This window comes from Rhodococcus sp. 11-3 (assembly GCF_023704055.1).
Lineage (GTDB): Bacteria > Actinomycetota > Actinomycetes > Mycobacteriales > Mycobacteriaceae > Rhodococcus > Rhodococcus aetherivorans.
Map to the genome: position 1 here is coordinate 3,007,274 of NZ_CP080406.1, position 56,886 is coordinate 3,064,159.

54 protein-coding genes (2 of these 54 only partly in view) are annotated in these 56,886 nt (G+C 72.2%); 35 read left to right on the top strand and 19 right to left on the bottom strand.

From position 1 onward, the window contains the following. The 13 genes from KZJ41_RS14320 to KZJ41_RS14380 all read left to right on the top strand — a co-directional run. Positions 1–762: the 3' portion of a bifunctional 3,4-dihydroxy-2-butanone-4-phosphate synthase/GTP cyclohydrolase II gene (locus KZJ41_RS14320; protein ID WP_006937680.1), read on the top strand. It extends 489 nt beyond the left edge of the window; 762 of the gene's 1,251 nt are visible here — the last part of the coding sequence; its start codon lies beyond the left edge, outside the window; the stop codon is at positions 760–762. Beyond that, a complete protein-coding gene (gene ribH, locus KZJ41_RS14325) occupies positions 763–1,245 on the top strand; it encodes a 6,7-dimethyl-8-ribityllumazine synthase (RefSeq protein ID WP_006937682.1) in 483 nt (160 codons plus the stop codon). It begins immediately after the preceding gene. Beyond that, a complete protein-coding gene (locus KZJ41_RS14330; protein ID WP_083662509.1) occupies positions 1,242–1,715 on the top strand; it encodes a PH domain-containing protein in 474 nt (157 codons plus the stop codon). The genes ribH and KZJ41_RS14330 overlap by 4 nt, the downstream gene beginning before the upstream one ends. 9 nt (positions 1,716–1,724) lie before the next feature. After that, on the top strand, positions 1,725–3,878 hold the full coding sequence (gene uvrC / locus KZJ41_RS14335) for an excinuclease ABC subunit UvrC (RefSeq protein WP_251550933.1): 2,154 nt from the start codon (positions 1,725–1,727) through the stop codon (positions 3,876–3,878). A gap of 71 nt (positions 3,879–3,949) precedes the next feature. After that, positions 3,950–4,804, top strand: coding sequence for an RNase adapter RapZ (gene rapZ / locus KZJ41_RS14340; RefSeq protein ID WP_170914089.1), 855 nt, complete (start codon positions 3,950–3,952; stop codon positions 4,802–4,804). Next, positions 4,801–5,868 (top strand): uridine diphosphate-N-acetylglucosamine-binding protein YvcK, encoded by a 1,068-nt coding sequence (gene yvcK / locus KZJ41_RS14345; protein WP_029543623.1) that lies wholly within the window; start codon positions 4,801–4,803, stop codon positions 5,866–5,868. Before rapZ ends, yvcK begins: the two co-directional genes overlap by 4 nt. Then, positions 5,865–6,842: a DNA-binding protein WhiA gene (gene whiA / locus KZJ41_RS14350; RefSeq protein WP_170914087.1), complete on the top strand. Its 978-nt coding sequence runs from the start codon at positions 5,865–5,867 to the stop codon at positions 6,840–6,842. Before yvcK ends, whiA begins: the two co-directional genes overlap by 4 nt. Before the next feature lie 177 nt (positions 6,843–7,019). After that, positions 7,020–8,039, top strand: coding sequence for a type I glyceraldehyde-3-phosphate dehydrogenase (gene gap, locus KZJ41_RS14355; protein WP_006937692.1), 1,020 nt, complete (start codon positions 7,020–7,022; stop codon positions 8,037–8,039). A gap of 20 nt (positions 8,040–8,059) precedes the next feature. Next, positions 8,060–9,271 carry a phosphoglycerate kinase gene (gene pgk, locus KZJ41_RS14360; RefSeq protein ID WP_006937693.1) on the top strand — a complete coding sequence of 404 codons (1,212 nt, stop codon included), beginning with the start codon at positions 8,060–8,062 and terminating at the stop codon, positions 9,269–9,271. Between the two features lies 1 nt (position 9,272). Beyond that, complete coding sequence (gene tpiA / locus KZJ41_RS14365) at positions 9,273–10,055, top strand: triose-phosphate isomerase (protein ID WP_050035214.1); 783 nt, start codon at positions 9,273–9,275, stop codon at positions 10,053–10,055. Between the two features lie 73 nt (positions 10,056–10,128). Further along, positions 10,129–10,362 (top strand): preprotein translocase subunit SecG, encoded by a 234-nt coding sequence (secG, locus tag KZJ41_RS14370; protein ID WP_003939471.1) that lies wholly within the window; start codon positions 10,129–10,131, stop codon positions 10,360–10,362. A gap of 70 nt (positions 10,363–10,432) precedes the next feature. Then, complete coding sequence (ppc, locus tag KZJ41_RS14375) at positions 10,433–13,204, top strand: phosphoenolpyruvate carboxylase (RefSeq protein ID WP_050035215.1); 2,772 nt, start codon at positions 10,433–10,435, stop codon at positions 13,202–13,204. A gap of 94 nt (positions 13,205–13,298) precedes the next feature. After that, positions 13,299–13,709, top strand: coding sequence for a nuclear transport factor 2 family protein (locus tag KZJ41_RS14380; RefSeq protein WP_006936582.1), 411 nt, complete (start codon positions 13,299–13,301; stop codon positions 13,707–13,709). 37 nt (positions 13,710–13,746) lie between these two features. On the opposite strand, the gene KZJ41_RS14385 is transcribed toward KZJ41_RS14380, so the two are convergent. From KZJ41_RS14385 to KZJ41_RS14395, 3 genes are all read right to left on the bottom strand, one after another. After that, positions 13,747–15,633, bottom strand: coding sequence for an alkyl/aryl-sulfatase (locus KZJ41_RS14385; protein WP_251550935.1), 1,887 nt, complete (start codon positions 15,631–15,633; stop codon positions 13,747–13,749). A gap of 160 nt (positions 15,634–15,793) precedes the next feature. Continuing rightward, on the bottom strand, positions 15,794–15,988 hold the full coding sequence (locus tag KZJ41_RS14390; RefSeq protein WP_006936588.1) for a hypothetical protein: 195 nt from the start codon (positions 15,986–15,988) through the stop codon (positions 15,794–15,796). Between the two features lie 11 nt (positions 15,989–15,999). After that, positions 16,000–16,488, bottom strand: a complete 489-nt coding sequence (locus KZJ41_RS14395) for an SRPBCC domain-containing protein (protein ID WP_050035217.1) — start codon at positions 16,486–16,488, stop codon at positions 16,000–16,002. Between the two features lie 150 nt (positions 16,489–16,638). Between KZJ41_RS14395 and KZJ41_RS14400 the strand changes: the two genes are divergently transcribed. After that, the gene (locus KZJ41_RS14400; RefSeq protein ID WP_157127583.1) at positions 16,639–16,800 is read left to right on the top strand and encodes a hypothetical protein; all 162 of its coding nucleotides are present in this window, start codon (positions 16,639–16,641) and stop codon (positions 16,798–16,800) included. Positions 16,801–16,803: 3 nt separating this feature from the next. On the opposite strand, the gene pgl is transcribed toward KZJ41_RS14400, so the two are convergent. The 5 genes from pgl to tkt are packed head-to-tail and all read right to left on the bottom strand — an operon-like array spanning position 16,804 to position 23,259. Then, positions 16,804–17,571 carry a 6-phosphogluconolactonase gene (gene pgl, locus KZJ41_RS14405; protein ID WP_050035218.1) on the bottom strand — a complete coding sequence of 256 codons (768 nt, stop codon included), beginning with the start codon at positions 17,569–17,571 and terminating at the stop codon, positions 16,804–16,806. After that, on the bottom strand, positions 17,564–18,472 hold the full coding sequence (opcA, locus tag KZJ41_RS14410) for a glucose-6-phosphate dehydrogenase assembly protein OpcA (protein ID WP_373566476.1): 909 nt from the start codon (positions 18,470–18,472) through the stop codon (positions 17,564–17,566). The genes pgl and opcA overlap by 8 nt, the downstream gene beginning before the upstream one ends. Then, positions 18,469–20,010, bottom strand: coding sequence for a glucose-6-phosphate dehydrogenase (gene zwf / locus KZJ41_RS14415; RefSeq protein ID WP_006936597.1), 1,542 nt, complete (start codon positions 20,008–20,010; stop codon positions 18,469–18,471). Before zwf ends, opcA begins: the two co-directional genes overlap by 4 nt. A gap of 4 nt (positions 20,011–20,014) precedes the next feature. Continuing rightward, a complete protein-coding gene (gene tal / locus KZJ41_RS14420; protein WP_029543636.1) occupies positions 20,015–21,151 on the bottom strand; it encodes a transaldolase in 1,137 nt (378 codons plus the stop codon). A gap of 5 nt (positions 21,152–21,156) precedes the next feature. Beyond that, positions 21,157–23,259 (bottom strand): transketolase, encoded by a 2,103-nt coding sequence (gene tkt / locus KZJ41_RS14425; RefSeq protein ID WP_050035219.1) that lies wholly within the window; start codon positions 23,257–23,259, stop codon positions 21,157–21,159. A 184-nt stretch (positions 23,260–23,443) separates the two neighbouring features. On the opposite strand from tkt, the gene KZJ41_RS14430 reads away from it, so the two are divergent. Beyond that, positions 23,444–24,421, top strand: a complete 978-nt coding sequence (locus KZJ41_RS14430) for a heme o synthase (protein WP_050035221.1) — start codon at positions 23,444–23,446, stop codon at positions 24,419–24,421. Between the two features lie 87 nt (positions 24,422–24,508). Here the strand turns inward: KZJ41_RS14430 and KZJ41_RS14435 are convergent, their stop codons facing one another. Beyond that, positions 24,509–25,474 (bottom strand): quinone oxidoreductase, encoded by a 966-nt coding sequence (locus KZJ41_RS14435; protein WP_006936604.1) that lies wholly within the window; start codon positions 25,472–25,474, stop codon positions 24,509–24,511. A gap of 22 nt (positions 25,475–25,496) precedes the next feature. On the opposite strand from KZJ41_RS14435, the gene KZJ41_RS14440 reads away from it, so the two are divergent. Continuing rightward, positions 25,497–25,838 carry a hypothetical protein gene (locus tag KZJ41_RS14440; protein WP_006936605.1) on the top strand — a complete coding sequence of 114 codons (342 nt, stop codon included), beginning with the start codon at positions 25,497–25,499 and terminating at the stop codon, positions 25,836–25,838. 79 nt (positions 25,839–25,917) lie between these two features. On the opposite strand, the gene KZJ41_RS14445 is transcribed toward KZJ41_RS14440, so the two are convergent. The 4 genes from KZJ41_RS14445 to mptB are packed head-to-tail and all read right to left on the bottom strand — an operon-like array spanning position 25,918 to position 30,418. Beyond that, complete coding sequence (locus KZJ41_RS14445) at positions 25,918–26,883, bottom strand: heme A synthase (RefSeq protein ID WP_006939252.1); 966 nt, start codon at positions 26,881–26,883, stop codon at positions 25,918–25,920. A 54-nt stretch (positions 26,884–26,937) separates the two neighbouring features. Then, positions 26,938–27,735: an ABC transporter permease gene (locus KZJ41_RS14450; protein WP_203329239.1), complete on the bottom strand. Its 798-nt coding sequence runs from the start codon at positions 27,733–27,735 to the stop codon at positions 26,938–26,940. Beyond that, entirely contained in the window at positions 27,732–28,676 is a 945-nt protein-coding gene (locus KZJ41_RS14455) for an ABC transporter ATP-binding protein (protein WP_006939255.1), read from the bottom strand. The genes KZJ41_RS14450 and KZJ41_RS14455 overlap by 4 nt, the downstream gene beginning before the upstream one ends. Next, positions 28,673–30,418 (bottom strand): polyprenol phosphomannose-dependent alpha 1,6 mannosyltransferase MptB, encoded by a 1,746-nt coding sequence (gene mptB, locus KZJ41_RS14460; RefSeq protein WP_029543646.1) that lies wholly within the window; start codon positions 30,416–30,418, stop codon positions 28,673–28,675. The genes KZJ41_RS14455 and mptB overlap by 4 nt, the downstream gene beginning before the upstream one ends. Positions 30,419–30,477: 59 nt before the next feature. Here mptB and KZJ41_RS14465 point away from each other — a divergent pair, with 59 nt between their 5' ends. The 8 genes from KZJ41_RS14465 to KZJ41_RS14500 all read left to right on the top strand — a co-directional run bounded on the left by KZJ41_RS14465 (position 30,478) and on the right by KZJ41_RS14500 (position 37,503). Continuing rightward, positions 30,478–31,257 (top strand): metalloregulator ArsR/SmtB family transcription factor, encoded by a 780-nt coding sequence (locus tag KZJ41_RS14465; RefSeq protein ID WP_006939260.1) that lies wholly within the window; start codon positions 30,478–30,480, stop codon positions 31,255–31,257. Positions 31,258–31,346: 89 nt separating this feature from the next. Continuing rightward, complete coding sequence (sufB, locus tag KZJ41_RS14470) at positions 31,347–32,792, top strand: Fe-S cluster assembly protein SufB (protein ID WP_006939262.1); 1,446 nt, start codon at positions 31,347–31,349, stop codon at positions 32,790–32,792. Then, the gene (gene sufD / locus KZJ41_RS14475; protein WP_029543650.1) at positions 32,793–34,028 is read left to right on the top strand and encodes a Fe-S cluster assembly protein SufD; all 1,236 of its coding nucleotides are present in this window, start codon (positions 32,793–32,795) and stop codon (positions 34,026–34,028) included. A gap of 44 nt (positions 34,029–34,072) precedes the next feature. After that, entirely contained in the window at positions 34,073–34,873 is an 801-nt protein-coding gene (sufC, locus tag KZJ41_RS14480; RefSeq protein WP_006939265.1) for a Fe-S cluster assembly ATPase SufC, read from the top strand. A gap of 14 nt (positions 34,874–34,887) precedes the next feature. After that, entirely contained in the window at positions 34,888–36,141 is a 1,254-nt protein-coding gene (locus KZJ41_RS14485; protein ID WP_029543652.1) for a cysteine desulfurase, read from the top strand. Next, positions 36,141–36,638: a Fe-S cluster assembly sulfur transfer protein SufU gene (sufU, locus tag KZJ41_RS14490; RefSeq protein ID WP_006939267.1), complete on the top strand. Its 498-nt coding sequence runs from the start codon at positions 36,141–36,143 to the stop codon at positions 36,636–36,638. The genes KZJ41_RS14485 and sufU overlap by 1 nt, the downstream gene beginning before the upstream one ends. Further along, the gene (locus KZJ41_RS14495; RefSeq protein WP_006939268.1) at positions 36,638–37,018 is read left to right on the top strand and encodes a metal-sulfur cluster assembly factor; all 381 of its coding nucleotides are present in this window, start codon (positions 36,638–36,640) and stop codon (positions 37,016–37,018) included. The genes sufU and KZJ41_RS14495 overlap by 1 nt, the downstream gene beginning before the upstream one ends. 8 nt (positions 37,019–37,026) lie before the next feature. After that, positions 37,027–37,503: a MarR family winged helix-turn-helix transcriptional regulator gene (locus tag KZJ41_RS14500; RefSeq protein WP_029543656.1), complete on the top strand. Its 477-nt coding sequence runs from the start codon at positions 37,027–37,029 to the stop codon at positions 37,501–37,503. Positions 37,504–37,566: 63 nt separating this feature from the next. On the opposite strand, the gene KZJ41_RS14505 is transcribed toward KZJ41_RS14500, so the two are convergent. The 3 genes from KZJ41_RS14505 to KZJ41_RS14515 are packed head-to-tail and all read right to left on the bottom strand — an operon-like array spanning position 37,567 to position 40,498. Continuing rightward, positions 37,567–38,544 carry a Ku protein gene (locus KZJ41_RS14505; RefSeq protein WP_043798807.1) on the bottom strand — a complete coding sequence of 326 codons (978 nt, stop codon included), beginning with the start codon at positions 38,542–38,544 and terminating at the stop codon, positions 37,567–37,569. Positions 38,545–38,596: 52 nt separating this feature from the next. Further along, the gene (locus tag KZJ41_RS14510; RefSeq protein ID WP_006939274.1) at positions 38,597–39,706 is read right to left on the bottom strand and encodes a lycopene cyclase family protein; all 1,110 of its coding nucleotides are present in this window, start codon (positions 39,704–39,706) and stop codon (positions 38,597–38,599) included. A 3-nt stretch (positions 39,707–39,709) separates the two neighbouring features. Then, positions 39,710–40,498 (bottom strand): SDR family oxidoreductase, encoded by a 789-nt coding sequence (locus tag KZJ41_RS14515; RefSeq protein ID WP_043798805.1) that lies wholly within the window; start codon positions 40,496–40,498, stop codon positions 39,710–39,712. A 125-nt stretch (positions 40,499–40,623) separates the two neighbouring features. Between KZJ41_RS14515 and KZJ41_RS14520 the strand changes: the two genes are divergently transcribed. After that, positions 40,624–42,252: an ABC-F family ATP-binding cassette domain-containing protein gene (locus KZJ41_RS14520; protein ID WP_006939277.1), complete on the top strand. Its 1,629-nt coding sequence runs from the start codon at positions 40,624–40,626 to the stop codon at positions 42,250–42,252. A 154-nt stretch (positions 42,253–42,406) separates the two neighbouring features. Further along, positions 42,407–42,652, top strand: a complete 246-nt coding sequence (locus tag KZJ41_RS14525) for a helix-turn-helix domain-containing protein (RefSeq protein WP_006939279.1) — start codon at positions 42,407–42,409, stop codon at positions 42,650–42,652. A 5-nt stretch (positions 42,653–42,657) separates the two neighbouring features. Here the strand turns inward: KZJ41_RS14525 and KZJ41_RS14530 are convergent, their stop codons facing one another. Further along, a complete protein-coding gene (locus KZJ41_RS14530; RefSeq protein ID WP_006939281.1) occupies positions 42,658–43,230 on the bottom strand; it encodes a TetR/AcrR family transcriptional regulator in 573 nt (190 codons plus the stop codon). 97 nt (positions 43,231–43,327) lie between these two features. Beyond that, a complete protein-coding gene (gene acnA / locus KZJ41_RS14535; protein WP_065922572.1) occupies positions 43,328–46,132 on the bottom strand; it encodes an aconitate hydratase AcnA in 2,805 nt (934 codons plus the stop codon). A 257-nt stretch (positions 46,133–46,389) separates the two neighbouring features. Here acnA and KZJ41_RS14540 point away from each other — a divergent pair, with 257 nt between their 5' ends. The 8 genes from KZJ41_RS14540 (at position 46,390) to KZJ41_RS14575 (ending at position 55,124) form a co-directional block, all read left to right on the top strand. Beyond that, positions 46,390–46,935: a DUF6676 family protein gene (locus tag KZJ41_RS14540; protein ID WP_006939285.1), complete on the top strand. Its 546-nt coding sequence runs from the start codon at positions 46,390–46,392 to the stop codon at positions 46,933–46,935. Positions 46,936–47,279: 344 nt separating this feature from the next. After that, complete coding sequence (locus tag KZJ41_RS14545) at positions 47,280–49,115, top strand: NlpC/P60 family protein (protein ID WP_065922571.1); 1,836 nt, start codon at positions 47,280–47,282, stop codon at positions 49,113–49,115. Between the two features lie 153 nt (positions 49,116–49,268). Further along, entirely contained in the window at positions 49,269–50,429 is a 1,161-nt protein-coding gene (locus tag KZJ41_RS14550; protein WP_006939288.1) for a MoxR family ATPase, read from the top strand. Beyond that, on the top strand, positions 50,426–51,379 hold the full coding sequence (locus KZJ41_RS14555) for a DUF58 domain-containing protein (protein WP_029543665.1): 954 nt from the start codon (positions 50,426–50,428) through the stop codon (positions 51,377–51,379). The genes KZJ41_RS14550 and KZJ41_RS14555 overlap by 4 nt, the downstream gene beginning before the upstream one ends. Then, positions 51,376–52,356: a VWA domain-containing protein gene (locus KZJ41_RS14560; protein WP_006939291.1), complete on the top strand. Its 981-nt coding sequence runs from the start codon at positions 51,376–51,378 to the stop codon at positions 52,354–52,356. The genes KZJ41_RS14555 and KZJ41_RS14560 overlap by 4 nt, the downstream gene beginning before the upstream one ends. 79 nt (positions 52,357–52,435) lie before the next feature. Then, complete coding sequence (gene fabG1 / locus KZJ41_RS14565; RefSeq protein ID WP_029543667.1) at positions 52,436–53,185, top strand: 3-oxoacyl-ACP reductase FabG1; 750 nt, start codon at positions 52,436–52,438, stop codon at positions 53,183–53,185. A gap of 52 nt (positions 53,186–53,237) precedes the next feature. Continuing rightward, positions 53,238–54,050: an NADH-dependent enoyl-ACP reductase InhA gene (gene inhA / locus KZJ41_RS14570; RefSeq protein WP_006939295.1), complete on the top strand. Its 813-nt coding sequence runs from the start codon at positions 53,238–53,240 to the stop codon at positions 54,048–54,050. Positions 54,051–54,059: 9 nt separating this feature from the next. Then, positions 54,060–55,124 (top strand): ferrochelatase, encoded by a 1,065-nt coding sequence (locus KZJ41_RS14575; protein ID WP_006939297.1) that lies wholly within the window; start codon positions 54,060–54,062, stop codon positions 55,122–55,124. Positions 55,125–55,209: 85 nt separating this feature from the next. Here the strand turns inward: KZJ41_RS14575 and KZJ41_RS14580 are convergent, their stop codons facing one another. Beyond that, positions 55,210–56,019 (bottom strand): hypothetical protein, encoded by an 810-nt coding sequence (locus tag KZJ41_RS14580; protein ID WP_251550938.1) that lies wholly within the window; start codon positions 56,017–56,019, stop codon positions 55,210–55,212. Between the two features lie 107 nt (positions 56,020–56,126). Here KZJ41_RS14580 and KZJ41_RS14585 point away from each other — a divergent pair, with 107 nt between their 5' ends. Next, positions 56,127–56,886, top strand: partial view of a DUF3097 domain-containing protein gene (locus KZJ41_RS14585; RefSeq protein ID WP_065922569.1) — the 5' portion only. 62 nt of this gene lie beyond the right edge of the window; 760 of the gene's 822 nt are visible here — the first part of the coding sequence; the start codon lies at positions 56,127–56,129; its stop codon lies off the right edge, out of view.

Sequence of the window (56,886 nt, forward strand, 5' to 3'; positions counted from 1 at the left end):
TGCGAGATCGTCTCGCAGAAGGACGAGGGCCACATGGCTCAGACCGAGGAACTGCGGGTCTTCGCCGACGAGCACAAGCTCGCCCTGATCTCCATCGCCGACCTGATCGCCTGGCGCCGCAAGCACGAAAAGCACGTCGTGCGCATCGCCGAGGCCCGCATCCCCACCCGGCACGGCGACTTCACCGCCGTCGGCTACCAGAGCGTCTACGACGAGGTCGAGCACGTCGCGCTGGTGCTCGGCGACATCCCCGGCCCGGACGGTGAGGGTGCCGACGTGCTCGTGCGGGTGCACTCGGAGTGCCTGACCGGCGACGTGTTCGGCTCGCTGCGGTGCGACTGCGGCCCGCAGCTCGACGCCGCACTCGAGATGGTGGCCATGGAGGGCCGCGGTGTGGTGCTGTACATGCGCGGGCACGAGGGCCGCGGCATCGGCCTGATGCACAAGCTGCAGGCCTACCAGCTGCAGGACTCCGGCTCGGACACCGTGGACGCGAACCTGCAGCTCGGCCTGCCCGCCGACGCCCGCGACTACGGCATCGGCGCGCAGATTCTCGTGGACCTGGGCATCTCGTCGATGCGGTTGCTGACCAACAACCCCGCCAAGCGGGTCGGCCTCGACGGCTACGGGCTGCAGATCACCGAGCGGGTGGCGATGCCGCTGCGCGCGAACTCCGAGAACATCACCTACCTGCGCACCAAGCGGGACCGCATGGGTCACGACCTGATCGGCCTGGACGACTACGAGGCGGGGGACGCGTAGATGAGCGGCGAAGGACTGCCCGAGCTGCAGCTGTCCGAGGCGGCCGGGCTGCGGCTGGCCATCGTCGCCGGCCGCTGGCACGCCGAGATCTCCGAGGCGCTCGTCGCCGGGGCGCAGCGCGTCGCCGAGCAGGCCGGCGTCACCGACGTCACCCTCGAACGTGTCGCCGGCGCGATCGAGCTGCCGGTCGTCGCCCAGCAGCTGGCCCGCACCCACGACGCGGTCGTCGCCCTCGGCGTCGTGATCCGCGGCGGGACCCCCCATTTCGAGTACGTGTGCGACGCCGTCACCTACGGGCTCACCCGCATCGCGCTGGACGAGGGCACCCCCGTCGGCAACGGGGTCCTCACCACGAACGACGAGCAGCAGGCGATCGACCGGGCCGGACTGCCCGGCTCCGTCGAGGACAAGGGCGGGCAGGCGTGCGCTGCCGCCCTCGACACCGCCGTGACCCTGCGGCGGCTGCGCGGGGCCGCGCGGTGACCTCCGCCGCCGACACTCGCTGGGACCTCGAGGTCCGCAGCCGCAAGATGTCCCGGTGGGCGATCGTCGCGGCGATCGTGCTCATGCTCGGCCACATCGGGGCCGCGCTCGTGCTGCGCGCCGGCGGCGACACCGGCGTGAACCTGCGCGTCGCCGACCAGATCGCCATCGTCTGTGTCGGCGTCGTCGTCTCCGGCAGTGTGCTGCTGCTGACCCGGCCCCGGTTGCGTGCCGGGGCGTCCGGCGTGGTGGTGCGCAACGTCCTCGGTGAGAAGGCGTTCGGCTGGGACCAGGTGCGGGGCATGACCTTCCCCCAGGGCAAGCCGTGGCCCCGGCTCGAGCTGCCGCAGGACGAGTACGTGCCCGTCGTCGCTGTGCAGGCCCGCGACGGCGAGCACGCCGTCGCGGCGCTGGCCGCGTTCCGCGAGCTCGAACAGCGGTACGGCGGGGGTGTCGGCTCGGCCGACTAGCCTGGACCCGTGCCCGACCCCTCGACCTACCGCCCTGCCCCCGGCACCGTCCCGGTGGAGCCGGGGGTGTACAAGTTCCGCGATCCGCACGGCCGCGTCGTCTACGTCGGCAAGGCCAAGAGCCTGCGGTCGCGGCTGAACTCGTATTTCGCCGACGTCGCGTCGCTGCACCCGCGGACCCGGCAGATGGTGACCACCGCCGGGTCCGTCGAGTGGACGGTCGTGGGCACCGAGGTCGAGGCGCTGCAGCTCGAGTACAACTGGATCAAGGAGTTCGATCCCCGGTTCAACGTCCGCTACCGCGACGACAAGACCTACCCCATGCTCGCGGTGACGTTGAACGAGGAGTACCCACGGCTGTTCGTCTACCGCGGGCCGCGCCGCAGGGGCGTGCGGTACTTCGGTCCCTACTCCCACGCCTGGGCCATCCGCGAGACCCTCGATCTGCTGCTGCGGGTGTTCCCGGCCCGCACCTGCTCGGCCGGAGTGTTCAAGCGGCACGCGCAGATCGGCCGCCCGTGCCTGCTCGGCTACATCGACAAGTGCTCGGCACCGTGCGTGGGCCGTGTCGACGCGGCCGGGCACCGGCGCATCGTCGAGGACTTCTGCGACTTCCTCGCCGGCCGCACCGACAAGCTGGTCCGCGACCTCGAACAGCGCATGCAGGCCGCCGCCGAGGACCTCGACTTCGAGACCGCCGCGCGGCTGCGCGACGACCTCGGTGCGCTGCGCCGCGCCCTGGAGAAGCAGGCGGTGGTGCTCGGCGACGGCACCGACGCCGACCTCGTCGCCTTCGCCGGCGACGACCTCGAGGTGGCCGTGCAGGTGTTCCACGTGCGCGGCGGCCGCGTGCGCGGCCAGCGGGGCTGGGTGGTGGAGAAGTCCGGCGACGTGGTGGACCGGCCCGAGGACGCGGCGGGTGCCTCCGGCACCGCCGAGACGGAACTGTCGCTGCTGGTCGAGCAGTTCCTCACCCAGTTCTACGGCGAGGAGGCCGCCCTGTCGGCGGCCGGCGCCGAACCGGCGGGCAGCGCCGTGCCCCGCGAGGTGCTCGTGCCCGCCCTGCCGCCCGAGCCGGAGGAGATGAGCCGCTGGCTCGGCACCCTGCGCGGCGGCCCGGTGCGGCTGCGGGTGCCGCAGCGCGGCGACAAGAAAGCCCTCGCCGAGACCGTGCAGCGCAACGCGCACGAGGCCCTGACCCAGCACAAGCTGCGCCGCGCCGGCGACTTCACCGCCCGCTCGGCCGCCCTGCAGGGCATCCAGGAGGCCCTTGACCTGGACTCGGCGCCGCTGCGCATCGAGTGTGTCGACATCAGCCACGTGCAGGGCACCGACGTCGTCGCGTCGCTGGTGGTGTTCGAGGACGGCCTGCCCCGCAAGGCGGACTACCGGCACTACGCCATCCGCGAGGCCGCCGGCGACGGCCGCTCCGACGACGTCGCCTCCATCGCCGAGGTGACCCGGCGCCGGTTCCTGCGGCACAACCGGGACCTCGCCGCGGCCGGCGGTGACCCGGCCGCGGCCCGCGACGGTGACCCGGTCGCGGCCCGCGACGGTGACGGCGGCGACCTCGCCCCGGAGGCCGCGCTCGATCCGGCCACCGGGCGGCCCCGCCGCTTCGCGTACCCGCCGAATCTGTACGTCGTCGACGGCGGTGCCCCGCAGGTCGCCGCCGCGGCGGAGGTGCTCGACGAACTCGGCATCACCGACGTCGCGGTGATCGGACTGGCCAAGCGGCTCGAGGAGGTCTGGGTGCCGGGGGAGGAGGACCCGGTCATCCTGCCCCGCACCAGCGAATCGCTGTACCTGCTGCAGCGGGTCCGGGACGAGGCGCACCGCTTCGCCATCACCTACCACCGCAGCAAGCGGTCCCGGCGCATGACCGCTTCCGCGCTCGACGGGGTGCGCGGGCTCGGGCAGGCCCGCCGCAACGCGCTCGTCGCGCACTTCGGGTCGGTGGCCCGGCTGCGGGAGGCGACCGTGGAGGAGATCACCGCGGTCCCCGGCATCGGCGTCGCCACCGCTCGCGCCGTGCTCGACGCCCTGCGCGGCGACGTCCCGGACACCGCGCCGGCCCCGGCGGGTGAGGCTGCGCCGGACACGCCGGTGGGTGATGATGGCACCGTCGGCGTGTCGGGCGGACGAACGGAGTCGGAACTGTGACACACGAGGCGGAGACGGCGCAGCCTCGGCCCCGGCCCCGGGACGACCACCGCCCGCGGGCGGAGGTCGCCCTGGTCACGGGCCTGTCCGGGGCCGGTCTGAGCACCGCCGCGACGGCCCTCGAGGATCTCGGCTGGTTCGTCGCCGAGAACCTGCCCCCGCAGCTGGTCACCTCGATGGTCGATCTCGCGGTGCGGGCCGACCCGCCGCTGCAGCGCCTCGCCGTGGTCATGGACGTACGCAGCCGCCTGTTCACCGGCGACCTCGGCTGGGTCGTCACCGAACTGGCCGCCCGGCCCGTGCGCACCCGCGTGCTGTTCCTCGAGGCCACCGACGAGGTCCTCGTGCGTCGTTTCGAGCAGGTCCGCCGCAGCCACCCGCTGCAGGCCGACGCCGCCGACCGCACCCTCACCGACGGCATCGCCACCGAACGCGCCCAGCTCGCCGCGGTCAAGGCCGCCGCCGATCTGGTGGTCGACACGTCGTCGCTGTCCGGTCCGGAACTGCGCCGCAAGATCGAGTCCGCGTTCGGCGACGGCGACGCCGACTCGATCCGGGTCACCGTGGAATCGTTCGGATTCAAGTACGGTCTGCCGATGGACGCGGACGTGGTGTGCGACGTGCGGTTCCTGCCCAACCCGCACTGGGTGCCCGAGCTGCGTCCGCACACCGGCCAGGACGTCGACGTCCGCGACTACGTGCTGAGCCGGGACGGGGCGCAGGAATACCTGCAGACCTATCATCGGCTGCTCGAACTGACCACGGCCGGTTACCGCCGGGAGGGGAAGCGTTACATGACGATCGCGGTGGGCTGTACCGGTGGCAAGCACCGCAGCGTGGCGATGAGCGAGGCGCTCGCCGCGCGGCTCGACGCCGACCCGACGCTGTCGGTGCACGTCGCGCACCGGGATCTGGGGCGCGAATGACGGGGCCCGGTTCCGCGGCCCCGGCGCCCGGGACCGGCGGCCCGGCCGGCGGGCAGGGCACCGCGCCGAATCCGTCGATCGTGGCCCTGGGCGGCGGCCACGGCCTGTACGCCACGCTCAGCGCCGTCCGCCGGCTCAGCGACCGCGTCACCGCCGTCGTCACCGTCGCCGACGACGGCGGTTCCTCCGGCCGGCTGCGCGCCGAACTCGGCGTCATCCCGCCCGGCGACCTGCGCATGGCGCTGGCCGCGCTGGCCGCGGACACCCCCGGGGTGCACACCTGGACCGAGACGGTGCAGCACCGGTTCGGCGGCACCGGCGCGCTCGCGGGCCACTCGGTGGGCAATCTCATCCTGGCCGGGCTGACCGAGGTCCTCGGCGATCCCGTGGCCGCCCTCGACCGCGTCGCCGAACTGCTCGAGGTGCGCGGCCGGGTACTGCCGATGTCGCCGATCGCCCTCGACATCGAGGCGGACGTGTCCGGCCTCGAATCGGATCCGCGGGCCAGCCGCATCATCCGGGGGCAGGTCGCCGTCGCCACCACCCCCGGCAAGGTCCGGCGCGTGCGGCTGATCCCGGCCGACCCCCCGGCGTGTCCCGACGCGCTCGACGCGGTGGGCGCCGCCGACCTCGTCGTGCTCGGGCCCGGCTCGTGGTTCTCGAGCGTCATCCCGCACGTGCTCGTCCCCGACCTGCTCGAGGCGCTGGTGACGGCGCCGGCCCGCAAGGTGCTGGTGCTCAATCTGGCCGCCGAACCGGGGGAGACCGCCGGGTTCTCCTCCGAGCGGCACCTGCACGTGCTGGCCCAGCACGCCCCGGAGTTCCGGGTCGACCACGTGGTGGTCGACTCCGCATCGGTGCCCGAGGGCCGGGAACGCGAACACCTGTGCCGGGCCGCCGCCGGATTCGGCGCCCAGGTGGTCTACGCCGACGTGGCGGAGACCGGCACCCACCGACACGACCCCGCCAAGCTGGCGGCGGTCCTGGCTCAACACCTGCCCGACGCGGCCCGCCCCCGGGACCTCGCGCAGCGGGACGGAAGGGAGATCCCCACGTGGCAATGACAGCGGAGGTCAAGGACGAGCTGAGCCGGCTGGCGGTCACCCGCACCAGCAGCCGCAAGGCCGAGGTGTCCGCCCTCCTGCGCTTCGCCGGCGGGCTGCACATCGTCGGGGGCCGTGTCGTCGTGGAGGCCGAGGTGGACCTCGGGTCGATCGCCCGCCGGTTGCGCCGCGAGATCTTCGAGCTCTACGGCTACTCCGCGGAGGTGCACGTCCTCGGCGCCGGCGGGTTGCGCAAGAGCTCGCGCTACGTGGTGCGCGTCGCCAAGGAGGGCGAGGCCCTGGCCCGCCAGACCGGTCTGCTCGACGTGCGCGGCCGCCCGGTCCGCGGCCTGCCCGCGCAGGTCGTCGGCGGCAGCATCGCCGACGCCGAGGCGGCGTGGCGCGGCGCATTCCTCGCCCACGGCTCGCTCACCGAGCCGGGCCGCTCGTCCGCCCTCGAGATCAGCTGCCCGGGCCCGGAGGCCGCGCTCGCGCTCGTCGGCGCCGCCCGGCGCCTCGGCATCGCCGCCAAGGCCCGCGAGGTGCGCGGCGCCGACCGGGTCGTCGTCCGCGACGGCGACGCCATCGGCGCGCTGCTCACCCACATGGGTGCCCAGGACACCCGGCTGACCTGGGAGGAGCGCCGGATGCGGCGGGAGGTCCGCGCCACCGCCAACCGGCTCGCCAACTTCGACGACGCCAACCTGCGCCGCTCCGCGCGCGCCGCGGTGGCCGCGGCCGCCCGCGTCGAGCGGGCCCTGGCGATCCTCGGCGACGACGTGCCCGACCACCTCGCCGCGGCCGGTGCCCTGCGCGTGCAGCACCGGCAGGCGTCGCTCGAGGAACTGGGCCAGCTCGCCGACCCGCCGATGACGAAGGACGCCGTCGCCGGACGCATCCGCCGGCTGCTGTCCATGGCGGACCGCCGGGCCAAGGATCTCGGCATCCCGGACACCGAATCCGCGGTGACCCCGGAGCTGCTCGACGAGGCCTAGCCGGCCGGCCCCGGGCGGCGGCCGCGCCGCCCCGGGCCTCCTGCCGCGCCCCGCCGGCCCCGCAGATAGGGTAGGGGTCACATCGACCGATGAGTCCTGCCGACCGGCGCCGATGTCTCCGGCACCGCGGTGGGCACCACTGGCACAACCAGCAGAGATGGGCAAAGGAGCGTAATTGTGACTGTCCGGGTAGGCGTGAACGGCTTCGGTCGTATCGGACGTAACTTCTTCCGGGCTGTCGAGGCGCAGAGGGCGCTCGGCACCACCGACATCGAGATCGTCGCGGTCAACGACCTCACCGACAACGCGACTCTGGCCCACCTGCTCAAGTACGACTCGATCCTCGGCCGCCTGCCGCAGGACGTCAGCCTCGACGGTGAGGACACCATCGTCGTCGGTGACCACCGCATCAAGGCGCTCGAGGTCAAGGAAGGCCCGGCCGCGCTGCCGTGGGGCGACCTGGGCGTGGACGTCGTCGTCGAGTCGACGGGCATCTTCACCGACGCGTCGAAGGCCAAGGGCCACCTCGACGCCGGCGCCAAGAAGGTGATCATCTCGGCGCCCGCCAAGGGTGAGGACCTCACCGTGGTGATGGGCGTCAACGACGACAAGTACGACGGCAGCCAGAACATCATCTCCAACGCCTCGTGCACCACCAACTGCCTCGGCCCGATCGCCAAGGTCCTCGACGACAGCTTCGGCATCGTCAAGGGCCTGATGACCACGGTCCACGCCTACACCCAGGACCAGAACCTGCAGGACGGCCCGCACAAGGACCTGCGCCGCGCCCGCGCCGCCGCCCTGAACGTCGTGCCCACCGGCACCGGCGCCGCCAAGGCCATCGGCCTCGTCCTGCCGCAGCTGGTCGGCAAGCTCGACGGCTACGCCCTGCGCGTGCCGATCCCGACCGGCTCGGTCACCGACCTGACCGCCAACCTCGCCACCCCCGCCTCCATCGAGGAGATCAACGCGGCGATGAAGGCGGCCGCCGAGGGCCCGCTCAAGGGCATCCTCAAGTACACCGAGGACGAGATCGTCTCCTCCGACATCGTCACCGACCCGCACTCGTCGATCTACGACGCCGGCCTGACCAAGGTCATCGACGACCAGGTCAAGATCGTCTCCTGGTACGACAACGAGTGGGGCTACTCCAACCGCCTGGTCGACCTCATCGGCCTGGTCTCGAAGTCCCTCTGACCGAACAGGACAGTCGAACAGTGGCAGTTCAGACCCTGAAGGATCTGCTCGACGCCGGCGTCGAGGGTCGTGGCGTGCTGGTGCGCTCGGACCTCAACGTCCCGTTGGACGGCGCGACGATCACCGACCCCGGCCGCATCGTCGCGTCCGCCCCGACGATCGCCGCGCTCGCCGAGGCGGGCGCGAAGGTCGTCGTCACCGCCCACCTGGGCCGGCCCAAGGGCGAGCCCGATCCGAAGTTCTCCCTCGCCCCGGTCGCGGCGAAGCTCGGTGAGGTGCTCGGCCGCAACGTCCAGCTCGCCGGCGACGTCGTCGGACAGGACGCGCTGGCCCGCTCGGAGGGCCTGACCGACGGCGACATCCTCCTGCTCGAGAACATCCGTTTCGATCCGCGCGAGACCAGCAAGGACGAGGCGGAGCGGCAGGCGCTGGCGCGCGAGCTCGTCGAACTCGTCGGCGAGGACGGCGCGTTCGTCTCCGACGGATTCGGTGTGGTGCACCGCAAGCAGGCGTCGGTGTACGACGTGGCGAACCTGCTGCCGCACTACGCGGGCAACCTCGTCGCCGCCGAGGTCGAGGTGCTGGCCAAGCTCACGGCCGATCCGGAGCGGCCCTACGCGGTGGTGCTCGGCGGCTCGAAGGTCTCCGACAAGCTCGCCGTGATCGAGGCCCTCGCCCCCAAGGTCGACACCCTCGTCATCGGCGGCGGCATGTGCTTCACCTTCCTTGCGGCGCAAGGTATCTCGGTGGGCAACTCGCTGCTCGAGGAGTCGATGACCGAGACCTGCAAGGGCCTGCTCGAGCGGTTCGGCGACGTCATCCACATCCCGCAGGACGTGGTCGTCGCCGACGCGTTCGCCGCCGACGCCGAGGCCGAGACGGTGCCCGTCACCGAGATCCCGGACGGCTGGATGGGCCTGGACATCGGACCCGAGTCGGTGGCCCGGTTCGCCCAGTACCTCACCGGCGCCAAGACCGTGTTCTGGAACGGCCCGATGGGCGTGTTCGAGTTCGAGAAGTTCGCGGCCGGCACCAAGGGGGTCGCCGAGGCGATCGTCGAGGCCACCCGCGCCGGCGCGTTCAGCGTCGTCGGCGGCGGCGACTCGGCCGCGGCGGTGCGCCTGCTCGGCCTGCCCGAGGACGGGTTCTCGCACATCTCCACCGGCGGCGGCGCCTCCCTCGAGTACCTCGAGGGCAAGGAACTGCCCGGCATCGCTGCACTGGAGGCCTGAGATGACCCGTAAGCCGCTCATCGCCGGCAACTGGAAGATGAACCTCAACCACCTCGAGGCCATCGCCCTGGTGCAGAAGATCGCCTTCGCGCTGCCGGAGAAGTACCTCGAGAAGGTGGACGTGACGGTGCTGCCGCCGTTCACGGACATCCGCAGCGTCCAGACGCTGATCGAGGGCGACAAGCTGCTGCTCACCTACGGTGCCCAGGACGTCTCCGCCCACGACTCCGGCGCCTACACCGGCGAGATCAGCGGTGCGATGCTGGCCAAGCTGGGCTGCGCCTACGTCGTCGTCGGCCACTCCGAGCGGCGCACGCTGCACGGCGAGACCGACCAGAGCGTGCTCGCCAAGACCAAGGCGGCCCTGCGGCACGGGCTGACCCCGATCGTCTGCATCGGCGAGGGCCTCGACGTCCGCGAGGCCGGCCGGCACGTGTCCCACAACGTCGCCCAGCTGCGCGGGTCCCTCGCCGGGCTCTCGTCCGACGAGATCGCGAAGATCGTCGTCGCGTACGAGCCGGTGTGGGCCATCGGCACCGGCAAGGTGGCCTCGGCCGCCGACGCCCAGGAGGTGTGCGCCGCGGTGCGCGCCACCCTCGCCGAGCTCGCCTCCCCGGAGGTCGCCGACGCCGTCCGCGTGCTCTACGGCGGCTCGGTCAACGCCAAGAACGTGGGCGAGCTCGTCGCCCAGCCCGACATCGACGGCGGTCTCGTCGGCGGCGCCTCGCTCAAGGCCGACGAGTTCGCACAGCTCTCCGCGATCGCCGCGGGCGGCCCGCTGTAAGCACCCGTGGCGCCCTTCCGGATCCTCCCGAGGCCCGGAAGGACGCCGCGACGGCGCCCTGTAGTCTGGCGCCATGGCACTGTTCCTCGACATCCTGCTGATCACCACCAGCCTGCTGCTGATCCTGCTCGTGCTGCTGCATCGCGGTAAGGGCGGCGGTCTGTCCACCCTGTTCGGTGGCGGTGTCCAGTCCAGCCTGTCCGGCTCCAGTGTCGCCGAGAAGAACCTCGACCGGCTGACCGTCTTCACCGGCATCGTCTGGCTGATCGCCATCCTCGGCATCGGCCTGCAGATCAAGTTCAGCTGATCGCTCCGCACGACGGCGCGACCCGGAATTCCGGGTCGCGCCGTCGTGCGTCGGCCGCGATACTGACCGGATGACGGATACCGCCCGCCCGGCCGACCCCTCCGGGTCCCGCTCCGCCACCGAGCCCCTGCGCCAGGACATCCGGCTGCTCGGCGGGATGCTGGGCCGCATCGTCCGGGAACAGGCCGGCGAGCACCTCTTCGCCCTCGTCGAACGCGCCCGCGTCGAGAGCTTCCGGGTGCGCCGCTCCGAGATCGACCGGGCCGAGGTCGCGGCGATGTTCGCCGACGTCCCCACCGACGACACCCTCCCCGTCATCCGCGCCTTCAGCCACTTCGCGCTGCTGGCGAACCTCGCCGAGGACCTGCACCGCGAACGCCGCCGCGCCGTGCACGTGCGCGCCGGGGAACCGGCACAGGACAGCTCGCTGGCCGCCACCTACCGCAAACTCGACGCCGCCGAACTCGACCCCGCCGAGGTCGCCGCCGCGCTCGACGGCGCCCTCGTCTCCCCGGTGATCACCGCCCACCCCACCGAGACCCGCCGCCGAACCGTCTTCGACGTGCAGAGCCGCATCACCGACCTCATGCGCCGCCGCGAACGCGCCGAGCCCGACGAGCATTCCGACATCGACCTGCAGCTGTGGCGGCAGATCCTCACCCTGTGGCAGACCGCCCTCATCCGGCTCGCCCGCCTCCGCATCCAGGACGAGATCGAGGTCGGCCTGCGGTACTACGACGCCTCCCTGTTCCGCGTCGTCCCGGCCCTCAACGCCGAGGTCCGGCGCGCCCTGCGCGAACGCTGGCCCGGCGTCCCCCTGCTGCCGGACCCGTTGGTGCGCACCGGAACCTGGATCGGCGGCGACCGCGACGGCAACCCCAACGTGACCGCCGAGGTCGTCCACCGCGCCACCGACCGGGCCGCCGCGACCGCCCTCGGCCACCACCTCGCCGAGCTCGAACAGCTCGAGCGGGAACTGTCGATGTCCGCGCGCCTGGTCCGCATCACCGACGACCTCGGCCGGCTCGCCGACGCCTCCGGTGACGACGCCCCGTCGCGCGCCGACGAACCGTACCGCCGCGCGCTGCGCGGCATCCGCGGCCGCCTGACCGCCACCGCGGCACGACTGCTGGACGAACCGCCCCCGCACGCGCTGCCGAGCCCACTGGCCGGCTACGACACGCCCGCCGACCTGCTCGCCGACCTCGACATCCTCGACGTCGCCCTGCGCGCCGGCGGCGGCGCCGCCCTCGCCGACGACCGGCTCGCGCACGTCCGCGGCGCCGTCGAGGCCTTCGGCTTCCACCTCGCCTCCCTCGACCTGCGGCAGAACTCCGAGGTGCACGGCCGGGTGATCGCCGAACTGCTCGCCTGGGCGGGCGTCACCGACGACTATCCAACCCTGCCCGAGGACGAGAAGGTCGCCCTGCTCGCCGCGGAGTTGCGCACCCGTCGGCCCCTCAGCGCGCCCGGCGCGCGGCTCGGCGCCGACACCACCCGCGAACTCGGCGTGCTGCGCGCCGCCGCCGACGCCGTCGCGCGCCTCGGACCCCAGGCGGTGCCGCACTACATCGTCAGCATGTGCGGGTCGGTGTCCGATCTGCTCGAGGCCGTGATCCTGCTCGACGAGGTCGGTCTCGTCGAGCACGACGTCGCGGGACCGCGCTGCCCGGTCGCGGTGATCCCGCTGTTCGAGACCATCGACGATTTGAGGCACGGCGCCGAGATCCTCACCGCCGCCCTTGCCGTCCCCGAGTTCCGCAACCTCGTCGACGCCGCCGGCGGCGTGCAGGAGGTCATGCTGGGCTACTCGGATTCGAACAAGGACGGCGGGTACCTCGCCGCGAACTGGGCGCTGTACCGGGCCGAACTCGACCTGGTGGAGGCCGCGCGCACCGCCGGGATCCGGCTGCGCCTGTTCCACGGCCGCGGCGGCACCGTCGGCCGCGGCGGTGGCCCGAGCTACGACGCGATCCTCGCGCAGCCGCCCGGGGCCGTCGCCGGCTCGCTGCGGCTGACCGAGCAGGGCGAGGTGATCGCCGCGAAGTACGCCGAGCCGAAGCTGGCGCGCCGCAACCTCGAATCACTCGTCGCCGCGACCCTCGAGTCCACCCTCCTCGACGTCGAGGGACTCGGCAGCGACGCCGCCCCGGCGTACGCGGTGCTCGACGAGCTCGCCGAACTCGCCCGCACCGCCTACAGCGACCTGGTACACGAGACCCCCGGCTTCGTCGAGTACTTCCGGACCGCCACGCCGGTCGCGGAGATCGGGGCCCTGAACATCGGCAGCCGGCCCACCTCCCGCAAGCCGACGTCGTCGATCGCCGACCTGCGGGCGATCCCCTGGGTGCTGGCGTGGACCCAGTCCCGGGTCATGCTGCCCGGCTGGTACGGCACCGGCACCGCCGTCGAGACCTGGATCGGCGGCGACGACGAGCGTCTGGCCACCCTCACCGGCCTGTACCGCCGCTGGCCGTTCTTCCGCACCGTGCTGTCCAACATGGCGATGGTGCTGGCCAAGTCCGACCTCGGTCTCGCGGCGCGCTACGCCGAGCTGGTGCCCGATCCCGATCTGCGGCACCGGGTGTTCGACAAGATCACCGCCGAACACGACCGCACCGTGCGCACCTACCTGGCGATCACCGGTCACCCCGACCTGACCGCGGACAACCCGGCGCTGGCCCGATCGGTGCACAACCGCTTCCCGTACCTCGAGCCGCTGAACCACCTGCAGGTCGAACTGTTGCGCCGATTCCGCGCGGGCGAGGACACCGACCGGGTCCGCCGCGGCATCCAGCTGACGATGAACGGGCTCGCGACCGCGCTGCGCAACAGCGGCTAGCGGCGGGGTGACAGCGGCCGAACGCCGGGGCCCCGTGCCCGCTCAGCGGGAAGACGGCGCCCCGCACGGCCGTGAGCCCGCTACAACGGGACAGGTGACACACGACCGCGAACAGATCATCGAACGGCTCGCCGAGCTCGCCGCCGCCCTCGACCGCCGCGACTGGGAGGCCCTCGGGGCCGCCTTCACCGACTCTGCCACCGGCTACGGTGCCGCGGGCCGCGACGGCATCGTCGCCGTGGTCCGCGCGCACCTCGGTGGCTGCGGACCGTCGCAGCATCTGCTGGGCAACCACCGTGTCGAGGTCGACGGCGACCGGGCCCGGTCACTGACGTATGCCCGCGTCCACCATCAGGGCGCGGGTCCGGCCGCCGGAGCGAGTTACGAGTGTTTCGGCGAATACGACGATCGGTGGACCCGCACCCGGGACGGCTGGCGCCTGACCTCCCGCACCTTCACCGTGTCCCACGACCTCGGCGACGCCGCCGTGCTCAGGCCCGGCTGACCTCCGGACCGCGCCGCGGTCCCGGCAGCGGCGGGAGTCAGGGCGTGACGATCGCGAAGTCCGGATCCACCGGTGCGAGCACCTCGAAGAGCCGGCCCGCCACCGTCGGGTCGCCCGTCACCGCGATCGTCCCGTCCGCGAGGGCCGTCGCCGGATCCAGCTGCCCGGTGAGCGCACCGATCAGCGCGCGGCGGGTGAGGGTGAACACCGTGCTGCCCGGCAGCGGCGCGTCGACGGTCCGGTGGTTGAGCACGCCGTGCCGCAGCTCCGTGAGATACGTGATCCCGAGGTCGGTGAGGATCCACGAGATCACGAGCCGCAGGTCCCACGCGCGCGGCCCGTCCACCCGCACGGCCAGGCTGTCGAAGAGCTGCGGGACGGTCAGCGCATCGAGGAAGTCGCCCGAGGACTGCACGGGCGAGCCGAAGATCCCGTCGCGGAGCTCCTTCGCGCCGGCCAGGTAGATGCAGCGCCAGGTGCCGTTCTCGGAGCCGTACGCGAGTTGCTCCATCGCGTCGGCCTGCAGGGCCCGGGCGGCCTGGTCGGTGTCGTCGGTGAACAGCAGATGCTTGCAGACCTCGAGCACCCAGCGGTAGTCGCCCTCCTCGAAGGCGTCCCGCGCGACGGCGAGGGCGGCGTCGGCGCCGCCCATGGCGTCGACGTACCGGCGGGCTGCCTCGACCGGGGGATGGGCCCACAGGTTGGCGGGATTGCCGTCGTACCACCCCATGTACCGCTGGTAGATCGCCTTGACGTTGTGGCTCACCGAGCCGTAGTAGCCGTGGGTGTGCCACGCGGCCGCCAGGGCCGGGGGCATCTCGAACCGCTCGGCGATCTCCGCGCCCACGAGCCCCTGGTTCATCATCCGCAGCGTCTGATCGTGCAGGTACAGGTACATGTCGCGCTGCACGGACAGGAATTCGAGCGCACGTTCGCGGCCCCACGTCGGCCAGTGGTGCGAGGCGAACACGACGTCGAGCGCGTCGCCCCACAGGCCGATCGTCTCGTTGAGGTAGTGGCCCCAGGCGTGCGCGTCGCGCACCACCGCGCCGCGCAGCGTGAGGATGTTGTGCATGGTGTGGGTGGCGTTCTCCGCCGCGCACAGGGCACGCCGATCGGGGAACCAGATGTTCATCTCGGCCGGGGCCTCGGTGCCGGGGGTGAGCTGGAAGACCATCCGCACCCCGTCGACGGTGAGTTCCTGCCCGGTCGCGGTGATGTCGACGGTCGGCGCGATGAGCGTGACGGTGCCGGCCGAGGTGGTCTGGCCCAGCCCGGCCCCGATCTGACCGGCCGGACCCTTCTCGAGCGCCGCGCCGTACATGTAGCCCGAGCGGCGCGACATCGCCGTGCCGGCGAAGAGGTTCTCCGCCACCGCGTGTTCGAGGAACCCGGCCGGGGCGACGACGGGGACCGTCCCGGCCTCGACGAGCCCCGGGTCGAGCACACCCTTGACACCGCCGAAGTGGTCGACGTGGGAGTGGGTGTAGATCATCCCGGAGACGGGTCGGTCGCCGCGGTACCCGCGGTACAGGGCCAGGGCGGCCGCGGCGGTCTCCGCGCTGATCAGGGGGTCGATCACGATCACCCCGGCCTCACCCTCGACGACGGTCATCACCGACAGGTCGAATCCGCGCAGCTGGTAGATCCCCGGCACCACCTCGAACAGGCCGTCCTCGGCGAGCAGCCGTCCCTGCCGCCACAGGCTCGGATGCGCCGTCTCCGGCGCGGACCCGTCCAGGAACGCGTAGGCGTCGAGGTCCCACACCACCCGCCCGTCCGCGCCGGTGATCCGCCGCTGCTCGCTGCGGCCGACGAACCCGCGCGTCACGTCCTCGGAATCCTGCCCGTCGTCCGCGGGCAGCGCGGCCGCCGCGGCCTGCAGGTTCCGCCGGGTCGTCTCGCTGGCACCGCCTGCGTTCATGACGCCGCCCTCCTCGGAATCTCGGCTGTGTCGAGGGTACGGTCGGCCCGTCGCGGCGGGTGCACGGAATCGGGGAATCCGCCGCCGGCGCTGCCCGCCGCCGGCGAGGCGGCCGGACCCGTGCAGACGGAGCGTGCGGCTCCGGCGTGCGCGGGCGCAGTCACCGATCCGGACCGTCGGCCTCGTCCAGTTCGACGCGGGCAGCGGTGCCCGCCGCCTCCACGGTCGGATGCGCGTGCGCGAGCAAGGCCTCGTCCCCGGCGGCGACGAGCACGTCGCGGACCACCCCGCTGTCGCGGGCCGGGTACAGACGGATTCCGCGGTGGCCGAGGGCGTCGGCGAGCCGGCCCAGCACCTGTGCGGTGTTCAGCGGTACTCGTCGGCGAGGTCGAGGTAGCCGTCCCAGCGGGGCAGGGCGCGGCCGGCGAGCACGGCGTCGAGCCGGTCGAGATAGTACTGCCAGCCGGGACCGACCTCCGAGGTCTCCGACCGCGGTACGTGCCGGTGGGAGAACTCGAGCGTGGTGACGACACCGACCTGCTTCAAGGTGACCTCGAGATGCCACCCGTCCTGGTCGACGCCGAGCTCGTGGGGTGGATCGCAGCGCAGGATCCGCACGTCCGTCGTCGCCGTGTCGTGCTCGTCGGTCATCGTCAGCCGCACCCGTCCGGAGGTGGGGTCGCCCGTCCACCGTCCGTACCAGCGTTCGAGCCGGTCCGACTCGGTCAACGCCGCCCACACCTCGCCCACCGGCAGCGCGAAACTGCGCACGTAGTGCAGGGTCACGAGCGAGGACCCGTCCGGACAGCCGTGCTCGGGACGGATCTCGCCGAGGACGGTGGTCGGGGTGCTCATCGAACGCTCCTTTCCACGCAGTGCTGTCCCCATTGTGATCCGCCGGGTGTCACCCTGCCGGGTTCGGGGTCGGACCGACTCGGCGGGGAACCGCCGGGGCGGCCGCGGCGTCGAACGAGGCAGGGAACACCACAGGGGAGGAGCCCCACCATGGACCGTAGGACGGTGCGCTGCAGCCGTGCCCGCTTCACCGGGCTGCCCACGACCCGCAACCCGAGCTGGACCGCGCGCCTGCGCTGCGGCGTGACCGACGGCTGCCGGCCCCCGGATCCACGGGCGGGCGAGCCCGACCGGGACGGACCGTGGCGGTGACGGTCAGTCGGCGGGCAGTGCCGCGGCGGCCTCCGCATCGAGGAACCACACGGTCTGCTCGCGGCCCCACGCCCCGGCCGCCGGGACGTCCACCGGGGCGGCGCCGCCCACCGCGGCCGCGACGGCCTCGGCCTTGGCCGCACCGGTGACGAGCAGCCACACCTGCCGGGCGCGACGGATCGCGGGAAGGGTGAGCGTGACCCGCGCGGCGGGCGGCTTGGGGGAGTCCTCGACGCCGACGACGAAGCGGTCCTGCTCGCGCACCGCGTCGGTGTGCGGGAACAGGGAGTTGATGTGGCCCTCGCCGCCCATGCCCAGCAGGTGCACGTCGAACTCGGGGGTCGTGCCGTCGGGGGAGTTCGCGGCGAGCACCTCCTCGTACGTGCGCGCCGCCGAGTCGGGGGAACCGGCCCCGGCCTCGTCGAGGGTGGGCATCGCGTGCACCCGCGCCGGATCGAGCGGCACGTGGTCGAGCAGCGCCGCGCGCGCCTGGACCTCGTTGCGCTCCGGGTCGCCCGGCGGCAGATATCGCTCGTCGCCGAAGTACACGTCGACCGCGGACCAGTCGATCCCACCGGGGGCACGCAGGACCGCATCGAGCACGGCGATGCCGGTGCCGCCCCCGGTGAGCACCACCGACGCGCGGCCGCGGGCGTGCTGCGCGGCGACCACGGCCTCGACGAAGGCTGCGGCGGCCGCTCGCGCGACGTCGTCGCCCGTCTCGCAGCGCCGCACGCGGACGTTCTGGGAAGTGTCGTGCACGTCAGACATACTCCACCTTGGACAGTGCGGTCAGGGCCGAGTGGTACACCTCGTCGGGGTCGAGCCGCCGCAGTTCCTCGGCGAGGCATTCCGAGGAGTCGCGGCGTGCGAGCGTGATCAGCGAATCGGGTTTACCGGTGCGCCGCAACGTCGCGACACGCCCGTCCTGGGGCCGCTCGAGCGAGATCGTCTGGGTGCGGGTGCGCAGTTCGACCCGCAGATCGCCCACCGCGCGCTGGACCGGGCCGTCGATCCGGCTCGCGAGCCAGCCCGCGAGCAGATCCACCGCGGGTTCGCTGCCGAGCCCCGACACCAGCGCCGACTCGATCGGCTCGAACGGCGGCTGGTCGAGCGCGGAGACGAGCAACGCCCGCCAGTAGGTGATCCGGCCCCACGCGAGGTCGGTGTCGCCGGGGGTGTAGCCGGGCAGCCGGGAGACGATCTCGGCCATGGGGCGCGACGAGTTCGTCGCGTCCGTCAGGCGACGCACGGCGAGCCGGCCCACCGGATCCGCCGCGGGCACCTCCGGGGGCGTGTTCGGCCACCACACCACCACCGGGGTGTCCGGCAGCAGGAACGGCACGATCACCGATTCCTGGTGGTCGGCGAGCGGGCCGTGCAACGCGAGGATCAGCACCTCCGAGGCGCCGGCGTCGCCGCCGATGCGGATCTCCGCATCCATGCGCGGTTCGCCGCCCGCGCGGCCGCGGCCGACGACGATCACACGGCACGGATGCTCCCGCGACGCCCCGATGGCCGCGGTGATCGCGGCCTCGAGTCCGCGCGGACCGTCGGTGCACACCACCAGCGTGAGCACGCGCCCCTGCGTGACGATGCCCCCGGTCTGCCGCAGCTGGACCAGCTGCTTGCTGATGTCGATCGCGGTCGCGTTGCGCAACTGCATTCTCACGGGCGTCTCCATTCGCGGCCCGAGCGACGGAGCATCTCGTCGGCTGCCGACGGTCCCCAGGTGCCGGCCTCGTACGGTTCGGGCTTACCGTGTGCCGCCCAGTGCTCGAGCACCGGGTCGAGGATCTTCCACGACAGCTCGACCTCGTCGTCGACGGGGAAGAGGGACGGCACGCCGAGCAGCACATCGAGGATGAGCCGCTCGTACGCCTCGGGGGAGGACTCGGTGAACGCCTGGCCGTAGCTGAAGTCCATGTTGACGTCGCGGACCTCCATGCCCGACCCGGGCACCTTGGAGCCGAAGCGGAGGGTGACCCCCTCGTCCGGCTGCACCCGGATCACGAGTGCGTTCTGGCCGAGCTCGGTGGTCATCGTCTGATCGAACGGCAGGTGCGGGGCCCGCTTGAACACGATCGCGATCTCGGTGACGCGCCGGCCCAGGCGCTTGCCGGTGCGCAGGTAGAACGGCACTCCGGCCCAGCGGCGGGTGTCGATCTCGCACGTGATCGCCGCGTACGTCTCGGTGGTCGAGTCGGCCGCGAAGCCCTGCTCCTCGTGCAGGCCGACGACCTGACCGCCGTTCTGCCAGCCCGCGATGTACTGGCCGCGGGCGGTGGTCTCGTCGAGGGGCTCGGCGAGCCTGGTCGCGGAGAGCACCTTGATCTTCTCCGCCCGCAACTCGGCCGGGTCGAAGCTGATCGGTTCCTCCATGGCGATGAACGCGAGCAGCTGCAACAGGTGGTTCTGGATCACGTCCCGGGCGGCGCCGATGCCGTCGTAATAGCCGGCGCGGCCGCCGAGGCCGATGTCCTCGGCCATCGTGATCTGGACATGGTCGACGTAGTGCGCGTTCCACAGCGGGTCGAACAGCTGGTTCGCGAACCGCAACGCCAGGATGTTCTGCACCGTCTCCTTGCCGAGGTAGTGGTCGATGCGGAACACCGCCTCCTCGGGGAACACCTCGGCGACCAGCCGGTTCAGCTCCCGGGCGCTCGTCAGGTCGTGGCCGAACGGCTTCTCGATGATCACGCGGCTCCACGTGCCCTCCCGCGCGATCGCGAGCCCGGACTGCTTCAGCTGCGCCGACACCACCGGGAACGCATTCGGCGGGATGGAGAGGTAGAAGGCGTGGTTGCCGCCCGTGCCGCGGGCCTTGTCCAGTTCGGCGAGCGTCGACGCGAGTTCGGCGAACGCGGCGTCGTCGTCGAAGCTGCCCTGCACGAAGCGAATGCCCTCGGCCAGGCGGTTCCACACCTCCTCGCGGAATTTGGTGCGCGAGTTGGCCTTCACCGCGTCGTGGACGACCCGGCCGAAGTCCTCGTCGACCCAGTCCCGCCGGGCGAAGCCGACGAGCGCGAACCCGGGCGGCAGCAGGCCGCGGTTGGCCAGGTCGTACACCGCCGGCATCAGCTTGCGGCGGGCCAGGTCACCGGTGACCCCGAAGATCACCAGGGCGCACGGCCCGGCGATCCGGGGCAGCCGCCGATCGCGCTCGTCCCGGAGTGGGTTGACCCACGCCGCCGTCTCGGGTTCGCGCACCGCGTCAGCTCTTCGCGCCGTGCGCGATCAGCTGCTCGGAGGTGGCGGCGAGCAGCTCGTTCCAGGACACCTCGAACTTCTCGACGCCCTCGTCCTCGAGCTTGCGGAACACCTCGGGCAGGTTCACCCCGATCGTCGACAGCGCGGAGAACACGTTCGCGGCGGCCTTCTCGGTGCCGGTGACCGTGTCGCCGGTGACTTCCCCATGGTCGGCGACGGCCTCGAGGGTCTTCTCCGGCATGGTGTTGACCGTGTGCGGGGCGACCAGCTCGGTGACGTACAGGGTGTCCGAGTACTCCGGGTTCTTCACCCCGGTCGACGCCCACAGAGCGCGCTGCGGCCGCGCCCCGGCGGCGGCGAGCTGCTCGAACCGGGCACCCGACTCGAACGCCCGGCGGTACGCCGCGTACGCCAGGCGGGCGTTGGCGACGCCGGCCTTACCGCGCAGCGCGAGGGCCTCGGGGGTGCCGATGGCCTCGAGCCGCGCGTCGATCTCGGTGTCGACGCGGGAGACGAAGAACGAGGCCACCGAGTGGATCGTCGACAGGTCGTGGCCGGCCGACTTGGCGGCGGTCAGGCCGTCGAGGTAGGCCTCGATGACCCGCTCGTAGCGCTCGACCGAGAAGATCAGCGTCACGTTCACGCTGATGCCCTCGCCGATCACGCGGGCGATGGCGGGCAGGCCGGCCACCGTCGCGGGGATCTTGATGAGCAGGTTGGGGCGGTCCACGATGCGCCACAGCTCGATCGCCTGCTGCACGGTCGCGTCGGTGGAATGCGCCAGCCGCGGGTCGACCTCGATGGAGACGCGGCCGTCGACGCCGCCGGTGGCCTCGAACACCGGGGCCAGGACGTCGCACGCGGCGCGCACGTCGTCGGTGGTGACGGTGCGGATGGTGGTGTCCACGTCGGCGCCGGCCAGGGCGAGCTCACGGACCTGGGCGTCGTAGACGTGACCCTTGCTGAGCGCGGCCTGGAAGATCGACGGGTTGGTGGTCACGCCCACCACGCTGCGGGTGGCGATCAGCTCGGCAAGGTTGCCGGACTCGATGCGGTCCCGGGAGAGGTCGTCGAGCCACACGGACACACCGGCGGCCGAGAGCTGGGCGAGGTTCTCGTTCTGGGTTACCTGCTGGGTCATCGGGATCATCCCTTCACTCGGGTCAGCGAGCGGCGGGCGGCGTCGACGACGGCCTCGGCGGTGATGCCGAACTCGCGGAACAGGGTCTTGTGGTCGGCGGAGGCGCCGAAGTGCTCGAGCGAAACGGCCTCACCGGCGTCGCCGAGCAGGCGGTACCACGGCATCGCCAGGCCGGCCTCGACGGAGACGCGGGCACGCACCGCCGGCGGCAGCACCGCGTCGCGGTACGCCTGGTCCTGCTCGAGGAACCAGTCGAGGACCGGCACCGACACCACGCGGGTGGGGACGCCGTCGGCCTCGAGGACCTCGCGGGCCGCGACGGCGAGCTGCAACTCCGAGCCGGTGCCGAGCAGCACCACCTCCGGGGTGCCGCTCGACGCCTCGGCCAGCACGTACGCGCCGCGGGCCAGGCCCTCGGCGGCCTTCTCGCGGGTGCCCTCCAGCACCGGCACGTCCTGGCGGGTCAGGGCCAGGGCGGTCGGGCCGGTCTTGTTCTCCAGCGCGGCGGCCCACGCGAACGAGGTCTCGTTCGCGTCGCCGGGGCGGATCACGGCCAGGTTGGGGATGGCGCGCAGCGCCGTGAGGTGCTCGACCGGCTGGTGCGTCGGGCCGTCCTCGCCGAGGCCGATCGAGTCGTGGGTCCACACGTAGATCGCCGGGGTCTGCATGAGCGCGGCGAGCCGCACCGCGGGACGCATGTAGTCGCTGAACACCAGGAAGGTGCCGCCGTAGGGGCGGGTCGGGCCGTGCAGGGCGATGCCGTTGAGGATCGAACCCATCGCGTGCTCGCGCACGCCGAAGTGCAGCGTCCGCCCGTACGGCTGGGCGTTCCAGTCCTTCGTGGAGATCGACACCGGGCCGAACGAATCCGAGCCGGGGATCGTGGTGTTGTTCGAGCCCGCCAGGTCCGCCGAACCGCCCCACAGCTCGGGCAGCACCGGACCGAGCGCGGCGAGGGCGCTGCCGGACGCCTTGCGGGTGGCCGGGCCCTTGGCGGCCGGCTCGTAGGTGGGCAGCGCCTCGGTCCAGCCGGCCGGGAAGTCCCCGGACTGCAACCGGTCGAACAGCTCCTTGCGCTGCGGCTCCCGGCCCGCCCACGCGTCGAACTCGGCCTGCCATGCGGTGCGGGCCGCCGCGCCGCGCTCGACGACGGCGCGGGTGTGCTCGATCACGGCCGGGTCGACGTCGAAGTGCTTGGCGGGGTCGAAGCCGAGGGCGGTCTTGACGGCGGCGACCTCGTCGGCGCCGAGGGCGGCGCCGTGCACGTCGCCGGTGTTCATCTTGGTCGGCGCCGGGTAGCCGATGATGGTGCGCAGCACGACGAGCGACGGCTTGTCGGTGACGGCCTTGGCGGCCTCGACGGCGTCGAGGATCGCGGTGACGTTCTCGCCGCCCTCGACGGTCTGCACGTGCCAGCCGTACGCCTCGTAGCGCTTGGCGACGTCCTCACCGAGCGCGATCGCCGTGTCGTGCTCGATGGAGATCTTGTTGTCGTCGTAGAAGACGATCAGGTTGCCGAGCTGCTGCACGCCCGCGAGGGACGAGGCCTCCGACGTCACGCCCTCCTCGATGTCGCCGTCGGAGGCGAGGACGTAGACGTGGTGGTCGAACGGGCTCGCGCCGGTCGCCGCGTCCGGGTCGAACAGGCCGCGTTCGCGGCGCGCCGCCATCGCCATGCCCACGGCGGAGGCCAGGCCCTGCCCGAGCGGGCCGGTGGTCATCTCCACCCCCGCGGTGTGCCCGAACTCGGGGTGGCCGGGGGTCTTCGAACCCCACGTGCGCAGCGCCTCGAGGTCGGCGAGCTCGAGCCCGTAGCCCGACAGGTACAGCTGGATGTAGAGGGTCAGGCTCGAGTGCCCGCACGAGAGCACGAACCGGTCCCGTCCCACCCAGTGCGGGTCGGTCGGGTCGTGCCGCATCACCCTCTGGAACAGCGTGTAGGCCACCGGGGCCAGGCTCATCGCCGTGCCGGGGTGTCCGTTACCCACCTTCTGGACCGCGTCGGCGGCGAGCACGCGGGCGGTGTCGACGGCCTTGGTGTCGAGGTCGGTCCAGTCGGCGGGGTGCACTGCCTGGGTGAGAGAGCGGATCTCGTCTGTGATCGACACGAGCAGAAGTCTCCTGACATGGGTATACGGGGAGCGTGCGGGCGCGAAAGCCTCGAGCGCCCCTCCAGAGTAATGTGCTGCGCTTTGCGGGTCGATTCGGTCCGGGCCTGCGCGACGTCTACCATCGTTCGTAGTAGGGCGACGGCGAGCGAAGGTGCGTAATCGCGTGGTGCAAGGAGACAGGGTGCGGACAGGGCAACGGCCGGGAGGACACGGCTTCGGCGCCCCCGAGACACCCCGGGCGCCTCGCCCCGACACGGTGTGGGGACGCGTTTCGGGCACGGTGCTCGCCTATATCGCGCTGACCAAGCCGCGCGTGATCGAGCTGCTGCTGGTGGCGACCATCCCGGCGATGCTCTTCGCCGACCGCGGCGAGGTCGACCTGGTGCTCATCCTGAGCACCCTGTTCGGCGGGTGGATGGGCGCGGCCAGCGCGAATGCGCTGAACTGTGTCGTCGACGCCGACATCGACAAGGTGATGAAACGGACGGCGCTGCGGCCGCTGGCCCGGCAGGCCGTCCCGACCCGGCACGCGTTCGTGTTCGGCATGGTGCTCGGCGTCGTGTCGTTCCTGTGGCTGTGGTGGCGGGCGAACCTGCTCGCCGGCCTGCTCGTCGTTGCCACGATCGCCTTCTACGTGCTGGTCTACACGATGGTCCTCAAGCGCAGGACCTGGCAGAACGTGGTGTGGGGCGGAGCCGCCGGGTGCATGCCGGTGATGGTCGGCTGGGCCGCGGTCACCGGCTCGCTGAGCTGGGAACCGATCGTGCTGTTCCTGGTGATCTTCTTCTGGACGCCGCCGCACACGTGGGCCCTGGCGATGCGCTACAAGGAGGACTACAAGGCCGCCGGCGTGCCCATGCTGCCCGTGATCGCGAGCGAGCAGCACGTCACCAAGCAGATCCTGCTCTACACGTGGGCGACCGTCCTGGCGACGCTGGTGCTCGTGCCGGCCGCCGGCCTGGTGTACGCGGTGGTGACCGTCGCCGCGGGCGCGTGGTTCCTGCTCGTCGCGCACCAGCTGTACCGCAGCGTCCGGGGCGGAGCGGCGGTCAAGCCGCTCAAGCTGTTCCTGCAGTCCAACAACTACCTCGCCCTGGTGTGCCTGGGCCTGGCCGTGGACTCGGTGCTCGACCTGCGCACCGTCGCCTCGTTCTTCTGATCCGCGTCAGCGTCCGCGCCGGGGCCGAGCGAATGTATCGTCCGCTGCCGCTGAGCGACGGAACGATACATTCGCTCGGGGCGGGCCTCAGGGGACCAGCACAATCGAGCCGGTCGTGCGGCGGGCCTCGAGGTCCCGGTGTGCCTGCTCCGCTTGCGCCAGCGGATACCGGGCGCCGACACGGACGGTCAGGGTGCCGTCGGCGACGGCGGCGAACACGTCGCCCGCCCGCCACATCAGCTCCTCGCGCGTTCGCACGTGGTGCGCGAGGGTGGGGCGGGTGACGTACAGCGAGCCGGCCGGGTTGAGTCGCTGCAGGTCGAACGGCGGCACCGGGCCGCTGGCGGCGCCGAACAGCGCCAGCGTGCCGCGGATGCGCAGCGATGCGAGCGACGACTCGAACGTGGCGGCGCCGACCCCGTCGTAGACGGCCGCGACGCCCTCCCCGCCGGTGAGGTCACGGACCCGCTCGGCGAGGTCGTCGGTGTAGCGCAGCACCTCGGCCGCGCCCGCCTCCCGCGACAGGGTCTCCTTCTCGTCGGTGGAGACGGTCGTGATCACCCGCACGTCCTTCGCGGCGGCGAGCTGGGTGAGCAGCAGGCCCACGCCGCCGGCGCCCGCGTGCACCAGCACCGTCTCGCCGGGCTGCGCCGGATACGTCGAATTCAGCAGGTAGTGCGCGGTCATGCCCTGGAGCAGCGCCGACGCGGCCTGCTCGGCGGGAACGGGGTCGGGCACCGGTACGGCCACCGCCGCCGGCACGAGCACCTGTTCCGCGTAGGAACCGTCGGCCGACGCCCAGCTCACCCGGTCGCCGACCCCCACGTCGGCCACGCCCTCACCCACCGCGACGACGCGGCCGGTGCCCTCGGTCCCGGGGACGTACGGCAGCTCCCGCGGGTACAGCCCGGTGCGGAAGTAGGTGTCGATGAAGTTGATGCCCACGGCGTCGGTCCGTACCAGCAGCTGACCTGGGCCGGGCTCGGGAGCCGGGAGGTCGACGAGGGTGAGCACCTCGGGGCCGCCGAACCGTGCCACTTCGATTGCGCGCATGCGTTCACAGTATTCTGCAGGCATGAGCGCCGATACTCAGGTCGTGGCCGCACCGGCCGACATCGTGAAGTCCTTCCGCAGCTTCGTCGCCGCGCACGGCGGCTCCGCCAAGGCGGTGCTGCAGCCGGTCGCGCGGGGCGCGGTGCGCATCACCCTCGTCGCCGAGGACGGGGTGCTCGGCGACCGGGTGGTGCGGGATCTCGCCACCGCGCACGCCGTGGTCCAGGCGTTGCCGGACGTCACCGTCTCGGAGTGGGACCGGGAGGTGACCAGCATCGCGACCCCGCAGCAGGGCCACTGGAAGAAGATGGCCGGCTGGGTGGCCAACCAGACCCGGTTCCCGCGGGCGCGCAACGAGCGCTGACCGATCCTCGAAACGGCTCCGGGGGCCGCCCGTCACGGGCGGCCCCCGGAGCCGTTTCGCCGTATCGCGTGCGCCGGCGTCAGACGGTGACCGGTTCGCGGACCGGTTCGGTGGTGCGGACCCGCCCGGCCGCCCACACCGCCGCCGTGGCGGCCGTGCACAGCCCGGCACCGGCGACGTGCACGGCGACGAGTGCGGCGGGCACGTCGGTGAAGTACTGCACGACCCCGACCAGGGCCTGGGCGACGACGAGAGCGAGCAGCACGTGCAGGCGCTTCTTCACCGGATGGGGGGCGGCGACGGCGTACAGCGCGAAGGCCAGGCCGACGAGCAGGCCGAGGTATCCGACGAGCAGCTCGGCGTGCAGGTGCACCAGCGACTCGATGTCCATCTCGAGGCGCGGCACCGGCCTGTCGGCGCTCTTGTCGCCGGCGTGCGGGCCGGCGCCGGTGACCATCGTGCCCGCGACGAGCACCCCGGCGAGCAGCGCAGCGGACAGGGCGGTGAGGGTCCGCAGCGGGCGGGGGATCGTCTCTACGACCACCCCGTCGTCGGGCTCGCCGACCTTCGCGTACAGCAGCACCGCGAGCCACACCATCAGCATCGACGCCAGCAGGTGCACCGCCACGGTCCACCAGGCCAGGCCGGCGAGCACGGTGATGCCGCCGATGACGGCCTGCAGGACGGTGCCGGCGGGCATCAGCCAGGCATAGGTGAGGACCTCGCGGCGGCGCCGGGCGCGGGTCACGGCCAGCACGACCGCCGCGGCGGAGGCGACGACGACGAAGGTCAGCAGCCGGTTGCCGAACTCGACGACCTGGTGCAGGGTGGCGACCTCCTCGGACACGCCGACGGGCACGAAGCTGCCCGGGAAGCACTGCGGCCAGGTGGGGCACCCCAGGCCGGACGCGGTCACGCGGACGATCGACCCGGTCACGGCGATACCGCCCTGGGTCAGGATCGCGATCAGCGCGAGCAGCCGCTGGGTCCGCAGGGACGGCAGGGGCAGACGGTCGACAAGGCTCAGAAAGCCGCGATACAGCACATGACGATGGTACGGGCCGGTCCACTACAGGCTGTAGTGGGGTGGGGTGCCGGGTCAGACGAAGCGGAACAGCCGGCTCGCCAGGAAGCCGCCGACGGCCGCCCACGCGCCGAGGATCGCGACGGCCAGCCAGTCGATGCCGCCGCGCAGCGCGTCGTCGAGGGCGAGGGCGAGCGCCCCCGACGGAACCAGGCGGGCCACGTGCACCACCGCCTCGTGCAGGCCGTCGCCGGCGAGGACGACGCTGCCGATGCCGAGCAGCACGAACCAGATGATGTTGGCCAGGGCCAGCACGATCTCGGCGCGCAGCGTGCCGCCGAGCAGCAGGCCCAGCGTCGCGAACGTCACGGTCCCCAGCGCGATGACGACGGCCCCGAGGAGCAGCCCGACCGGCTCGGGGCGCCAGCCGAGGGCGAGGCCGATGCCGCCCAGCAGAATCGATTGCAGCGCCACGACGAGCGCGACCGCGCCGCTCTTGCCTGCGATGATGCCCCACTTCGGCAGCGCGGTGGCGCCGAGTCTTTTCAATGCACCGTATCTGCGGTCGAATCCGACCGCGATGGCCTGCCCGGTGAACGCCGTGGACATCACCGCGACCGTCATCACGGCCGGCAGGACCCGGTCGACCCGGGTGGCGCCGAGGTCGCCGATCGGGAGCAGGGTGAGCCCGATCAGCAGGGTGATCGGGATGAACATCGTCAGCAGCAGCTGCTCGCCGTTGCGCAGCAGCAGCAGCAGTTCCATGCGGGTCTGCGCGGCGAGCATCGCCGCCGGGGCGTTCGGCCGGGGCCGCGGGCTGAAGGTGCCGGGGGCGAACCGGTTGGCCGCCAGCCGCTCGTGCGACATGCTCATCCTCGGATCTCCCGTCCGGTCAGGTCCAGGAACACGTCCTCGAGGCTGCGCTGGTCCACCCGGATCTCGCTGGCCAGGACGCCCTGGTCCGCGCACCACGACGCGGCCACCGCGACGACCTGCGGATCGATGGGGCCCTCCACCAGGTACCGGCCGGGACCGGCCTCGCGCACCCGGAACGTGTCCGGCAGGGCGGCGCGCAGGGGAGCGAGGTCCAGACCCGCGGCGGCGGTGAGCCACAACTGGCCCTCCGCGCCGGTGCGGGCGACCTCGGCGGGGGTACCGGCGGCCACGATCCGGCCGTGATCGATGATGACGACCTCGTCGGCGAGCTCCTCGGCCTCGTCCATCAGGTGCGTGGTGAGCAGCACCGCGACTCCGTCGCGCCGCAGGGCGTCGATCAGTTCCCAGACCAGCAACCGCGCCTGCGCGTCCAGACCTGCGGTCGGCTCGTCGAGGAAGACGAGTTCCGGCCGGCCGACGAGCGCGCACGCCAGCGCGAGCCGCTGCTGCTGCCCGCCGGACAGCCGCCGGTACGGGGTGCGGCGGGCCTCCTCGAGCCCGAGGCTGCGCAGCAGCCAGGCCGGATCCAGCGGATCCGCGGAATAGGCAGCCACCAGGTCGAGCATCTCCCCGGCCTTGGACCCCGGGTAGGCGCCGCCGCCCTGCAGCATGACCCCGATCCGCGGGCGCAGGGCCTCGGAGTCGGCGATCGGGTCGAGCCCGAGGACGCGCACGGTGCCGGAATCGGGTGCGACGAAGCCCTCGCACATCTCCACGGTGGTGGTCTTGCCGGCACCGTTGGGGCCGAGCAGCGCGAGTACCTGGGCGCGTTCGACGGTCAGGTCGAGACCGTCGACCGCGGTGAGGTCGCCGAATCGCTTGACGACGCCCTCCAGGCGTACGGCGGGTGGCGCAGCGACGGGGGATCTCGAGGTCACGAGGTTCCAGCGTAGGCGCCGGGCGAATCGGCGGGACGCGGTGGTGCGTCCTCCTCGTCGCGCCAGGGCAGCCGGTTGCGGGTGGCGAAGATGGCCAGGCCCACGACGACGACCGTCGCGATGGCCGCCTGGACGATGATGAACGGCTGGTACTCGCCGCCGTTGGGCATGAGGATCACGCTCACCAGCGACGAGAACGCCACCGTGGGGAGCCGGAAGATCGGCCGGGTGGCCCACGCGGCCAGGGGGATCACCGCCCACAGCAGGTACCACGGCTGCACCACCGGGAACAGCAGCACGATCGCGCCGAGGGACACGCCGAGCGCGCCGACGGGATGCAGCCGGCCGGTGAGCACCGCCAACATCATCCGCACCGTCACCAGCGCCGCGATCAGCGCGGCGACGGGCCGGGTGAGCGACAGGATCGCGGTGGTGTGGTCGCCGAGCCCGAGCAGCACCCCGGCCAGGCCGGTGCCCAGGCCGAGCAGCGTCGGGATGGACATCCAGCTGCGCACCTCGGTTGCGGTGCCGAGCGTCTGGGTCCAGCCGAAGCCGAGGCCGCTGCCCCAGCTGACCGCGCCCACGACGACGGCGGCGACCACGGCGAGCAGTGCGGCGGCGGCGGCCACGGCGCGCAGGGTGCCGCCCCAGCGGTGCGCGAGCGCCATCCCGACGAAGCCGAGGGCGAGCAGCGAGGGGACCTTCACCATCGACGACAACGCGATCACGGCGGAACCGGCCAGCAGCCAGGCGAGTGCCCGGCCGCGCAGCGGCCCCGCCGGATCGGGGGTGTGGATGCCGCGCAGCGCGAGCTCGAGACCGGCGAGCATGAGGCCGAGCATCAGGGCCTCGTTGTGGATGCCGGCGACGAGGTGGAACAGCAGCAGCGGGTTGGCCGCGCCGAGCCACAGGGCGCTGACGGAGGCGACGCCGCAGCGGCGCGCGAGCCGCGGCAGCGCCCACACGATCAGCGCGACCCCGGCGAGCGCAGAGACGCGGTGCAGGAAGACCCCGGCGACGATGTTCTCGCCGGTCAGGTCGGTGATGCGCTGCCCCAGCCACAGGATCGCCGGTCCGTAGGGGGCGGGGGTGTCGCGCCAGATGTTGGGCACGGTACGGGTCAGGACGTGGTCGACGCCCAGGGCACCGGCCGGGCCGATCCCGTACGGGTCGAGTCCGCGGGCGGCGATCTCGCTCTGCGCGAGATACGAGTACACATCCTTGCTGAACATCGGGGGTGCCACGATCAACGGCAGGATCCACAGCAGCAGCGTGCGGTCGAGCTGGGAGCGGGTGAGCCGGCGGGGCACCCCGTCCGGGTCGCGGCGGCCGATCGCGAAGCGGCCGAGCAACAGCCACGCGAGGACCACCAGCACGGTGCCGGTCATGGTGAGGGTCAGCGCGGCGCTGGGCATGCGCGCGGGCAGCCCGAGCAGGCGCAGACCCTGGACGGGATTCTGCAGCACCGGCTGCGCGCCGGCGCCGAGCGCGCCGACCGCCATGAGCACGGTGCCCGTCGCGCCGAACAACCGGATCCGGTGCAACTGGGTGGTCTCGGTGGCGTCGAGGCCGCGGCCCTCGAGTTCGTCGCCGTGCAGGATCGCGGCCACGGCCGGGTCGCCGCCGCGGCCGTCGAGTCCGAGGGCACGGCGGCCGAGTTCCACGGCACGGGCTCCGAGGTCCGCGGCGCGGCGGCTCGGCGCCGGGCCGGTCGGGTCGGGTTCCACGGTGGGCGACGGCACCCGAGCAGCGTAGCGGGGCCGGGAACCGGGCCCCGCCGCAGTTAGGTAGGGCACCCTTTGTGGACCGGCCCGGGGAATTCCGTCACACTGGTGTTGTGAAAACGACGTCCGCTGCCCGGGTGCACGAGGAACGCGCAGGTCACACGCCTGTCGCCGCGTTCCCGGTCACCCAGGCGCCGGGCACGCACGAGGGCCAGACCCGGGCGGCGGTGGTGCAGCTGCTGCTCGAGGAGGGTCCGATCACGGCCACCGAGATCGGTGCCCGGCTCGGCCTGAGCGCGGCCGGGGTGCGCCGCCACCTCGACGCCCTCATCGACACCGGCGAGGCCCAGGCTGCTCCGCCGCCGCGGCGGGAGGGCCGGGGACGGGGACGGCCGGCGCGCCGATTCCAGCTCACCGCGGTGGGCCGGGCCCGGCTGGGACACTCCTACGACGACCTCGCCAGTGCTGCGATGCGGCACCTGCGGGAGGTCGGCGGCGAGGCCGCCATCGAGGACTTCGCCCGGCGGCGCGTGCAGTCCATCCTCGGCGGGGTCCCGCCCGCGGAGTCCGGGAGCGCCACCGAGATCGAGGCCACCGCCGAGGACATCGCGGCGGCGTTCACCGACGCCGGGTTCGCGGCGTCGACCCGGCGGGTGGGCACCGGCGTGCAGATCTGCCAGCACCACTGCCCGGTCTCGCACGTGGCCGAGCAGTTCCCGGAGCTGTGCGAGGCCGAACGGGAGGCGTTCACCGAGATCCTGGGCACCCATGTGCAGCGGCTGGCGACCATCGCCAACGGCGACAGTTTCTGCACCACCCACGTCCCGGTGCTGCCGCCGGACATCGGCAAGACCTGAGCACGACCCGCTTCCCCCGACAGAGCAACACGTTGTCCGCCGGCGATCAGCCCTCGCCGGCACCGAACAAGACTCCGGAAGGAGCTCACATGACCGTCACATCGGATCAGGCGTCGGCCGGCGCGCCGCTGACACAGGAGGAGACCATCGCGTCCCTCGGTCACTACGGCTACGGCTGGTCGGATTCCGACGCCGCCGGCGCCACGGCCCAGCGAGGCCTGTCCGAGGCGGTCGTGCGCGACATCTCCGCGAAGAAGGACGAGCCCGAGTGGATGCTCGACATCCGCCTCAAGGCGCTGCGCACCTTCGAGAAGAAGCCGATGCCGGTGTGGGGCTCGAACCTGGAGGGCATCGACTTCGACAACATCAAGTACTTCGTGCGCTCCACCGAGAAGCAGGCCGCGAGCTGGGAAGAGCTGCCCGAGGACATCAAGAACACCTACGACCGGCTCGGCATCCCCGAGGCGGAGAAGCAGCGCCTCGTCGCCGGTGTCGCCGCGCAGTACGAGTCGGAGGTGGTCTACCACCAGATCCGTGAGGACCTCGAGTCCCAGGGTGTGATCTTCCTCGACACCGACACCGGCCTGCGCGAGCACCCGGAGATCTTCAAGGAGTACTTCGGGTCGGTCATCCCGGCCGGCGACAACAAGTTCTCCGCGCTGAACACCGCCGTGTGGTCGGGCGGCTCGTTCATCTACGTCCCGCCCGGCGTGCACGTCGACATCCCGCTGCAGGCCTACTTCCGGATCAACACCGAGAACATGGGCCAGTTCGAGCGGACCCTGATCATCGTCGACGAGGGCGCCTCCGTGCACTACGTCGAGGGCTGCACCGCCCCGATCTACAAGTCGGACTCGCTGCACTCGGCGGTGGTGGAGATCATCGTCAAGAAGGGCGGGCACTGCCGCTACACGACCATCCAGAACTGGTCGAACAACGTCTACAACCTCGTCACCAAGCGCACCAAGGTCGAGGCCGGCGGCTCGATGGAGTGGATCGACGGCAACATCGGTTCCAAGGTCACCATGAAGTACCCGGCCGTATGGATGATGGGTGAGCACGCCCGCGGCGAGGTGCTGTCCGTGGCGTTCGCCGGCGAGGGCCAGCACCAGGACACCGGCGCGAAGATGCTGCACCTGGCGCCGCACACCTCCTCGACCATCGTGTCGAAGTCGGTGGCCCGCGGCGGCGGTCGCGCCTCCTACCGCGGCCTGGTCCAGGTCAACAAGGGCGCCCACGGGTCGAAGTCGACCGTCAAGTGCGATGCACTGCTCGTCGACCAGATCTCCCGCTCGGACACCTACCCGTACGTCGACATCCGTGAGGACGACGTGACGATGGGCCACGAGGCGACCGTCTCCAAGGTCTCCGACGACCAGCTGTTCTACCTGATGAGCCGCGGACTGACCGAGGACGAGGCGATGGCGATGGTGGTGCGCGGCTTCGTCGAGCCCATCGCCAAGGAACTGCCGATGGAGTACGCGCTCGAGCTCAACCGCCTGATCGAACTGCAGATGGAAGGGGCAGTCGGCTAAATGACTGCGGAAGCGAAGAACACCCCCACCGCCACCGGGGTGCAGGGAGCCGTGCGCTCGGAGAACGCCGCCGGGCCCGCGATCAAGACCGCCCGCGGGCCGGCCGTCAACAAGGGGGAGGTCTTCACGTCGTTCGACGTGAACGCCTTCGAGATCCCCTCCGGTCGCGACGAGGCCTGGCGGTTCACCCCGCTGCGCCGGCTGCGGGGCCTGCACGACGGCACCGCGGTCGCCGACGGCGCCACCACCGTCGAGGTCACCCCCGTCGAGGGGGTGCAGGTCGAGACCGTCGGCCGCGACGATGCCCGCCTCGGCCAAGGCGGCGTGCCGGCCGACCGTGTCGCCGCCCAGGCCTACTCGGGCTTCACCACCGCCACCGTCGTCACCGTCGGCCGCGAGGTCGAGGTCACCGAGCCGGTCACGATCACCGTCACCGGCCCCGGGGAGGGGAAGGTCGCGTTCGGACACCTGCAGGTGCGGCTCGAGCCGTTCGCGTCGGTCACCGTCGTCCTCGACCAGCGCGGTTCCGGCACCTACGCGGAGAACGTCGAGTTCGTCCTCGGCGACAGCTCGCGCCTGAACATCGTCGCCATCCAGGACTGGGCCGACGATGCGGTACACGTGACGGCCCACCACGCCCGCCTCGGCCGCGACGCCGTGCTGCGGCACTTCACCGTCGGCCTCGGCGGTGACCTCGTGCGCGTGTCGCCGACCGTCAGGTACGACGCGCCCGGTGGCGACGCCGAAATGCTCGGTCTGTACTTCGCCGACGCCGGCCAGCACCTCGAGCAGCGCCTGCTCGTGGACCACGCGCAGCCGCACTGCAAGTCCAACGTGGTGTACAAGGGTGCCCTGCAGGGCGATCCGGGCTCCGGCAAGCCGGACGCGCACACCGTGTGGATCGGGGACGTGCTCATCCGCGCCGAGGCCGAGGGCACCGACACCTTCGAGCTGAACCGCAACCTGGTGCTCACCGACGGTGCCCGCGCCGACTCGGTGCCCAACCTCGAGATCGAGACCGGCGAGATCGTCGGCGCCGGTCACGCCAGCGCCACCGGCCGGTTCGACGACGAGCAGCTGTTCTACCTGCGTGCCCGCGGCATCTCCGAGGAGCAGGCGCGCCGCCTGGTGGTCCGCGGATTCTTCCACGAACTCGTCGAGAAGATCACCGTGCCCGCCGTCCGGGAGCGGCTCGAGGCCGCCATCGAGGCCGAGCTCGCCGCCGTCGGCGCCTGACCCCCACCCGTTCTCCCCATCTTCGCGAAGGAACCGTTACCGACATGTCCCCCGAGCAGAACGTCCTCGAGATCAAGGACCTGCACGTCCGCGTCGCCCAGACCGACGACAACGCCGAGCCGATCAACATCCTCAAGGGCGTGAACCTCACCGTCCGGTCCGGGGAGACGCACGCCATCATGGGCCCCAACGGGTCGGGCAAGTCCACCCTGTCGTACGCCATCGCCGGCCACCCCAAGTACGAGGTGACCTCCGGGTCGATCACCCTCAACGGCGAGGACGTGCTCGCGATGAGCGTGGACGAGCGGGCCCGCGCCGGCCTGTTCCTGGCCATGCAGTACCCCGTCGAGGTTCCGGGCGTGTCCATGTCGAACTTCCTGCGCACCGCCGCGACCGCGGTCCGCGGCGAGGCGCCGAAGCTGCGGCACTGGGTCAAGGAGGTCAAGTCGGCGATGACCGAACTCGACATCGACCCGGCGTTCGGTGACCGCTCCGTCAACGAGGGCTTCTCCGGTGGCGAGAAGAAGCGCCACGAGATCCTGCAGCTGGGCCTGCTCGCGCCGAAGATCGCCATCCTCGACGAGACCGACTCCGGCCTCGACGTCGACGCGCTGCGCGTGGTGTCCGAGGGCGTCAACCGCTACCAGGAACGCGAGCACGGCGGCGTGCTGCTGATCACCCACTACACCCGCATCCTGCGCTACATCAAGCCGCAGTTCGTGCACGTGTTCGTCGGCGGCCGCGTCGTCGAGTCCGGTGGCGCGGAGCTGGCCGAGGAACTCGAGACCAACGGTTACGTGCGCTTCACCCAGGCCGCCGCCGCGGCCGCGGGTGCCGACAAGTAAGGAGCAGTGAGCCGATGACGGTGCAGGTGCCCACGGTGGACGTCGCCCGGATCCGGGCCGACTTCCCGATCCTCGGGCGCACGGTGCGCGACGGAAAGCCCCTGGTCTACCTCGACTCCGGGGCCACCTCGCAGCGCCCGACGCAGGTCCTCGACGCCGAACGCGCGTTCCTGACCACCTGCAACGCGGCCGTGCACCGGGGAGCGCACGAGCTCTCCGAGGAGGCCACCGACGCCTACGAGGGCGCCCGCGCCGTGATCGCCGACTTCGTCGGCGCGGATCCCGACGAGGTGGTGTTCACCAAGAACGCCACCGAATCGCTCAACCTCGTCGCCTACGCCTTCGCCGACGCCCGGTTCCCGCGGCGCCTCGGGCCCGGCGACGAGATCGTCGTCACCGAACTCGAACACCACGCCAACCTGGTGCCCTGGCAGGAACTCGCCCGGCGCACCGGCGCGACGCTGCGCTGGTTCGGCGTGACCGACGACGGCCGCATCGACGTCGACTCCCTCGAACTCACCGACCGGGTCAAGGTCGTCGCCTTCACCCACCAGTCCAACGTCACCGGGGCCGTGGCGCCGGTCGAGGAGCTGGTACGGCGCGCGAAGGCCGTCGACGCGATCGTCGTGCTCGACGCCTGCCAGTCCGTGCCGCACATGAGCGTGGACTTCCACGCGCTCGGCGTCGACTTCGCCGCGTTCTCCGGCCACAAGATGTTCGGCCCCTCCGGCGTCGGCGTCCTCTACGGCCGCAGTGAGCTGCTCGCCGACGTGCCGCCGTTCATCACCGGCGGCTCGATGATCGAAACCGTCACCATGGAGGCGTCGACGTTCGCGCCGCCGCCGCAGCGCTTCGAGGCCGGCTCGCCGATGTCGTCGCAGGCCGTCGGTCTCGGCGCCGCGGTGCGGTACCTGCAGCAGATCGGCATGGACGCCGTCGCCGCGCACGAGCACGAGCTCACCGCGGCGGCCCTCGCCGAACTCGCCGGCATCGACGGTGTGCGGATCGTCGGCCCCACCACGGCCGAGCAGCGCGGCGGGGCGGTGTCGTTCGTCGTCGACGGCATCCACGCCCACGATCTCGGGCAGATCCTCGACGACGAGGGCGTCGAGATCCGCGTCGGGCACCACTGCGCGTGGCCGCTGCACCGTCGATTCGGGGTCGCGGCGACCGCCCGCGCCTCCTTCGCCGTGTACAACACGCTCGACGAGGTGGCCGCGCTCGGCGCGGCGATCCGCCGGGCCCAGGCCTTCTTCGGAGCGCGCTGATGCGGATGGAGCAGATGTACCAGGAGGTCATCCTGGACCACTACAAGCACCCGCACCACCGGGGTCTGCGCGAGCCCTACGGCGCGGAGGTGCACCACGTGAACCCCACCTGCGGCGACGAGGTGACGCTGCGGGTGCATCTCGCCGACGACGGCACCGTCGCGGACGTCTCCTACGACGGGCAGGGCTGCTCGATCAGCCAGGCGTCCACCTCGGTGCTCACCGACCAGGTGATCGGGGAGCCGCTGGACCGGGCCCTGGCCACCGTCGACGCGTTCGCGGAGATGGTCGGCAGCCGCGGGACCGTCGAGGGCGACGAGGACGTACTCGGCGACGGCATCGCCTTCGCCGGCGTCTCGAAATACCCGGCGCGCGTGAAGTGTGCGCTGCTGGGCTGGATGGCCTTCAAGGACGCCGTCGTGCAGATCGCCGACAGCATCCACAGCACCCACAGCACTCACAGCACCGCACCCGTAGCCAGCGGAGGACAGAACTGATGACCGAACCCGTGACCCCGGCGGACGAGACCACCGCCGCAGCCCCGGACGCGGCTCCCACCCTCGACCCCGAGCGGTTCGAGGAGCTCGAGGAGGCGATGCGCGACGTCGTCGATCCCGAGCTCGGAATCAACGTCGTCGACCTGGGCCTGGTCTACGGCATCACCGAGGACGACGAGGCCGTCACCATCGACATGACGCTCACGTCGGCGGCCTGCCCGCTCACCGATGTGATCGAGGACCAGTCCCGCAACGCTCTCGTCCGCAGCGGCCTGTGCGACGAGCTGCGCATCAACTGGGTGTGGATGCCGCCGTGGGGGCCGGACAAGATCACCGAGGACGGTCGCGAGCAGCTGCGCGCGCTCGGCTTCACCGTCTGACGCGGCCGGTGACCCGGCCCAGCTCCCAGGCGCCCCCGGATCCGGGGGCCGGCAGCTCCCCGGATCCGATCACCGCCCTCGAACACGAGTTCATGGCGCTGATGCGCCGCGGCCGGGCACAGATGGGGGAGCGGGCCCGCGCCGTCCACCCCCGGCTGGATCCGGCGTGCTACCCGCTGCTGGTGCTGCTCGGCCGCGCCGACGCGGTGGCGATGTCGGAGCTGCTCGCGGATCTCGCCATCGAGAAGTCGACGTTGACGCGGCGCATCGACGCCGCCGCCCGGCTCGGCCTGGTCGAGCGGACGACGGACCCGCAGGACGCGCGGGCGCGGCTCGTGGCGCTCACCCCGGAAGGCCGGGAGCGGCTGACCGCGTTGCAGCGCGAGCAGACGGCGCGGTGGCGTCGCCGGCTGTCCGCATGGGACACGGCCGACGTGGAGCAGCTCACGGCGCTCCTGCGCCGCCTCGGCGACGGACTGGACTGAGATGTGGTGCCGGCCGCGGCCGGCACCCATCCGACACCTGAGGCCCCGGCCGGTGCCGGGGCCTCAGGCCCGCTTGCGCGCGGTGGACTTCTTCGCGGGGGCCTTCTCGGTGGTCTTCTTCGCCGCCGTCTTCTTCGCGGTGGGCTTCTCGGCCGTGGTCTTCTTCGCCGGCGTCTTCTTCGCGGCGCTCTTCCTGGCGGGTGTCTTCTTCGCCGCCGCGCCCCGGGCGGGCGCGGCCGCGCCCGACTCGTCGCCGGCCGCGGCGGCGTCCACGCTGCGCTGCAGCGCAGCCACCAGGTCCAGCACCTCGGCGTCCTCGGCGGCGGGTTCCCCCGCCGGGGTCACCGGCAGCACCTTCTCGCCGCCCCGGGCGATGATGTCGTCGATCAGCGACCGCAGCTCGACCTGGTACTCGTCGGTGAACTCGTCCGGACGGAAGTCGTCGGCCATCGACTCGACGAGCATCTCCGCCATCGCCAGTTCCTTCTGCTTCGGCGGCTCCGCGTCGTCGAGCACCGGGAACGCCACCGACCGCACCTCGTCCGGCCACAGCAGGGTCTGCAGCACGAGCACGCCGTCGCGGTTGCGCAGCGCCGCCAGCCGGGTGCGCTGCCGCAGCGTGAAGTGCACCAGTGCGGTGCGATCGGTCTGCGTGAGCGTCTCGGCCAGCAGCGTGTACGCCTTCGGCGACGACGAGTCCGGCTCGAGGTAGTACGACTTCTCGAACAGGATCGGGTCGATCTGCTCGGTCGGGACGAACTGCAGCACCGGGATCTCGTGTTTCTCCGCGACGGGCAGCTTGTCGAAGTCCTCGTCGGCGAGCACGACCCGCACGCCCTCGTCGGAGTCGTAGGCCTTGTCGATCTCGGCGTAGGGCACCGACTCGCCGCACTCGGTGCAGATCCGGTCGTACTTGATCCGCCCGCCGTCCTTCGCATGCACCTGGTGGAACCGGATGTCGTGGCTCTCCGTGGCCGAATACACCTTCACCGGCACGTTCACCAGCCCGAACGCGATGGAACCCTTCCAGATCGAACGCATGGTTCCATCATGATCGAGATCGGCGCCCGCCGCGCGGAACCGGGCGAACTCCTCACCACAGGGCGCGCAGCATCGCCCCGCGCAACGCCGGCGAACCCGTCGCGAACATCCGGGTCATCGCCGCCACCGTCCCGCCGAGGTCGGTGCGGCCCGACAGGTAGGAGCGCTGGCGTTCCGGTGGCAGCGTGAAGAACCCCGCGAAGAACGCCGGGGTCTGTTCCGGGCGTAGTCCCAGCAGCACCCGCAGCCCCGAGGCGCGCAGCTGCGCGACCGCACGCGCGGACGGGGACCACAACGCCGCCGTGGCGCTGCGGCCCCCGGCGAGCGCGTGCGCCACCGGATCGGCCGCCGCCAGCGACGCCGCCACCGCGTAGCCGGTGCCCGGGTGCATCAGCCCGCCGCGGGCGCCGAACCGGGCCACCCCGCGCGCCGACCCCGGCGGGGGTTGCACGGCGAACCGCACCCGCTCCACCGGCTCCGTCCCGCTCAGCGTGACCCCGCGCGCGGCGAGCCGGGCCTCGAGGCGGCGCCGCAACTCGGCGAGCGGAATGGCGGGCCGCCCCACCAGGCAGGTCTCCTCCAGCAGCACCCGGCCGCCGCCGAGCGGCACCGCGTACAGGAACGACGGCGCATCCCCGGAGCGGGTGCGGTTGTCGCGCCGCCAGTCCATGAACCAGGCGGCGCGGCCCTCCAGCACGGGTGCGGCAGTGGCGGTGTCGACCGTGACCCCGAAGGCGGTCTGCTGGGCGCGGGAGCGGTCGGCGGGCACCCCGCGCGCGTCGATCACGCTCCGGGCCCGCAGCACGCTTCCGTCCGCGAGGGTGACGCGATCCGGGGCGACGGCGTCCACCCGGCCGGCCCGTACCCGCGCCGGCTCCAGCGCCAGGCTTCGCTGCAGTGCCGACGCATCGAACACACCGTAGGGGCGCTCGATCCGGTGTGGCCGCACCGTCCACGCCGCCGGCTCGTCCACCCGCGCCGCGAGCACCGAGGGGGGCAGCCACGACGGCAGCTCGTCGAGCCACGCCGCATACGTCGCAGTCCACGGCCGATCCGGCTGCGGGTCCACGGCCAGCACGTCGAGACCCGCGGCGACCGCCCGGTGTGCCACCGCACGCCCCGCCGGCCCGAGCCCGACGACCAGCACCTCCGCGTCTATCACCCGCTACATCGCTCCCGTCGCCAGCAGTCCACCGTCCACCCGCACAGTCTCCCCGGTGATCCAGCCGGCCGCATCGGAGACCAGGAACGCGACCAGCTCGGCGACGTCCTCGGGCGTGCCGAGGCGGCCCATCGGGTATCGGGCGGCGGCGGTGTCCTCACCGCCGGCGACGAGCGCGGCCGCGAACCTCGTCTTCACCACCCCGGGCGCGACCGCGTTGACGCGCACGCCCGGCCCCAGCTGCCAGGCCAGCTCCTCGGTCAGCCGGATCAGCGCCGCCTTCGACGCCCCGTACGCGGCGATCACGCCGGTCGAGCGCAGGCCCGCCACGCTCGCGACGTTGATCACGGAACCGCCGTGCTCGGCCATCCACGCGCGGTAGGCCTGCTGCACGAATCCCAGCGCGGCGACGACGTTGACGTCGAAGATCTTGCGGACGGCGTCCAGGTCGGCGTCCATCAACGCCCCGTAGACGGGGTTGATGCCGGTGTTGTTGATCAGGATGTCGAGCCCGCCGAGCTCGGCGACGGTGCGGCGCACCGCCTCGGCGCGGGTGTCGGCGTCCCCGGCGTTACCGGGCAGCTCGAGCACCTGCCCGCCGTGTCCGAGGGCGCGCAGCTCGCCGGCGGCCTCGGCGAGCGGCTCGGCGTGGCGGGCCGTGAGTGCCACGCTCGCGCCGCGGGCGAGCAGCGCCGCGGCGATCGCCTTGCCGATCCCGCGGCTCGCTCCGGTGACCAGCGCCGCGCGGCCCGTGAGGTCGGAGCCGGGGGAGGTGTCGGGGGAAGTGGTCATGCCGGCGAACGTAGCGCATCTCACCCCGGCATCCCGGGGTGGACACGGTAAAATGAATGGTTCGTGCGCCTGCCCCTGCGGCATCATTGGCAGCCAATCCGAGTCGTCCCCGAGGAGCCTCACGCGTGATCACCGCCACCGATCTGGAAGTCCGCGCCGGCGTGCGGACGCTGCTCTCGGCGCCGGGCCCGGCGCTGCGGGTGCAGCCCGGCGACCGGATCGGGCTGGTCGGGCGCAACGGTGCCGGCAAGACCACCACCCTGCGCATCCTCGCGGGGGAGGGCGAGCCGTACGCGGGCGCCGTCGTCCGCTCCGGCGACCTCGGCTACCTGCCGCAGGATCCCCGCGAGGGCAACCTGGACGTCCTGGCCAAGGACCGTGTGCTCTCCGCCCGCGGCCTCGACGAGATCCTGCGCGCGATGGAGAAGCAGCAGGCCGTCATGGCCGAGGCCGTCGACGAGAACGTCCGTGACCGGGCGGTACGCAAGTACGGGTCGCTCGAGGAACGCTTCTCGGCCCTCGGCGGGTACGAGGCCGAGTCCGAGGCCGCCCGGATCTGCACCAGCCTCGGACTGCCGGACCGGGTCCTGGGCCAGCCCCTGCGCACCCTGTCCGGTGGTCAGCGCCGCCGCGTCGAACTCGCCCGCATCCTGTTCGCCGCCTCCGACGGCTCCGGCAAGTCCACCACCACCCTGCTGCTCGACGAGCCCACCAACCACCTCGACGCCGACTCGATCACCTGGCTGCGCGGATTCCTGCAGAACCACGACGGCGGCCTGGTCGTCATCAGCCACGACGTGGACCTGCTCGCCGACGTCGTGAACAAGGTGTGGTTCCTCGACGCGGTGCGCGGCGAGGCCGACATCTACAACATGGGCTGGAAGAAGTACCTCGACGCGCGGGCCACCGACGAGGCGCGCCGTCGCCGCGAACGCGCCAACGCCGAGAAGAAGGCGTCCGCGCTGCGGCAGCAGGCGGCCAAGCTCGGCGCGAAGGCCACCAAGGCCGTCGCGGCGCAGAACATGGCCAAGCGCGCCGACAAGCTGCTCGCCGAGCTCGACGAGGTGCGGGTGGCCGACAAGGTGGCCAAGATCCGGTTCCCGGAGCCGGCGCCGTGTGGCAAGACCCCGCTCATGGCCGAGAGCCTGACGAAGGTGTACGGCTCGCTGGAGATCTTCACCGGTGTGGACCTGGCGATCGACCGGGGCAGCCGCGTCGTCGTGCTCGGTCTCAACGGTGCCGGAAAGACCACGCTGCTGCGCCTGCTCGCGGGGGTGGAGACCCCGGACGCGGGCCGGCTGGCGCCCGGCCACGGCCTGAAGATCGGCTACTTCGCCCAGGAGCACGACACCCTCGACGACGACGCGACGGTGTGGGAGAACATCCGGCACGCGGCGCCGGACGCGGGGGAGCAGGACCTGCGGGGGCTGCTCGGGGCGTTCATGTTCACCGGCCCGCAGCTCGACCAGCCGGCCGGGACGCTGTCCGGCGGTGAGAAGACCCGGCTGGCGCTGGCCGGACTGGTGTCGTCCGCGGCGAACGTGCTGCTGCTCGACGAGCCGACCAACAACCTCGATCCGGTCTCGCGGGAGCAGGTGCTCGACGCGCTGCGCAGCTACGCCGGTGCGGTCGTGCTCGTCACCCACGATCCCGGCGCGGCCGAGGCGCTCGATCCGGAGCGGGTGATCCTGCTGCCGGACGGTTCCGAGGACCACTGGTCGCAGGAGTACCTGGAGCTGATCCAGCTGGCGTGAGGTCCGGCCCTGCGTGACCGTGCGCGGGAGTACCCGGAGCCGATCGTGCCGGCGCGGGGTGCGGCCGCGGCCCGGACCTGCGCGATTCCTCCCGGCACCTCGCCCCGTCCACTAGCCTGGAAGCGGGGCCTTGCCGAGCCGACGGGAGGATCCGATGGCACGCAAATCCGGGCACGCCGGGAATGTACTGACCAAGGGCACACGGGTCACGGGGGAATCGCGTGACCGTCTCCAGGCAGAACTGAAACGCCGCTACGAGGCCGGGGCGAGCATCCGGACGCTGGCGCAGGAGACGGGCCGTTCCTACGGGTTCGTGCACAACGTGCTCGTGGAGTCCCATGTAGCGCTGCGTGGCCGGGGCGGACCGAACCGGCGGAGCGCGGCGCGCGCCTCGACCTGAGCGGGTCAGCCGGCGGCGGTCCGTCGCACGGACTCCTCGACCAGGTCCAGTACCGCCGACAGTTCGCTGTCGGCGGTGCCCGAGGCGAGCCGCGCGATGAGGCCGTCGAGGACCAGGTCCAGGTAGCTGAGCACCACCTCGGTCGGCACGTCGTCGCGCAGCCGGCCGGCTTCGCGTTGCCGCTCGAGCCGGCCCACGGTCGCCTTGGTCAGCTCGGCGGAGTGCTGTGTCCACGCCTTCGCGAAGTCCGGGTCGGTGCGCAGGCGCCGGGTGATCTCCAGCCGGGTGCCGAGCCAGTCGAACTGCTCCGGTGAGGCGAGCATGTCCCGCATCACCTGCACGAGGCCCTGCTCGGCGGCGACGTCGGCCATCCGCGCCGCATCCTCCTGGGCCAGCGCCAGGAACAGCCCGTCCTTGTCCTTGAAGTGATGGAAGATCGCGCCGCGGGACAGTCCCGTGGCGTCCTCCAGGCGGCGCACCGTGGCGCCGTCGTAGCCGAACTCGGCGAAGCACCGTCGCGCGCCGGCGAGGATCTGACTCCGGCGTGCGGCGAGGTGGTCCTCACTGACCTTGGGCACCGCGAACGTCCTTTCGGGGAAGAGACGGCGGGCCCGAGACGAGACGTCCCGAGCCCGCCGCCGGTGCACTGCGTGTGCGGTGAACCGATCTCGGACGTCAGCCCTTGATCATGTTGCGCAGCACGTACTGCAGGATGCCGCCGTTGCGGTAGTAGTCCGCCTCACCGGGGGTGTCGATCCGCACGACCGCGTCGAAGACGACCTTCTCGCCGTTCTCCCGGGTCGCGGTGACCTTGACGGTCTTCGGGGTGACGCCCTCGTTCAGCTTCTCGATGCCCTCGATGTCGTAGACCTCGGTGCCGTTCAGCTTCAGCGAGGCGGCCGACTCGCCGGCGGGGAACTGCAGCGGGACGACACCCATGCCGATGAGGTTGGAGCGGTGGATCCGCTCGAACGACTCGGTGATGACGGCCTTGACGCCGAGCAGGCTGGTGCCCTTGGCGGCCCAGTCCCGCGAGGAACCGGAGCCGTACTCCTTGCCGCCCAGCACGACCAGCGGGATGCCGGCGTTCTGGTAGTTCTGCGACGCGTCGTAGATGAACGCCTGCGGGCCGCCGTCCTGCGTGAAGTCGCGGGTGTAGCCGCCCGAGACGTCGTCGAGGAGCTGGTTGCGCAGCCGGATGTTCGCGAACGTGCCGCGGATCATCACCTCGTGGTTGCCGCGCCGCGAGCCGTAGGAGTTGAAGTCCTTGCGCTCGACACCGTTGGCCTCGAGGTACTGCGCGGCCGGGGTGCCCGCCTTGATGTTGCCGGCGGGGGAGATGTGGTCGGTGGTGACCGAATCGCCGAGCAGCGCGAGCACCCGCGCCCCCTTGATGTCCGTGACCGGAGCCGGGGTCTTGGGCATGCCCTCGAAGTACGGGGGCTTACGCACGTAGGTGGACTGGGGATCCCACTCGAAGGTCTTGCCCTCCGGGGTGGGCAGGCCACGCCAGCGCTCGTCGCCCTTGAACACGTCCGCGTAGCCCTTGACGTACATCTCCTGGCTGATCGCGGAGCCGATGGTGTCCTGGATCTCCTGGGCGGAGGGCCAGATGTCCTTCAGGAACACGTCGTTGCCGTCGGCATCCTGGCCGAGGGCGTCGTGCTCGAAGTCGAAGTCCATCGTGCCGGCGAGGGCGTAGGCGATGACCAGCGGCGGGGACGCCAGGTAGTTCATCTTCACGTCGGGGGAGATGCGACCCTCGAAGTTGCGGTTGCCGGAGAGCACCGCGGTGGCCGTCAGGTCGTTGTCGTTGATGGCCTTGCTGATCGCCTCGTCCAGCGGGCCGGAGTTGCCGATGCAGGTGGCGCAGCCGTAGCCGACGAGGTAGAAGCCGAGCTTCTCGAGGTACGGCCACAGGCCGGCCTTCTCGTAGTAGTCGGTGACGACCTGCGAGCCGGGGGCCATGGAGGTCTTGACCCACGGCTTGGCCGACAGGCCCTTCTCGACGGCGTTGCGGGCGAGCAGCGCGGCGCCGAGCATCACGGACGGGTTCGAGGTGTTGGTGCAGGAGGTGATGGAGGCGATCACGACGGCACCGTGGTCGAGGACGAACTCGCCCTTCTCCTCGGAGACGACCTTGACCGGCTTGGTCGGCCGGCCCTCGGAGCCGTTCGCGGCCGACTGGACATTCACGGCACCGTCGTCGGCGAAGGACAGGGCGACCGGGTCGGACGCCGGGAAGGACTCCTCGACGGCCTCGTCGAGCTGGGTGTGGTCGGCCGGGTGGTGCTCCTCCACGTAGTTGTGGATGTCCTTGCGGAAGGCGCTCTTCGACTCCGACAGCAGGATCCGGTCCTGCGGGCGCTTCGGGCCGGCGATGGACGGAACCACGTCACCGAGGTCGAGCTCGAGGTACTCGGAGTACTGCGGCTCGACATCCGCGTCGTGCCACAGGCCCTGCTCCTTGGCGTAGGCCTCGACGAGGGCGAGCTGCTCGTCGCTGCGGCCGGTCAGGCGCAGGTAGTTCACGGTCTCCTCGTCGATCGGGAAGATCGCCGCGGTGGAGCCGAACTCGGGGCTCATGTTGCCCAGGGTGGCGCGGTTGGCCAGCGGCACCTCGGCGACGCCCTTGCCGTAGAACTCGACGAACTTGCCGACGACACCGTGCTTGCGCAGCATCTCGGTGACGGTGAGGACCACGTCGGTGGCGGTCACGCCCGGCTTGATCTCACCGGTGAGCTTGAACCCGACCACGCGCGGGATGAGCATGGAGACCGGCTGGCCGAGCATCGCGGCCTCGGCCTCGATGCCGCCGACGCCCCAGCCGAGCACGCCCAGGCCGTTGACCATGGTGGTGTGCGAGTCGGTGCCGACGCAGGTGTCGGGGTAGGCCTGGCCGTTCCGGACCATGACGGTGCGCGCGAGGTGCTCGATGTTGACCTGGTGCACGATGCCGGTGCCGGGCGGGACGACCTTGAAGTCGTCGAAGGCGCCCTGGCCCCAGCGCAGGAACTGGTAGCGCTCCCCGTTGCGCTGGTACTCGATGTCGACGTTGCGCTCGAAGGCGTCGGCGCGGCCGGCGACGTCGATGATCACGGAGTGGTCGATGACCATCTCGGCGGGGGCCAGCGGGTTGACCTTGTTCGGGTCGCCGCCGAGGGTCTCGACGGCCTCGCGCATCGTGGCGAGGTCGACGATGCAGGGCACGCCGGTGAAGTCCTGCATGATCACGCGGGCGGGCGTGAACTGGATCTCGACGCTCGGCTCGGCCGACGGATCCCAGCTCGCGATGGCGCGGATGTGATCGGCGGTGATGTTCGCACCGTCTTCGGTGCGCAGCAGGTTCTCGGCGAGAACCTTCAGTGCGTAAGGGAGTTTCTCGGTGCCCGGAACGGCCGAGAGGCGGAAGATCTCGTAGGAGTTCTCTCCGACCTCCAGCGTCCCCTTGGCGCCGAACGAATCAATACTGGTGCTCACGTCAGCTCCACTCGTCGATGAGGCTCGCCGCCGACGGGGCTGTGTCGACGGCCGAAGCGAGGCCCCGGAGCCGAGCCGGGCCGCAGAACAGGGCCGGACGGCGTCGGAGGCGTCTCGCGGCAAGTCTAACAGTACGCTTGTCCTGTGAACCGATGGGACACAACCGCCGATCCGGCGTCCGGCCGCCGCCGCGGCGCCGTCGCGTAGGGTACGAACGGCGCCGCACGAGCGGCGGCCGTCGAGCCCCACGGAGAGAGATGTCTGCGCCCCTGTCACGTGTCCTGACACCGTCGGCCACCGACCTCCCCCCGGGTGTCTCGCTCGAGCAGGTCCTCGCCGATCTCGCCGACGACCAGGTCTCGGCACCCCCGGACCGCGTCGACGACCTGGTCGCCGTCGTCGAACGCGCGCAACAGCACGGCATCGACCTGAGCATCGTCGTGCTCGACCGCGATCCCCGGCTCGACTCGCAACTGCGCGACCTCGCGACCGACGTCGCCGGCGAGGACGGCGGCACCGTGCTCGTGCTGAGCCCCGGCTGGGCCGGCGCCCACAGCGACAGCATCGACCGGGTGCTCCTCGAGTCCGCGCAGGACCGCACCTACACCGGCGATCCGGTCGTCTCGGCGTCCAACTTCGTCGACGCACTCACCGAGCCCGCGCCGCCCTGGACGCTGCTGACGGTGCTGCTGCTGCTCGCGGTCGCGGGCGCGGCGGGGGCGACGTACCTCGCCAAGGCGGTCCGTCGCCGCGGCGACACCGGCGGGGCGGAGACGGTCGCTGCCGACCGGCCCGCCCGCTGACCGGACCGCACCGAGAATTTTCCCGGCCACCACTGTGGCCGTCGTCACAGTTCAGGGCGTTGACACAGGTCGAATTACCCTTCTGTTATTTGTGACTGGAGTTTCCTCGGGGTGCAAAGTGTCGTACGGTGCACTTGGCGCTCTTGGGGAAGGGGTGTCACACATACCCGGAGTCGGGTCGCGGTGCGAACCGTGAGGTGACGCCGGGCTGCCGAGCGATGCAACCGCGGCCTCGTCCGCGGTGGATCGCTGCTGCGGCGACCCCTTTCCAGGTTGCGCTCGGGTGCGTCCCGCCGGCGCGACCGAGGGAGGGCGATGTGAGGCGTAGCGGTATACGGCAGGCGATGTCCCGACAGCCGTCGCGGACGCCCCGAAGACGCCGACTGTCCCGCACGACCCGGCTGGTTCTCGGTCTCGGCCTGGCCGCCTCCCTGATCGCGGGTACCGCCGCGTCCGCCGGCGCGGTACCGTCCCCGCCGCCGAATCCCAGCGATGCCGATCTCGCGGCCGCCGGGGTGGCCGTCGCCGCCGGGGTGGACCAGGTGGGCAGCCTCATCCTCCGGATCGCCACCGCCGACCAGCAACTCGCCGAACTCGAGAATCAGGTCGCGGTCAAGCGGGAGAACGTCAACCGTGCCCTCGTGGACCTGCAGTCCGCCCGCGACGCCGCCGACGCCGCCGCCCACGCGGTCGCCCTGTCGCAGCAGGCGCTGAAGGACGCGGGCACCCGGATCCGGCAGGCGCAGCAGGACTTCGACGCGTTCGCCCGCGACAGCTACGTCCAGGGCACCAATGTCGCCTCCCTCGCCTCGTTCATCGGCTCCACCGGTCCCGACGACCTGCTCGACCGCGCCCAGATCATGCGCCTGCTCTCCGCGGGCCGCACCGTCGTCCTCGACGCCCTCGAACGCGCCCGCACCGAGCAGGCCAACCGGGACTCGCGGGCGCGGGCCAGCAAGCAGGAGGCGGACGCCGCCGCCGCCGCGGCGGAGGAACGCCGGGCCGCCGCCGAGGCGGCCATCGCCGAGGCGCGCACCGCGCTGGCCGCGCAGACGGCCGAGAAGCAACGCATCGAACAGGACCGCGCGCAGGCGCAGGCCGAACTCGACCGGGCCCGCGGCACCGTCACCGGGCTCGAGGGCCAGCGCGCGCAGTACGCGGAGTGGGATCGGCAGCGGCAGGCCGAGGAGGCCGCGGCGGCCGCGGCCGAGACCGCCGCCCGGCAGGCTGCGGCCGACGCCGCCCGGCGCGTCGCCGCCGACGCCGACGCCCGCGCCCGCGCGGCCGAACTGGCCAACGGGCAGCGGCCCCACACCCAGATCGACGACTACGTGCGGCCCCGGCCGGCGGCCGCCGAATCCGGCGAGTCCGAGGTCGGATTCGAGTCGCCGCTGCCACCCACCTCCGACGCGACCACCACCCGGCCGGGCCGCACCACGCCCGAGCAGGACGAGTCGGGTACCGACGGGTCGGGCACCGACGGATCCGAGGACGGCACCGACGGGTCGGGCACCGACGGATCCGAGGACGGCACCGGCGGGTCGGGCACCGACGGATCCGGGGACGGCACCGACGGATCGGGGGACGGCACCGACGGATCGGGCGAGCCGACGACCGACGGCAGCGGCGAGTCCGACTCGGAGGACTCGACGATCCCCGACCGCGCCGACCCGGTCGAGGAGGAGGGCACCACCACGTCTCCGCCGACCCGCAGCCGGCCCAGGACCACTCCCAAGCCGGGCTCGACCCTCGGCGGCACCGCCGCCGTCGAAACGGTGATCGACCGGGCGATGTCGCAGATCGGGGTGCCCTACGCCTGGGGTGGTGGCGACGAGAACGGTCCGACCCTCGGCATCCGCGACGGCGGCGTCGCCGACAGCTACGGGGACTACAACAAGGTCGGCTTCGACTGCTCCGGGCTGATGATCTACGCATTCGCCGGGATCGGGATCTCGCTGCCGCACTACACCGGCTACCAGTACACCGCGGGCGAGCAGGTGCCGTCGGCCGAGATGCGCCGCGGCGACATGATCTTCTACGGCCCGAACGCCAGCCAGCACGTGGGCCTCTACCTGGGCGACGGGCAGATGATCGAGGCGCCGCAGTCGGGTTCGCACGTGAAGATCTCACCGGTACGCTGGGACGGCATGACCCCGTACGTGGTACGGATGGTGTCCTGAGGCACCGCTTCGGCCCGGCCGGAGGCGGGCTCGCTCGACACCGGTGACCGCGGGCGTCGGCTCGGCGACGGCGGGGGCGTCCGGCACCTGGAATAGTGGTGTGGGTAGGTGACTTCGAGCAGGAACGACCTAGGCGAAAGCGGTGGATTCTTGGTGACCTCACGCGAGGGTGGCACGTCGGGCACGGCAACGTCGGACGCGAAGACCGCCACGGCGGCCGCGGCCGCCCCGGCCGGGGACGCGGCACGCACGTCGGACCAGGCACACGATGTGCGCCTGCTCGAGCAGGCGATCTACGAGGTCAAACGGGTGATCGTCGGTCAGGACCGGCTCGTCGAGCGGATGCTCGTCGGCGTCCTCGCCCGCGGCCACGTGTTGCTCGAAGGTGTTCCCGGCGTGGCCAAGACCCTCGCGGTCGAGACGTTCGCGAAGGTCGTCGGCGGCTCGTTCTCCCGCGTGCAGTTCACCCCGGACCTGGTGCCGACCGACCTCGTCGGCACCCGCATCTACCGGCAGGGCCGCGAGGCGTTCGACACCGAACTCGGGCCCGTCGTGGCGAACTTCGTGCTCGCCGACGAGATCAACCGGGCCCCGGCGAAGGTACAGTCCGCGTTGCTCGAGGTGATGGCCGAACGGCACGTCACGATCGGTGGCAGGACCTTCCCCATGCCCGACCCGTTCCTGGTGATGGCCACCCAGAACCCGATCGAGAACGAGGGCGTGTATCCGCTGCCGGAGGCCCAGCGCGACCGGTTCCTGTTCAAGGTCCTCGTCGACTACCCCACGGTCGAGGAGGAACGCGAGATCGTCTACCGCATGGGGGTGGCCGCACCCGAACCCAAGCAGGTCCTCGACAGCGACGAGCTGATCCGCCTGCAGCAGGTCGCCAACCGCGTGTTCGTCCACCACGCCCTCGTCGACTACGTGGTGCGCGTCATCTTCGCCACCCGCGCCCCCGGCGAGATCGGCCTGACCGAGGTCGACGGGTGGATCGCCTACGGGGCCTCCCCGCGGGCGACCCTCGGCATCATCTCCGCCGCGCGCGCCCTGGCGCTGCTGCGCGGTCGCGACTACGTCGTGCCGCAGGACGTCGTCGACATCATCCCGGACGTGCTGCGGCACCGGCTGGTGCTGTCCTACGACGCCCTCGCCGACGACGTCACGCCCGACCAGATCATCGCCCGCATCCTGCAGACCGTCGGCATGCCGCAGGTCGCCCCGCAGGCCAACCCGCCCGCCCCGGTCCCGGTCGGGGCCGCGGCCGCGCCGGCGGCAGGCGTGACCGGGCCGGAGGCGGGTGCGGGGCAGCGGTGAGCCGACGCCCCCCGGTGACCCCGCCGACCTTCCGTTCCGGCGAGCTGCGTGACCCCGCCCTCACGGCGGCGCTGCGGACCCTCGAGCTGACCGTGCGGCGCCGCCTCGACGGGGTGCTGCACGGCGACCACCTCGGGCTCATCCCGGGGCCCGGCTCGGAGCCCGGCGACGCCCGCGAGTACCAGCCCGGCGACGACGTGCGGCAGATGGACTGGTCCGTCACCGCCCGCACCACCCACCCGCACGTGCGGCAGACCGTCGCCGACCGCGAACTCGAGACCTGGTTGGCGATCGACCTCTCGCCCAGCCTCGACTTCGGCACCGGGGTCTGCGAGAAGCGGGACCTCGCCGTGGCCGCCGCCGCCGCGGTCGGCTACCTCGCCGGCGGCGGCGGCAACCGGATCGGTGCCGTCGTGAGCACCGGGGCGCGCACCCACCGCGTGCCCGCCCGCGGCGGCCAGTTGCACACGCAGGCGATGCTCCGCTCGATCGCGACGACCCCGCACGCCCCCGACGGCACCCGCGGGGACCTGCGCGGGCTGATCGAGTCGCTGCGCCGCCCGCAGCGTCGCCGCGGCCTGGCCGTCGTCGTCAGCGACTTCCTCGGCCCCATCGACTGGGAGCGTTCGCTGCGCGCCCTTTCCGGCCGGCACGACCTGCTCGCGGTGGAAGTCCTCGACCGCCGCGACCTCGAACTGCCCGACCTCGGCGACGTCGTGCTGCACGACCCCGAGACCGGGCACACCCGCGAGTTCACCACCAGCGAGCAGTTGCGCGCCGACTACGCCCGGGCCGCCGCCGAGCACCGCGCCGCCGTGCGCAAGGCCGTCCGCGGCTGCGGCGCCCCGCTGCTGAGCCTGCGCACCGACCGCAACTGGATCGACGACGTGGTCCGGTTCGTCGCCGCCCGCCGCCACAGCTTCGGCGCCCCGGTGAAGGGGGGCCGGTGAGCATCTCCGACTTCACCGCGCCGTGGTGGTTGCTGTTCCTGTTCGTCGTCGGGGCCCTCGCCGCCGGATACGTGGCGGTGCAACGCCGCCGGATGCGGCACACGCTGCGGTTCACCAACCTCGAGCTGCTCGAGAAGGTCGCCCCCCAGCGGCCCGGCCGCAGCCGGCACGTCCCGGTCGCGTTGCTGCTGGCCGGGCTGGCGCTGCTCACCGTCGCCGCTGCCGGGCCCACCGCCGAGCAGCGGGTTCCGCGCAACCGCGCCACCGTTGTCCTGGTGATCGACGTGTCGCTGTCGATGCAGGCCACCGACGTCGAGCCCACTCGCCTCGCCGCCGCGCAGGCCGCCGCCAAGTCGTTCGCCGACGACCTGACTCCCGGCATCAACCTCGGCCTGGTGGCGTTCTCCGGCACCGCGTCGGTGCTCGTCTCGCCGACCACCAACCGGGAGGCCACCAAGACCGCGATCGACAACCTGCAGCTGAGCGAGCGCACCGCCACCGGCGAGGCGATCTTCACGGCCCTGCAGTCCGTCGACACCCTCGCCGCGGTGCTCGGCGGCGGCGACCAGGCACCCCCGGCGCGGATCGTGCTGCTCTCGGACGGCAAGCAGACCGTCCCGGAGAGCCCCGACGACCCGCGCGGCGGCTTCACCGCCGCCCGGCAGGCCGCGGACAAGGACGTGCCCGTCTCGACCATCTCCTTCGGCACCGAGTACGGCACCGTCACGATCGAGGACGAGCGCATCCCGGTGCCGGTGGACGACCCGTCCCTGAAGGAGATCGCCAACCTCTCCGGCGGCACCTTCTTCACCGCATCGAACCTGCAGGAACTCGAGGACGCCTACAACACCCTCGAGGAACAGATCGGGTACGAGACCACCCGCGGCGACGCCAGCCGCCCGTGGCTGATCCTTGGTGTCCTCGCCGTCGCCGGGGGTGTCGCCGCCGCCCTGCTGCTGCGCCAACGCCTGCCCTGACCTGCGCCGCGGACCGCGTGCCCGCCGCCGCGGGCGCCTTGTTACCGACCCGTACCGCCACCAGATAGGGTTTGACCCCATGACTGACGCAAGCAGCCCCGCCGGATCGCCGCGCCCCGCGGCCACCCCCCGCTCGGTTCTCGTCACCGGCGGCAATCGCGGCATCGGCCTCGCCGTCGCCCGCCGCCTGCAGGCGGACGGCCACAAGGTCGCCGTCACCCACCGCGGCTCCGGCGCCCCGGACGGACTGTTCGGCGTCCGGTGCGATGTCACCGACAGCGCGTCCGTCGACGCCGCGTTCAAGGAGGTCGAAGAGCACCAGGGTCCCGTCGAGGTCCTGGTCGCGAACGCCGGCATCACCGACGACACGCTGCTGATGCGGATGACCGAGGACCAGTTCGCGAAGGTCATCGACGCCAACCTCACCGGTGCGTTCCGGTGCGCGAAGCGCGCCAACCGCGCGATGCTGCGGGGGCGCTGGGGTCGGATGATCTTCCTCGGCTCGGTCGTCGGCATGGCCGGTCAGGCGGGGCAGATCAACTACGCGTCCTCGAAGGCCGGCGTCATCGGCCTGGCCCGCTCGGTGACCCGCGAACTCGGCTCGCGTTCGATCACGGCGAATGTCGTCGCGCCCGGATTCATCGAGACGGACATGACCGCCGAACTCTCCGACGACGTCCGCGACACCGCGAAGAAGTTCATCCCGCTGCAGCGTCTCGGCAAGCCCGAGGACGTCGCCGCGGTCGTGAGCTTCCTCGCGTCCGACGACTCCGCCTACGTCTCCGGCGCGGTCATCCCCGTCGACGGCGGCCTCGGCATGGGGCACTGACGCCGGCACGCACGCCACCACATCCGAAACTCACTGGAGGACCGACACACTCATGGGCGGACTGCTCGAGGGCAAGACCATTCTCGTCACCGGCATCATCACCGACGCCTCCATCGCCTTCCACACCGCGAAGGTCGCGCAGGAACAGGGCGCGAAGGTCGTCGTCACCGGCTTCGACCGGCTGCGCCTGATCGATCGCATCGCGCAGCGGCTGCCGCAGCCGGTGCCCCCGGCCCTCGAACTCGACGTGCAGAACACCGACCACCTCGACACCCTCGCCGGCCGGGTGCGCGAGCTCGCCCCCGAGGGCCTCGACGGCGTCGTGCACTCCATCGGCTTCGCCCCCCGCTCGTGCCTGGGCAGCCCGTTCCTCGACGCGCCGTGGACCGACGTCGCCGTCGCCCTCGAGGTCTCCGCCTACTCCTACGCCGCGCTCGCCAAGGCCCTGCTGCCCGTCCTCAACGATGGCGCCTCCCTGGTCGGCATGGACTTCGACCCCGCCCGCGCCGTCCCGTTCTACAACTGGATGGGCGTGTCCAAGGCCACCCTCGAGTCCGTCAACCGGTACGTCGCCAAGGAGGTCGGCGGCCGCGGTATCCGCTCCAACCTCGTCGCCGCCGGCCCGATCAAGACCCTCGCCGCCAAGGCCATCGCCGGCGACGCCACCGGCCCCGGCGCCGAGATGAACCGGCTCAACGAGGGCTGGTCCGCGGCGGCCCCGATCGGCTGGGACGTCGATGACCCCACGCCCGTCGCGAAGACCGTGTGCACGGTGCTGTCCGACTGGCTGCCCGGCACCACCGGGTCGATCGTCTACGTCGACGGGGGATTCCATTCCCAGGTCGGCTTCGGTGCCGGCGCCTAGGGTCGAGCCATGACCCGTACCTCCGAGCCGTACGACGCACTGCTGGTGCTCTCGTTCGGCGGTCCGGAAGGGCCGGACGACGTGCGCCCGTTCCTCGAGAATGTCACCCGGGGCCGCGGCGTGCCGCCCGAACGCCTCGACGAGGTCGCCGAGCACTACCTGCACTTCGGGGGTGTCTCACCGATCAACGCCCTCAACCGCGACCTCATCGCGCGCCTCGAGGCGGACTTCGCCGCCGCCGGGCTGGATCTGCCGATCTACTTCGGCAACCGCAACTGGCACCCGATGATCGAGGACACCGTCGCGGCCATGCGCGACGACGGGGTGCGCAACGCGCTGGTGTTCCCCACCTCGGCGTGGGGTGGCTATTCGGGGTGCCGGCAGTACCACGAGGACATCGCCCGCGCCCGCGCCGCCGTCGGCGACGACGCACCCGTGCTGACCAAGCTGCGGCACTTCTACGATCACCCGCTGTTCCTCGACGCCGTCGCCGACGCGGTCGCCGCGGCGCGGGCACAGCTGCCCGCCGACCGCCGCGACGCGGCGCGCCTGGTGTTCACCGCCCACTCGGTGCCCACCGCCGCCGACGCCACCGGCGGCCCACCCGAGCTGGGCGGGCACCTGTACAGCCGGCAGGTCGCCGAGGCGGCCCGCCTGGTCGCCACCGCCGCCGGCAGCGCCGACCACGACCTGGTGTGGCAGTCCCGATCCGGGCCGCCGCAGGTGCCGTGGCTCGAGCCGGACATCGTCGACCACCTCGAGGCCCTGCACGCGCGCGGCGTCGACGCGGTCGTCGTCGTGCCCGTCGGCTTCGTCTCCGACCACCTCGAAGTCGTCTGGGACCTCGACACCGAAGCCCGCGACCGGGCCGCGGAACTTGGCATGGCGTTCGCCCGCGCCGCCACCGCCGGCCCCGACCCGCGGTTCGTGCAGATGGTGCGCGAGCTGGTGCGCGAACACCTCGACGGCGCCGCCCCCGTGCGGCGCGGCACCCAGCCGCTGCTGGGCGTCGGCTGCAACGGCGTGCTGTGCGCACCGGAATGCTGCCGGCCACCAGCCCGGCCCCGCCGCTGACCGGGCGGGCTCAGCCCACCACCCCGGGCTCGGGGTAAGAGAACGAGGACGCCGGGCCTCTCCGAGGCGTGTCCGCGGCATCGGGTCAGGCGTGATGCCCCGCCCGGACCGCGGCCGCCACCGCCCCGAGCCGGGCGGCCCGCACCGCGGCCCACAGCGGACGCAGCGCCTCCTCCCGCGCGGCCTGCCCGCTGGCCGAGGCGGCCCTCGGTTCCACACCGCGGCCGGCGACCGTGAGGATGGCCGCCACCTGATCGGCCGAGTCGAGGATCCGGGCCGCGCGCCCCGGCATCGACTCCGGATACCGGTGCCGCGCATGTTCGGCGACCTCGGCCGCGATCTGCTCCCGGGGGTCGGCGGTGCGGCCGTCCGCGCCGACGGTCAGCACCCGGCCCACCCTCGCCGCGGCGTCCCGCACCGCCTCGCGCATGGCGAACTCGGCCTCCCCGAGGCCGGGCTCGGCGGGCCGCTCGGGCACCGCCGGGACCGCAAACAGCGTCCAGCGCAGCACGTCGGGCCCCTCCACCGAGGGGACGAAGCCGAGACCGGGGGTCCCGGGTGCGCCGGCGAGCACCGCCTCGCCGGCCGCGACCGCGGCGCGCGCCAACTCGGTGCCCGGCGGCAGGCCCCGCACGTCGCCGGGCACGGGCAGCACCAGCCGGATCCCGTCCACACCGGCCGGATCGGCCCGGCGCAGCGCGGACAGCAGCACGGCGGCGCCGTCCACGGGCGAATGCTCGGGCACGGCGGAGAAGTCGGCGGCGGGCTCGTCGCGGGAGACCACCAGATGCATCGGCGCCCAGGCGTGCAGGGCGTCGATGACGTCGTCCGGTGCGGCGTGCCCGGCCAACCAGGAACCGGCCCACACCGTCAGAGTCTGACCGGGTGAACTCACGGTTTCCGAGCATAGGCGCCGTCCCGGCAACGGGGCCACGGCCGGTCGGCGTGCCCTCCCGCCGCTGCGGCCGCGGCGGCCCTAACGTGGCGGGCGTGAGTCCCGACATGTACGGCGGCGACATCTTCGCCGGCCATCCGCGCGCCCGTAAGCCCACGATCCCCGAGGTGCCCGCCGAGAAGGACCTGGTGGTCGAGGACGTCGCGTCCGGTTGGTGCGGTGCGATCGTCGGCATCGAACGCACCTACGACGGCGACTTCGTCCGGCTCGAGGACGCTTCGCGGTGCACCCGGCTGTTCGCGCTGCGCCCCGCCGCGTTCCTCCTCGACGGCCGGCCGGTGACGCTGGTGCGGCCCGCGCCGCGGCCGACGGCGGGCGGCCCCACCCGGTCCGCGTCCGGGTCCACGAAGGTCGAGGGGTTGCGGGCGCGGGTCGCGCGCGGCAGCCGCATCTGGGTGGAGGGCGTGCACGACGCGGCCCTCGTCGAACGCGTGTGGGGGCACGATCTGCGCGTCGAGGGGGTTGTGGTCGAGCAACTCGAGGGCCTGGACAATCTCGGGGAGAGGCTCGCCGGGTTCGCGCCCGGTCCCGGCCGCCGCGTGGGGGTGCTCGCCGACCATCTCGTCGCCGGATCCAAGGAGGAGCGGCTGACCGCGAACCTCGGGCCGCACGTGCTCGTCACCGGGCATCCGTTCGTCGACGTGTGGCAGGCGGTGCGGCCCAAGGCGCTGGGAATCGAGGCGTGGCCGACGATTCCGCGCGGGCAGGACTGGAAGACCGGGGTGTGCCGGGCGCTGGGGTGGGGCAGCCCGCAGGACGGGTGGCGCCGCGTCTACTCGGCGGTGTCGAGCTTCCGGGATCTCGAGG

Excerpts from the sequence above, each read along its gene's own strand:
- KZJ41_RS14505 (WP_043798807.1), bottom strand. The coding sequence starts at position 38,544 with ATGCGTTCGATCTGGAAGGGTTCCATCGCGTTCGGGCTGGTGAACGTG.
- KZJ41_RS14515 (WP_043798805.1), bottom strand. The coding sequence starts at position 40,498 with ATGACCACTTCCCCCGACACCTCCCCCGGCTCCGACCTCACGGGCCGC.
- pgl (WP_050035218.1), bottom strand. The coding sequence starts at position 17,571 with ATGTCTGACGTGCACGACACTTCCCAGAACGTCCGCGTGCGGCGCTGC.
- secG (WP_003939471.1), top strand. The coding sequence starts at position 10,129 with ATGGCACTGTTCCTCGACATCCTGCTGATCACCACCAGCCTGCTGCTG.
- sufC (WP_006939265.1), top strand. The coding sequence starts at position 34,073 with ATGTCCCCCGAGCAGAACGTCCTCGAGATCAAGGACCTGCACGTCCGC.
- inhA (WP_006939295.1), top strand. The coding sequence starts at position 53,238 with ATGGGCGGACTGCTCGAGGGCAAGACCATTCTCGTCACCGGCATCATC.
- yvcK (WP_029543623.1), top strand. The coding sequence starts at position 4,801 with ATGACGGGGCCCGGTTCCGCGGCCCCGGCGCCCGGGACCGGCGGCCCG.
- tal (WP_029543636.1), bottom strand. The coding sequence starts at position 21,151 with ATGACCCAGCAGGTAACCCAGAACGAGAACCTCGCCCAGCTCTCGGCC.
- KZJ41_RS14385 (WP_251550935.1), bottom strand. The coding sequence starts at position 15,633 with ATGAACGCAGGCGGTGCCAGCGAGACGACCCGGCGGAACCTGCAGGCC.
- fabG1 (WP_029543667.1), top strand. The coding sequence starts at position 52,436 with ATGACTGACGCAAGCAGCCCCGCCGGATCGCCGCGCCCCGCGGCCACC.
- KZJ41_RS14545 (WP_065922571.1), top strand. The coding sequence starts at position 47,280 with ATGTCCCGACAGCCGTCGCGGACGCCCCGAAGACGCCGACTGTCCCGC.
- KZJ41_RS14440 (WP_006936605.1), top strand. The coding sequence starts at position 25,497 with ATGAGCGCCGATACTCAGGTCGTGGCCGCACCGGCCGACATCGTGAAG.
- sufB (WP_006939262.1), top strand. The coding sequence starts at position 31,347 with ATGACCGTCACATCGGATCAGGCGTCGGCCGGCGCGCCGCTGACACAG.
- KZJ41_RS14485 (WP_029543652.1), top strand. The coding sequence starts at position 34,888 with ATGACGGTGCAGGTGCCCACGGTGGACGTCGCCCGGATCCGGGCCGAC.
- ppc (WP_050035215.1), top strand. The coding sequence starts at position 10,433 with ATGACGGATACCGCCCGCCCGGCCGACCCCTCCGGGTCCCGCTCCGCC.
- KZJ41_RS14400 (WP_157127583.1), top strand. The coding sequence starts at position 16,639 with ATGGACCGTAGGACGGTGCGCTGCAGCCGTGCCCGCTTCACCGGGCTG.
- KZJ41_RS14575 (WP_006939297.1), top strand. The coding sequence starts at position 54,060 with ATGACCCGTACCTCCGAGCCGTACGACGCACTGCTGGTGCTCTCGTTC.
- KZJ41_RS14435 (WP_006936604.1), bottom strand. The coding sequence starts at position 25,474 with ATGCGCGCAATCGAAGTGGCACGGTTCGGCGGCCCCGAGGTGCTCACC.
- KZJ41_RS14395 (WP_050035217.1), bottom strand. The coding sequence starts at position 16,488 with ATGAGCACCCCGACCACCGTCCTCGGCGAGATCCGTCCCGAGCACGGC.
- ribH (WP_006937682.1), top strand. The coding sequence starts at position 763 with ATGAGCGGCGAAGGACTGCCCGAGCTGCAGCTGTCCGAGGCGGCCGGG.
- sufD (WP_029543650.1), top strand. The coding sequence starts at position 32,793 with ATGACTGCGGAAGCGAAGAACACCCCCACCGCCACCGGGGTGCAGGGA.
- sufU (WP_006939267.1), top strand. The coding sequence starts at position 36,141 with ATGCGGATGGAGCAGATGTACCAGGAGGTCATCCTGGACCACTACAAG.
- KZJ41_RS14525 (WP_006939279.1), top strand. The coding sequence starts at position 42,407 with ATGGCACGCAAATCCGGGCACGCCGGGAATGTACTGACCAAGGGCACA.
- whiA (WP_170914087.1), top strand. The coding sequence starts at position 5,865 with ATGACAGCGGAGGTCAAGGACGAGCTGAGCCGGCTGGCGGTCACCCGC.
- KZJ41_RS14540 (WP_006939285.1), top strand. The coding sequence starts at position 46,390 with ATGTCTGCGCCCCTGTCACGTGTCCTGACACCGTCGGCCACCGACCTC.
- tpiA (WP_050035214.1), top strand. The coding sequence starts at position 9,273 with ATGACCCGTAAGCCGCTCATCGCCGGCAACTGGAAGATGAACCTCAAC.
- KZJ41_RS14495 (WP_006939268.1), top strand. The coding sequence starts at position 36,638 with ATGACCGAACCCGTGACCCCGGCGGACGAGACCACCGCCGCAGCCCCG.
- KZJ41_RS14450 (WP_203329239.1), bottom strand. The coding sequence starts at position 27,735 with ATGAGCATGTCGCACGAGCGGCTGGCGGCCAACCGGTTCGCCCCCGGC.